General features: G+C 60.7%; 54 protein-coding genes (1 of these 54 only partly in view). 18 read left to right on the top strand and 36 right to left on the bottom strand.

The window, feature by feature from the left end; all coding sequences use genetic code 11:
* Positions 1-168: 168 nt before the first annotated feature.
* Positions 169-603 carry a GNAT family N-acetyltransferase gene (locus tag BMZ10_RS22500; RefSeq protein WP_093467384.1) on the top strand — a complete coding sequence of 145 codons (435 nt, stop codon included), beginning with the start codon at positions 169-171 and terminating at the stop codon, positions 601-603.
* Between the two features lie 32 nt (positions 604-635).
* Here the strand turns inward: BMZ10_RS22500 and BMZ10_RS22495 are convergent, their stop codons facing one another.
* The gene (locus BMZ10_RS22495) at positions 636-1,517 is read right to left on the bottom strand and encodes a DMT family transporter (protein ID WP_093467381.1); all 882 of its coding nucleotides are present in this window, start codon (positions 1,515-1,517) and stop codon (positions 636-638) included.
* A gap of 136 nt (positions 1,518-1,653) precedes the next feature.
* The gene (locus BMZ10_RS22490) at positions 1,654-2,364 is read right to left on the bottom strand and encodes a TerC family protein (protein ID WP_093467378.1); all 711 of its coding nucleotides are present in this window, start codon (positions 2,362-2,364) and stop codon (positions 1,654-1,656) included.
* A gap of 550 nt (positions 2,365-2,914) precedes the next feature.
* Here BMZ10_RS22490 and BMZ10_RS22485 point away from each other — a divergent pair.
* Both BMZ10_RS22485 and yghU read left to right on the top strand, forming a co-directional pair.
* Positions 2,915-4,630 carry an amidase gene (locus tag BMZ10_RS22485; RefSeq protein ID WP_093467375.1) on the top strand — a complete coding sequence of 572 codons (1,716 nt, stop codon included), beginning with the start codon at positions 2,915-2,917 and terminating at the stop codon, positions 4,628-4,630.
* Positions 4,631-4,947: 317 nt separating this feature from the next.
* On the top strand, positions 4,948-5,787 hold the full coding sequence (yghU, locus tag BMZ10_RS22480) for a glutathione-dependent disulfide-bond oxidoreductase (RefSeq protein WP_093467373.1): 840 nt from the start codon (positions 4,948-4,950) through the stop codon (positions 5,785-5,787).
* Between the two features lie 45 nt (positions 5,788-5,832).
* Here yghU and BMZ10_RS22475 read toward each other — a convergent pair whose 3' ends face one another.
* Positions 5,833-6,693, bottom strand: coding sequence for an aldo/keto reductase family oxidoreductase (locus BMZ10_RS22475; RefSeq protein WP_093467371.1), 861 nt, complete (start codon positions 6,691-6,693; stop codon positions 5,833-5,835).
* Positions 6,694-6,793: 100 nt separating this feature from the next.
* Here BMZ10_RS22475 and BMZ10_RS22470 point away from each other — a divergent pair, with 100 nt between their 5' ends.
* On the top strand, positions 6,794-7,717 hold the full coding sequence (locus BMZ10_RS22470) for a LysR family transcriptional regulator (protein WP_093467369.1): 924 nt from the start codon (positions 6,794-6,796) through the stop codon (positions 7,715-7,717).
* Here the strand turns inward: BMZ10_RS22470 and BMZ10_RS22465 are convergent, their stop codons facing one another.
* From BMZ10_RS22465 to BMZ10_RS27775, 4 genes are all read right to left on the bottom strand, one after another.
* A complete protein-coding gene (locus tag BMZ10_RS22465) occupies positions 7,718-8,947 on the bottom strand; it encodes an MFS transporter (protein WP_093467367.1) in 1,230 nt (409 codons plus the stop codon).
* A gap of 125 nt (positions 8,948-9,072) precedes the next feature.
* Positions 9,073-9,933: an N-acyl homoserine lactonase family protein gene (locus BMZ10_RS22460; RefSeq protein WP_093467365.1), complete on the bottom strand. Its 861-nt coding sequence runs from the start codon at positions 9,931-9,933 to the stop codon at positions 9,073-9,075.
* A 242-nt stretch (positions 9,934-10,175) separates the two neighbouring features.
* Positions 10,176-10,724 carry a TetR/AcrR family transcriptional regulator gene (locus tag BMZ10_RS22455; RefSeq protein ID WP_093467363.1) on the bottom strand — a complete coding sequence of 183 codons (549 nt, stop codon included), beginning with the start codon at positions 10,722-10,724 and terminating at the stop codon, positions 10,176-10,178.
* Between the two features lie 56 nt (positions 10,725-10,780).
* Positions 10,781-10,957 carry a hypothetical protein gene (locus tag BMZ10_RS27775; protein WP_177182196.1) on the bottom strand — a complete coding sequence of 59 codons (177 nt, stop codon included), beginning with the start codon at positions 10,955-10,957 and terminating at the stop codon, positions 10,781-10,783.
* Positions 10,958-10,961: 4 nt separating this feature from the next.
* On the opposite strand from BMZ10_RS27775, the gene BMZ10_RS22450 reads away from it, so the two are divergent.
* The 4 genes from BMZ10_RS22450 (at position 10,962) to BMZ10_RS22435 (ending at position 15,322) form a co-directional block, all read left to right on the top strand.
* Positions 10,962-11,975 (top strand): LysR family transcriptional regulator, encoded by a 1,014-nt coding sequence (locus BMZ10_RS22450; RefSeq protein WP_093467361.1) that lies wholly within the window; start codon positions 10,962-10,964, stop codon positions 11,973-11,975.
* Positions 11,976-12,066: 91 nt separating this feature from the next.
* Positions 12,067-12,603 carry a carboxymuconolactone decarboxylase family protein gene (locus BMZ10_RS22445; protein WP_093467359.1) on the top strand — a complete coding sequence of 179 codons (537 nt, stop codon included), beginning with the start codon at positions 12,067-12,069 and terminating at the stop codon, positions 12,601-12,603.
* A 37-nt stretch (positions 12,604-12,640) separates the two neighbouring features.
* A complete protein-coding gene (locus BMZ10_RS22440; RefSeq protein ID WP_093467357.1) occupies positions 12,641-13,441 on the top strand; it encodes an alpha/beta fold hydrolase in 801 nt (266 codons plus the stop codon).
* A 282-nt stretch (positions 13,442-13,723) separates the two neighbouring features.
* Entirely contained in the window at positions 13,724-15,322 is a 1,599-nt protein-coding gene (locus BMZ10_RS22435) for a PAS domain-containing sensor histidine kinase (RefSeq protein ID WP_177182195.1), read from the top strand.
* Between the two features lie 18 nt (positions 15,323-15,340).
* Here the strand turns inward: BMZ10_RS22435 and BMZ10_RS22430 are convergent, their stop codons facing one another.
* From BMZ10_RS22430 to BMZ10_RS22420, 3 genes are all read right to left on the bottom strand, one after another.
* Positions 15,341-15,982 carry a response regulator transcription factor gene (locus BMZ10_RS22430; protein WP_093467353.1) on the bottom strand — a complete coding sequence of 214 codons (642 nt, stop codon included), beginning with the start codon at positions 15,980-15,982 and terminating at the stop codon, positions 15,341-15,343.
* Between the two features lie 90 nt (positions 15,983-16,072).
* Positions 16,073-16,834 (bottom strand): SDR family oxidoreductase, encoded by a 762-nt coding sequence (locus BMZ10_RS22425; RefSeq protein ID WP_093467351.1) that lies wholly within the window; start codon positions 16,832-16,834, stop codon positions 16,073-16,075.
* 420 nt (positions 16,835-17,254) lie between these two features.
* Positions 17,255-17,533 (bottom strand): DUF2790 domain-containing protein, encoded by a 279-nt coding sequence (locus tag BMZ10_RS22420; protein ID WP_093467349.1) that lies wholly within the window; start codon positions 17,531-17,533, stop codon positions 17,255-17,257.
* 319 nt (positions 17,534-17,852) lie between these two features.
* Between BMZ10_RS22420 and BMZ10_RS22415 the strand changes: the two genes are divergently transcribed.
* The 3 genes from BMZ10_RS22415 to BMZ10_RS22405 are packed head-to-tail and all read left to right on the top strand — an operon-like array spanning position 17,853 to position 21,737.
* On the top strand, positions 17,853-18,305 hold the full coding sequence (locus BMZ10_RS22415) for a (2Fe-2S)-binding protein (protein WP_093467347.1): 453 nt from the start codon (positions 17,853-17,855) through the stop codon (positions 18,303-18,305).
* An 11-nt stretch (positions 18,306-18,316) separates the two neighbouring features.
* Positions 18,317-20,509: a xanthine dehydrogenase family protein molybdopterin-binding subunit gene (locus tag BMZ10_RS22410; protein WP_093467345.1), complete on the top strand. Its 2,193-nt coding sequence runs from the start codon at positions 18,317-18,319 to the stop codon at positions 20,507-20,509.
* Between the two features lie 10 nt (positions 20,510-20,519).
* Entirely contained in the window at positions 20,520-21,737 is a 1,218-nt protein-coding gene (locus BMZ10_RS22405; RefSeq protein WP_093467343.1) for a cytochrome c, read from the top strand.
* Between the two features lie 3 nt (positions 21,738-21,740).
* Here the strand turns inward: BMZ10_RS22405 and BMZ10_RS22400 are convergent, their stop codons facing one another.
* Positions 21,741-22,133, bottom strand: coding sequence for an ester cyclase (locus BMZ10_RS22400; RefSeq protein ID WP_093467341.1), 393 nt, complete (start codon positions 22,131-22,133; stop codon positions 21,741-21,743).
* A 171-nt stretch (positions 22,134-22,304) separates the two neighbouring features.
* Here BMZ10_RS22400 and BMZ10_RS22395 point away from each other — a divergent pair, with 171 nt between their 5' ends.
* Positions 22,305-22,730: an NUDIX hydrolase gene (locus BMZ10_RS22395; protein ID WP_093467339.1), complete on the top strand. Its 426-nt coding sequence runs from the start codon at positions 22,305-22,307 to the stop codon at positions 22,728-22,730.
* A 250-nt stretch (positions 22,731-22,980) separates the two neighbouring features.
* A complete protein-coding gene (locus tag BMZ10_RS22390) occupies positions 22,981-25,404 on the top strand; it encodes a glucose/quinate/shikimate family membrane-bound PQQ-dependent dehydrogenase (RefSeq protein ID WP_093467336.1) in 2,424 nt (807 codons plus the stop codon).
* Positions 25,405-25,452: 48 nt separating this feature from the next.
* Here BMZ10_RS22390 and BMZ10_RS22385 read toward each other — a convergent pair whose 3' ends face one another.
* The gene (locus BMZ10_RS22385; RefSeq protein WP_093467333.1) at positions 25,453-26,400 is read right to left on the bottom strand and encodes a LysR family transcriptional regulator; all 948 of its coding nucleotides are present in this window, start codon (positions 26,398-26,400) and stop codon (positions 25,453-25,455) included.
* 142 nt (positions 26,401-26,542) lie between these two features.
* On the opposite strand from BMZ10_RS22385, the gene BMZ10_RS22380 reads away from it, so the two are divergent.
* Complete coding sequence (locus BMZ10_RS22380; RefSeq protein ID WP_093467330.1) at positions 26,543-26,947, top strand: RidA family protein; 405 nt, start codon at positions 26,543-26,545, stop codon at positions 26,945-26,947.
* 107 nt (positions 26,948-27,054) lie between these two features.
* Here the strand turns inward: BMZ10_RS22380 and BMZ10_RS22375 are convergent, their stop codons facing one another.
* The gene (locus tag BMZ10_RS22375; protein WP_093467327.1) at positions 27,055-27,726 is read right to left on the bottom strand and encodes an ATPase; all 672 of its coding nucleotides are present in this window, start codon (positions 27,724-27,726) and stop codon (positions 27,055-27,057) included.
* 175 nt (positions 27,727-27,901) lie between these two features.
* Complete coding sequence (locus tag BMZ10_RS22370) at positions 27,902-29,236, bottom strand: aminotransferase-like domain-containing protein (RefSeq protein ID WP_093467324.1); 1,335 nt, start codon at positions 29,234-29,236, stop codon at positions 27,902-27,904.
* A 101-nt stretch (positions 29,237-29,337) separates the two neighbouring features.
* On the opposite strand from BMZ10_RS22370, the gene BMZ10_RS22365 reads away from it, so the two are divergent.
* The gene (locus tag BMZ10_RS22365) at positions 29,338-30,234 is read left to right on the top strand and encodes a DMT family transporter (protein WP_093467321.1); all 897 of its coding nucleotides are present in this window, start codon (positions 29,338-29,340) and stop codon (positions 30,232-30,234) included.
* A 31-nt stretch (positions 30,235-30,265) separates the two neighbouring features.
* On the opposite strand, the gene BMZ10_RS22360 is transcribed toward BMZ10_RS22365, so the two are convergent.
* On the bottom strand, positions 30,266-31,600 hold the full coding sequence (locus tag BMZ10_RS22360) for a PQQ-dependent sugar dehydrogenase (RefSeq protein ID WP_093467318.1): 1,335 nt from the start codon (positions 31,598-31,600) through the stop codon (positions 30,266-30,268).
* Between the two features lie 444 nt (positions 31,601-32,044).
* Between BMZ10_RS22360 and BMZ10_RS22355 the strand changes: the two genes are divergently transcribed.
* Entirely contained in the window at positions 32,045-32,542 is a 498-nt protein-coding gene (locus BMZ10_RS22355) for a cupin (protein ID WP_218147272.1), read from the top strand.
* 101 nt (positions 32,543-32,643) lie between these two features.
* Here the strand turns inward: BMZ10_RS22355 and dctM are convergent, their stop codons facing one another.
* The 8 genes from dctM to BMZ10_RS22315 form a co-directional block, all read right to left on the bottom strand.
* Entirely contained in the window at positions 32,644-33,927 is a 1,284-nt protein-coding gene (dctM, locus tag BMZ10_RS22350; protein ID WP_093467315.1) for a C4-dicarboxylate TRAP transporter large permease protein DctM, read from the bottom strand.
* Positions 33,927-34,559 carry a TRAP transporter small permease gene (locus BMZ10_RS22345; protein ID WP_093467313.1) on the bottom strand — a complete coding sequence of 211 codons (633 nt, stop codon included), beginning with the start codon at positions 34,557-34,559 and terminating at the stop codon, positions 33,927-33,929. The genes dctM and BMZ10_RS22345 overlap by 1 nt, the downstream gene beginning before the upstream one ends.
* A gap of 103 nt (positions 34,560-34,662) precedes the next feature.
* Entirely contained in the window at positions 34,663-35,658 is a 996-nt protein-coding gene (locus tag BMZ10_RS22340; protein ID WP_093467310.1) for a TRAP transporter substrate-binding protein, read from the bottom strand.
* 281 nt (positions 35,659-35,939) lie between these two features.
* Entirely contained in the window at positions 35,940-36,764 is an 825-nt protein-coding gene (locus BMZ10_RS22335) for an HpcH/HpaI aldolase/citrate lyase family protein (RefSeq protein WP_093467307.1), read from the bottom strand.
* A gap of 150 nt (positions 36,765-36,914) precedes the next feature.
* Entirely contained in the window at positions 36,915-38,114 is a 1,200-nt protein-coding gene (locus tag BMZ10_RS22330) for a CaiB/BaiF CoA transferase family protein (protein WP_093467915.1), read from the bottom strand.
* Between the two features lie 142 nt (positions 38,115-38,256).
* On the bottom strand, positions 38,257-39,606 hold the full coding sequence (locus tag BMZ10_RS22325) for an MmgE/PrpD family protein (protein WP_093467304.1): 1,350 nt from the start codon (positions 39,604-39,606) through the stop codon (positions 38,257-38,259).
* A gap of 10 nt (positions 39,607-39,616) precedes the next feature.
* Positions 39,617-40,780: an acyl-CoA dehydrogenase family protein gene (locus BMZ10_RS22320; RefSeq protein ID WP_093467913.1), complete on the bottom strand. Its 1,164-nt coding sequence runs from the start codon at positions 40,778-40,780 to the stop codon at positions 39,617-39,619.
* Between the two features lie 66 nt (positions 40,781-40,846).
* Positions 40,847-41,686: an HTD2 family dehydratase gene (locus BMZ10_RS22315; protein ID WP_093467301.1), complete on the bottom strand. Its 840-nt coding sequence runs from the start codon at positions 41,684-41,686 to the stop codon at positions 40,847-40,849.
* A 127-nt stretch (positions 41,687-41,813) separates the two neighbouring features.
* On the opposite strand from BMZ10_RS22315, the gene BMZ10_RS22310 reads away from it, so the two are divergent.
* Positions 41,814-42,698 carry a LysR family transcriptional regulator gene (locus BMZ10_RS22310; protein WP_093467298.1) on the top strand — a complete coding sequence of 295 codons (885 nt, stop codon included), beginning with the start codon at positions 41,814-41,816 and terminating at the stop codon, positions 42,696-42,698.
* 60 nt (positions 42,699-42,758) lie between these two features.
* On the opposite strand, the gene BMZ10_RS22305 is transcribed toward BMZ10_RS22310, so the two are convergent.
* The 10 genes from BMZ10_RS22305 to deoC form a co-directional block, all read right to left on the bottom strand.
* Complete coding sequence (locus BMZ10_RS22305; protein ID WP_093467295.1) at positions 42,759-43,139, bottom strand: cupin domain-containing protein; 381 nt, start codon at positions 43,137-43,139, stop codon at positions 42,759-42,761.
* A 353-nt stretch (positions 43,140-43,492) separates the two neighbouring features.
* Positions 43,493-44,356 (bottom strand): AraC family transcriptional regulator, encoded by an 864-nt coding sequence (locus tag BMZ10_RS22300; RefSeq protein WP_093467911.1) that lies wholly within the window; start codon positions 44,354-44,356, stop codon positions 43,493-43,495.
* 119 nt (positions 44,357-44,475) lie between these two features.
* Positions 44,476-45,429 carry an alpha/beta hydrolase gene (locus BMZ10_RS22295; RefSeq protein ID WP_093467292.1) on the bottom strand — a complete coding sequence of 318 codons (954 nt, stop codon included), beginning with the start codon at positions 45,427-45,429 and terminating at the stop codon, positions 44,476-44,478.
* A 726-nt stretch (positions 45,430-46,155) separates the two neighbouring features.
* The gene (locus BMZ10_RS27545; protein WP_143070325.1) at positions 46,156-46,524 is read right to left on the bottom strand and encodes a hypothetical protein; all 369 of its coding nucleotides are present in this window, start codon (positions 46,522-46,524) and stop codon (positions 46,156-46,158) included.
* Between the two features lie 364 nt (positions 46,525-46,888).
* Positions 46,889-47,263 carry a hypothetical protein gene (locus BMZ10_RS22285; RefSeq protein WP_143070324.1) on the bottom strand — a complete coding sequence of 125 codons (375 nt, stop codon included), beginning with the start codon at positions 47,261-47,263 and terminating at the stop codon, positions 46,889-46,891.
* A 151-nt stretch (positions 47,264-47,414) separates the two neighbouring features.
* Positions 47,415-47,783, bottom strand: a complete 369-nt coding sequence (locus BMZ10_RS22280; protein WP_093467284.1) for a hypothetical protein — start codon at positions 47,781-47,783, stop codon at positions 47,415-47,417.
* Positions 47,784-49,629: 1,846 nt separating this feature from the next.
* Positions 49,630-49,995 carry a hypothetical protein gene (locus BMZ10_RS27540; RefSeq protein ID WP_143070323.1) on the bottom strand — a complete coding sequence of 122 codons (366 nt, stop codon included), beginning with the start codon at positions 49,993-49,995 and terminating at the stop codon, positions 49,630-49,632.
* Positions 49,988-50,965 (bottom strand): hypothetical protein, encoded by a 978-nt coding sequence (locus tag BMZ10_RS22265; protein WP_093467276.1) that lies wholly within the window; start codon positions 50,963-50,965, stop codon positions 49,988-49,990. Before BMZ10_RS22265 ends, BMZ10_RS27540 begins: the two co-directional genes overlap by 8 nt.
* 8 nt (positions 50,966-50,973) lie before the next feature.
* Positions 50,974-51,462 (bottom strand): Hcp family type VI secretion system effector, encoded by a 489-nt coding sequence (locus BMZ10_RS22260; protein ID WP_093467273.1) that lies wholly within the window; start codon positions 51,460-51,462, stop codon positions 50,974-50,976.
* Between the two features lie 316 nt (positions 51,463-51,778).
* Positions 51,779-52,459, bottom strand: a complete 681-nt coding sequence (gene deoC / locus BMZ10_RS22255; RefSeq protein WP_093467270.1) for a deoxyribose-phosphate aldolase — start codon at positions 52,457-52,459, stop codon at positions 51,779-51,781.
* A 134-nt stretch (positions 52,460-52,593) separates the two neighbouring features.
* Between deoC and deoR the strand changes: the two genes are divergently transcribed.
* Positions 52,594-53,358, top strand: coding sequence for a DNA-binding transcriptional repressor DeoR (deoR, locus tag BMZ10_RS22250; protein ID WP_093467267.1), 765 nt, complete (start codon positions 52,594-52,596; stop codon positions 53,356-53,358).
* Positions 53,359-53,663: 305 nt separating this feature from the next.
* Here deoR and BMZ10_RS22240 read toward each other — a convergent pair whose 3' ends face one another.
* From BMZ10_RS22240 to rbsK, 3 genes are all read right to left on the bottom strand, one after another.
* The gene (locus tag BMZ10_RS22240; RefSeq protein ID WP_093467264.1) at positions 53,664-54,749 is read right to left on the bottom strand and encodes an aldose 1-epimerase family protein; all 1,086 of its coding nucleotides are present in this window, start codon (positions 54,747-54,749) and stop codon (positions 53,664-53,666) included.
* On the bottom strand, positions 54,746-56,077 hold the full coding sequence (gene fucP / locus BMZ10_RS22235) for an L-fucose:H+ symporter permease (protein ID WP_093467262.1): 1,332 nt from the start codon (positions 56,075-56,077) through the stop codon (positions 54,746-54,748). Before fucP ends, BMZ10_RS22240 begins: the two co-directional genes overlap by 4 nt.
* Before the next feature lie 79 nt (positions 56,078-56,156).
* On the bottom strand, positions 56,157-56,890 hold the 3' portion of the coding sequence (rbsK, locus tag BMZ10_RS22230; protein ID WP_093467259.1) for a ribokinase. The gene runs 187 nt beyond the window's last position; the window shows 734 of its 921 coding nt (coding positions 188-921); its start codon lies off the right edge, out of view — the gene reads right to left on this strand; it ends in the stop codon at positions 56,157-56,159.

Genomic DNA, 56,890 nt, shown 5'->3' with positions numbered 1-56,890 from the left:
AAGACTAGACGCCTTCGGCCAGACTTCTAATAGCCAGAGCATTGAGCGGTGATAGAGGGAGTCTTTCAGCAAACGCAAGTCAGAGCCGGACGCTGTGCCAGACGCGTCATGACCGGTTTTCGGTCACTCTGCTAATCTGCACCGCCGACCTTCATGCAGGCTGCGCCAATGATCAAGATCCGCACCATGACCCTGGACGACTACGACAAGGTCATCGACCTCATGCGCCAGACGCCGGGCATCTCCCTGCGCGATGCGGATTCACGCGAGGCAACGATGCGATATCTGCAGCGAAATCCCGGCATGAGCTTCGTTGCCGAGGCCGAATCGGGCCTCTGCGGCTGCGTCATGTGCGGGCACGATGGCCGACGCGGGTATTTGCAGCACCTGTTGGTGCTCCCGCAGTTTCGGCGTCAGGGCATCGGCGATGCACTGGTCAGGCGTTGCCTGGCCAGCCTGGAAGAACAGGGCGTGCATAAATGCCACCTCGATGTGCTGAAGACCAACGAGTCCGCCGCTCGCCACTGGCATAACCGGGGCTGGCAACTGAGGCGCGACATCGACCGGTATTCGTTCACCCGCCCAGGCAACGAAAACGCCTGAACGGCGTATGGCCGGGCCTGGGTGCCCGTCCCCTACTGCGCAGCCGCCGCGGGCTGGCGTCTGCCGTACACCAGCAGGCCACTGATGAAAATCAGGCCGATGCCGAACACCGAGCTGGCGACCGGGTAATTGCCGAACAGCAGGATGCCGTAGATCGTCGCAAAGATGATCTGCAGGTAACCCAGCGGCGCCAGCACCGACGAAGACGCAAACCGGTAGGACTGCGCCATCAGGAAGTGCGCGCACAGGCCGAGCCCGCCCAGCACCAGCAACAGTCCCACTTGCAGCCAGTCGGGATGCGCCCAGTAAAACGGCACGATGACGCTCAGGATCAGCGTGCTGAACACACCCACGTAAAAACTGCACACCGAAGGGCTGTCGGTCTCACTGGCCAGTTGGGTGAGCAGTTGGTACAACGCGAAAAACAGCGCCGTGGCCAGCGGAAACAGCATCCACAGCGTAAACGAATCGCTGGCCGGATTGATGATCACCAGCACGCCGATGAACCCGAGCACCACCGACAGCCATTGCAAACGGTCAGCCTTGATGCCGAAGAAAAACGGCGACAGGATCGTGACGAAGGCCGGCGCGAGAAACACCAGCGCGGTGGATTCGGCGATCGGGACGTGGGTCAGGCCGAACAGAAAAGTCAGGCTGTCGGCCAGCAGACAGACCGCCCGGAGCAAATGCAGCCATGGCCTTCGGGTGTGGAACACCTTTTCGCCCTTGCTGCGCAGAATCACCGTGGTCACCAGCGCCGAATGCACCAGGTAACGCGCCCAGGCCACGAAGATCACCGGGAGCGAGAAGATCAGCGTCTTGGAAATGGCGTCATGACTGGCAAACACCAGCGCCACGCCGGCCATTAACCACATGCCGATGACGTGACGGTGGGAACGGTGATCGAAAGTCATTTCAGCGCCTGATGGTCGAAGGAGTGCCGAATACACACTGTAGGGTCTGGTACGTCAAGGGCTCGCTGGCGCAGATGCAGCAGGCGTGAACACTAATGCAGCCTATCTCCCGCCTGGCAGGCCCGACGAGCGCTGATCAGGTGCGCTCCGGGTCGCCTTTGGCCTGCTCGACGTTGCGCTGACTTCTGCGCCCAAGGCCGATGCCGGTCAACACCACAAGCACGGCGGCGATCCCGCTGGCGGCCCAGTGCAGCCACGCAGCATCGGGCAGGTAAGGCTGCAGCGAAGGATCACTGACCGCCATACCGCCTGCGATCCAGCCGATCAGCCCGCCGCCGGCGATCACCAGCCAGCTGAAGCGTGCCATCACCGCCAACACGAAACGGCTGCCGATGACGATGATCGGGATACTGACGACAACCCCCGCCGCCACCAGATACACATTGCCGTTACCGGCTGCGGCCACGGCCAGTACGTTGTCCAGCGACATCACGACGTCCGCGACGATCACCGTTTTAATCGCCGTCCACAGCTGCGTGCCGCCGTCGATCTGTTCTTCGCCCTCCTCCTGATTGGCCGCCAGCTTGATGCCGATCCACAACAGCAGCGCGGCGCCGATCAGCTTCAGAAACGGCAACGCCAGCAGGTGAACGGCGAAAAACAGCATGACGATGCGCAGCAGGACCGCCCCCAGCATGCCTCCGTAGATGGCTCTGGTCTGCAGCTCGCGAGGCAGGCGACGGCATGCCATTGCGATGATCACTGCGTTGTCGCCGCCCAGCAGCAGATCGATGAGGACGATCTGTGCCAGGGCAGTCCAGATGAACGGATCTTGAAGCCAGGCCATGGACGAAAAACCTTATCGAACGCGTAAAGGAAGGCGCCCGCTAAACAGCATGAGCCGGTCAGGTGAGACGACCGGCGAGCGCCCTTACCTTTGCGCGGGCGCTTTATCGCGGGCAATAAAAAACCCGCATGAGCGGGTTCTTTTATATCAACACCATTCCAACGTCCTGTCAGAAGCCTTCCGGGCAAATGGTCGATCATCCGTGACCAGCGAAGCGCATCCAGCGCCTCGGTCGATGGATCCAATACTGAGCTTCTTGAGGCTGCGCGTACAGGGCGACTTGGCTCCCTGTCGTGTAAGCCGTTTGCCATAGCGAAGCGCGGCAATCTCGCGCGCCATGCGCAAGCTGAAAGGTGGAGGCATAATAGGCGCCATCTGAAAGCAAGCCTGCCGACCTGCTGCACGCACCACGCAAGGGTCACACGCACAGGCGCGAACACAGCGCAACGGGAAGCGATATGACACACCGCCTTGAGACACATGACACCCCGGTCCTCGGGACCCGGGCCGACGCCCTCCTCCGCCCTGCCACTCTGCCGTGGGTGAACGCATGATCGAAGTCACCGAAGCCTCCATCGCCGAACTGCGTGCCGCACTCGAGTCGGGTCAGACCACGTCGGTCGAACTGGTCCAGGCCTACCTTGCCCGCATCGAGGCCTACGATGGCCCGGCAAGCGCCACCGCCCTCAATGCCGTCGTGGTGCGCAACCCTGAAGCGCTCAACGAAGCCCGGGCCAGCGACGCACGCCGGGCCCGCGGCCAGACCCTCGGCCCGCTCGATGGCATTCCCTATACCGCCAAGGACAGTTACCTGGTCAAAGGGCTGACGGCGGCCTCCGGCAGCCCGGCATTCGCGAAACTCCTCGCCTGTCGTGACGCCTTCACCATCGAACGTCTGCGCGCCGGCGGCGCGATCTGTCTGGGTAAGACCAACATGCCGCCGATGGCCAACGGCGGCATGCAGCGTGGCGTGTATGGTCGCGCAGAAAGTCCTTATAACGCTGACTACCTGACCGCTCCGTTCGCCTCCGGCTCCTCGAACGGCGCGGGCACGGCGACCGCTGCCAGCTTCTGCGCATTTGGCCTGGCCGAAGAAACCTGGTCCAGCGGACGCGGGCCAGCGTCGAACAATGGTCTGTGCGCCTACACGCCTTCGCGCGGGGTGATTTCGGTGCGCGGAAACTGGCCGCTGACACCGACCATGGACGTTGTGGTGCCTTATGCCAGAACCATGGCCGACCTGCTCGAAGTGCTGGATGTCGTGGTCGCCGAAGACCCGGACAAACGCGGTGACCTGTGGCGCTTGCAGCCCTGGGTGCCGATTCCGTCAGTGGCCTCCGTGCGGCCTCAGTCCTACGCAGCACTGGCCACCGGGAGCGAAGCGCTCGCCGGCAAACGCTTCGGCATCCCGCGCATGTACATCAACGCCGACCCCGAGGCGGGTACCTCAGACGCGCCTGGCATCGGCGGCCCGACCGGGCAACGCATCAACACCCGAGCGTCGGTGATCGATCTGTGGGAGCAGGCGCGCAAGGCGCTGGTGGCCCATGGCGCCGAAGTGATCGATGTGGATTTCCCGCTGGTGTCCAATTGCGAGGGCGATCGTCCCGGCGCGCCGACCGTGTTCAATCGCGGTCTGGTGTCGAAGGCGTTTCTGCACCATGAATTGTGGGACCTGACCGCCTGGGCCTTCGACGATTTCCTGCAGGCCAACGGCGACCCGAACCTGAACCGGCTGGTGAATGTGGACGGTCCGAAGATCTTCCCTCACGACCCCGGCACCCTGCCCAACCGCGAGGGCGATCTGGCGGCGGGGATGGACGAATACGTCAGGATGGCCGAGCGCGGCATCACGCCGTGGGACCAGATCGACACGCTGCCCGATGGGTTGCGTGGGCTTGAGAAAACCCGGCGCATCGATCTGGAAGAATGGATGGAGCGCTTGGGCCTGGACGCCGTGCTGTTTCCCACCGTCGCCGACGTCGGCCCGGCCAATGCCGATGTCGACCCTGTATCGGCGGACATCGCCTGGAGCAACGGCGTCTGGGTCGCCAATGGCAATCTGGCAATCCGACACCTGGGCGTGCCGACGGTCACGGTGCCGATGGGCGTGATGGCCGACATCGGCATGCCGGTCGGGCTCACTTTCGCCGGTCGCGCCTACGACGACTCGGCGCTGCTGCGTTTTGCCTCGGCATTCGAGGCGCTCGGCAGCAAGCGAATGATCCCGCCACGCACGCCACCGCTGTCGAACCCCAGACAGTGACCTGATCAGGATCGGGGCGGCGCACGCCCCGACGCCTTTAATCTTCCCTTTCCAGGAAGTCGGGCGACGGCACGAAACACGACGTGGCGGCGACCGCCTTGCTGATATCCCGCACCCGGTCGCCGGCCACATTGGCGCGCAAGAAGCAACGGATCGACACAAGTCTTGTCGTTTGATGACAATTCGTGAAACATTTGTCGCCTTCCCGAGGCCAGTGACAGACCACGCGGTCAACCGTGTGGACGAAACGGTCTCATGACCCGATACGCTGCCGGCACGCTCCGCGTCAGGCGCGTCAAACCTCAGGAGAATCGTTCATGAGCAAGGCCCCTTACGTCCTGCCGAAAGTGTGGAAATACGAAGCGCCTTCCGGCGGTCAGTTCGCCAGCATCAACCGCCCCACCGCAGGGCCGACCCATGAAAAGGTATTGCCGGTAGGCAAGCAGCCGTTACAGCTGTATTCACTGGCCACGCCCAACGGCGTGAAGGTCACGATTCTCCTCGAAGAACTGCTCGCGCTGGGACACTTCGATGCGGAGTACGATGCCTGGCTCATCCGTATCGGTGAGGGCGATCAGTTCGGCAGCGGCTTCGTCGACATTAACCCGAACTCGAAAATTCCGGCGTTGCTGGACCGCAGTGTCGAGCCGTCGATCCGGGTGTTCGAATCCGGTTCTATCCTGCTGTACCTGGCAGAGAAATTCGGCGCGTTTCTGCCCAAAGACCCTGCCGGACGCACCGAGACGCTGAACTGGCTGTTCTGGCAGATGGGCGCCGCGCCGTATCTGGGCGGCGGCTTCGGGCACTTCTTCGCCTACGCGCCTGAGAAGCTGGAATACCCGATCAACCGTTTCACCATGGAAGCCAAGCGGCAACTGGACGTGCTCGACCGCCGCCTGGGCGAAAGTCGTTATCTTGCCGGCGAGTACTACACCATCGCCGATATTGCAGTGTGGTCCTGGTACGGCCAACTGGTGCGCAATACGGTCTATTCAGCTGCAGAGTTCCTTGCCGCTCAGGACTACACCCACGTGCAGCGCTGGGCCGAGGAAATCGCCAACCGGCCTGCCGTGGTTCGCGGTCTGCGGGTCAACCGGACCTGGGGCGAGGAAAGCCAGCAAGTACCGGAACGGCATTCGGCTGCCGATCTGGACTGACCTCAGCGACCCGCGGGAACCGGCGCCAGGTTCCCGCTGCGGCGCTCACGCCGCGTTCAGCTCGGCAAGCAGGTCAGCGGGGATGACCCGATCACTGGCGGTGAGGTTTTCGCGCAGATGCATCACCGATGATGTGCCCGGAATCAACAGGATATTCGGCGAATGTTGCAGCAGCCAGGCCAGCGCCAGGCAGAGGGGTGAAGTGCCCAGGCGCCCGGCGACGCTGGACAAGGTCTGCGATTGCAATGGCGTGAAGCCTCCCATCGGGAAGAATGGCACGTAGGCGATGCCCTGCCTGCCCAGTTCAGCGATCAGTTGTTCGTCATCGCGATGGGACAGGTTGTAGTGATTCTGCACGCACACCACGTCCGCGATACCCTGAGCCTGCACGACCTGCTGCGCGGTGACATTGCTCAGCCCCAGATGACGAATGAGGCCTTGACGTTGCAGTTCGGCAAGCGCGGTGAACTGCGCTTCGATGGATCCCTCGCCGGGCGCATGCATGTTGCCCCAAGCCCTGAAATTCACCACTTCCAGCACATCGACCCCCAGATTGCGCAGGTTGTCATGCACCGCTGACACCAGCTCGGCGGGACTCTGCGCAGGATTCCAGGAGGCGTCCGCGCCACGGGATGCGCCGACTTTCGTCACGATCACCAGATCGTCCGCATAAGGATGCAAGGCCTCGCGGATCAAGCGATTGGTGACGTGCGGCCCATAAAAATCAGAGGTATCGATGTGGTTAATGCCGCTGTCGACCGCTTCGCGCAATACAGCGATAGCCGCCTGTGGGTCTTTCGGCGGTCCGTAGACTTGCGGGCCGGCAAGCTGCATCGCCCCATAGCCCATACGATTGACCGTGCGGTCGCCTAACCGGAAAGTGCCCGCCTTGCTCGCTTCGTTCATGCGTAATGTCCTCGTTTTCGGTGTGTGCGAGCACTATAGGCATTGACCACCTTCATGATAATCAGGTGCAATCGGCACGGGTTGTACGGATGAGCGAACAATGGCGACAGACATTCAGGACTTGCTGGCCTTCGTTGCCGTGGTCAACGCGGGCGGTTTCAGGGAAGGTGCGCGGGCGAGCGGCAAGTCAGCCTCCAGCCTGAGCGATGCAGTGCGACGCATGGAGGCACGCATGGGCGTGCGGTTGCTCAACCGGACCACGCGCAGCGTCGCGCCGACCGAAGCGGGGGCGCGCCTGATGGAACGCATCGTGCCGGCACTGGGCGAAGTAGAGTCAGCGCTGGACGTGGTCAACGATTTTCGTGACCGGCCATCCGGCACGCTCAGGCTCAATGTGCCGGTCAGCGCAGCGCGGCTGGTGTTGCCGACGATCATCACACCCTTCCTGCAAGCCCACCCAGACATTCGTCTGGAAGTGGTGGCCGAAGAAAGCTTCGTCGACATGCTGGCCGCTGGCTGCGATGCCGGCATCCGCTACGACGAGCGTCTGGAACAGGACATGATCGCCGTGCCCATCGGGCCGCGCGTTCAACGTTTCGCAACCGCAGCCTCGCCGGCCTACCTGGCTGCGCGTGGACGCCCCGAACATCCCGGGGATTTGCTTCAGCACAGTTGCCTGCGCGGCAAATTCCCCAGCGGTGCCATGCCGCTCTGGGAATACGAGCGAGACGGCGAACTTGTCCGTGTCGATCCTTCAGGACCGCTGATCGTCAGGATCGGCGGGGCCGTCGATCTGGCCGTGCAGGCGGCTGTCGATGGTCTGGGCATTATCTTTCTGTTCGAGGACTGGTTGCGTCCCTACTTGGACAGCGGCGCGCTGGAGCCTGTCCTTGAACCCTGGTGGCAGCGTTTCTCCGGGCCGTTCCTTTACTATCCGGGGCGACGTTATCTGCCCTCGCCGCTGCGTGCGTTCATCGATTTCATCAACGCTCAACGCCGATCACGCCAGTCCCGACCCAGCTGATCAGACGGGCTCATTCACCGGCCGGGACATCACCAACCCTGACATCGCCAGCAACGCAAGCACGATCACCAGGGATCCGAACACCTGGGCTGTAAAAATGATGTCGATTCCGCTGGCGACCGCATAGCCGGCGGCGATTGCCGGTGCGCCCATGCCCAGATAGCAGCAGACGAACGCCACCGAGAGCACGCCGGCCAGCTGATGAGCGAGCGCCTTGGTGACGACCAGCCGTATGCCACCCTGAAAACCGGTGCCGAATCCGGCTCCCGCCAGCGCCACGCCACAGAAGAACACCGTCACTGATGGCAATTGAAGTGAGGCCAGCGACAACGCCATGCCCGTCAGCAGACCGGCGCTGCCGGCCCAGGACAGCTCGCGCGCGGTTCGCGTTCCGAGCGCCAGAATGGCGAGCACGCCACTGCCGGAAAACACCGCCAGCGCCACGCCTCCCATCAGCGATGCGGGCAAGCCGAACACGGTCCTGATCAGTGCCGGACCCAGCGATGCGTAGAAGCCTGCCAGTGCCCAGCCAGCGACGAACACCGCCGAAGCCACCAGCATGGCACCGCGTACCTGCGCAGGGACGGCAAACTGTGGGATCAGCGATCGCAGCACTCCCGACCGCACCGGGACCGTGTCCCTGATCAGCAGCAGCCCCGCGAACTGGGCGATGAAGATGGCGCCCAATACCGCGAAAACGGTGTGCGTGGGGAACGGCAGGAACTGCACCAGAACACTGCCCATCAGCGCCCCCAACGCGCTGCCGCTGACCGGTGCGATGGCGTTGGCGACTGCCCCGCGCTGTCGGTCGATATCGATCAGTCCGGCCCCGACCGCCGAAACCGCCGCGCCGGTGGACAGCCCTTGCAGGACCCGTCCACCGATCAGGTCGCCCAGACCCTCGGCAGTGCCCATCAGGTACATCGCGAGCATTTGCGCGAGCGTGGCGACCAGCAATACCGGCCGCCGTCCGATATAGTCCGACAGCCTGCCGACCACCAGCAGCGCGACCAGCACCGACAGCGAATAAACGCTGAAGATGTAGGTGATGGTCACCGGGGAGAAATGCCACTCGCTCTGGTAGATCGGGTAAATCGGCGTCGGCACGCTCGAACCCGCCAGGAAAGACAGGGTGATTGAGGCCAACAGGTAAAAACGCATGCGGGGCGAAAGACGCTGTTGCGTCCGGAACACGCCAGCAGGCGCCGATTGGGCTGAGATATCACTCATGATTGCCTCACTTCAGCACAGATGATTGATCAGCAGGCAGGCGCCAGATGCGAAAATCGCCATGCCCACGCTCAGACGCACCACTCGCCAATGGCGGACTGGCGCACTGGCCACGAACGCCATCCTCACGCCCCGGTCAGCGGCGAATAAGCGGATGCTTTGGTGACATCCGCGCGCGGGTTGGAGATGGCGTCGTGCATCAATCCCACCACCTTGCCACCGCTGATCAGGGCCGGAACATCATGGCTGGGCAGCAAGAACCTGCTGTCGGCCAGCGCGCGTTTGATGGCTTTCTTCTCTTCCAGCGTCGACATCGCACGGTTCGCAGTGATGGTCGGCTCGTGGGATGCCTGGTCGAGAATCGGGTCGATGATTTGGTCTTGCAGGTTATAGGCAATATCGCCGCAGATGTTCGCCATGCCTTCGTCTGTCTCGACCAGAATCGACAGCGAGCCGGGCGTATGACCGCCGGCCAGTCGCACGGCAACGCCCGGGATGACCTCTTCTTCGAAGGTGCCATCGACATCAAACAGACGAATCGCGCCTCGGGTGTGCAAGCGGTCGATCAGGTGCTTGGTGTCGGCAGCGGTGTACATCAACGGGCCCATGATGCCCGACGCGGCAAACTCCAGTTCTCGACGGGAAATGCCCACCGTCGTCGCCATCGGGAACAGATCGGTCATGCCGACATGATCGATGTGTGCGTGGGTGTGCAGGATGTGCCGGATGTCTTGCATCCGCAGGCCGTGCTGAGCGAGATGGTATTCCAGCGTCATCTGCGGCGTGACTTCGTACGGCAGCCCGAATGCCGCGTATTGCTCGACGCTGCGTGAGCCGGTGTCAACCAGAATGGGCTCCTCACCACCGGTGATCAGAAAGCCCAGTACAGGAATCGTTACCTGCTGGCCGGGGTTGCGGAACATGACAAGGCCGCTGGAATCAAGCTGCATATTGCCGAGGTTGATCGGGTGGATTTTCAATGCCATGGTGATTCTCCTTACAGATGAATACCTGTTGTCAGGCAAGGCTTCGCCGTTGCCGGGCTGCGAAGCTCGACGCTTTGGTTGAAGGGTTCATTGGGTGCGGCGCCATCTGGGTGATGGCTAACCAGAACGCAGGGATCACCCGACGCTATTTAGAACCGACCGGTTCAATATAGATCGAGTGAACAGCTGTCTGCAACCTATACAAACGATCAGTTCAAAACTGTTTTCGGTTAGTTTGCCGCTCAGAGCATCCGCACGGCCTGCATGAATTGCCCCACGGGATCGCTGTTTTCAGCCTTTGGCAGGCTGCTTTCAACGCACACGCCGGAGAAAAACGTCATCACGATGTCGGCGATGACCTGGGGTGGCAGCGTAGGGTTTTCGGCGCTGATATTCGCGGCGATTTCGGGAAGCAGGCGTCGGTGGCATTCCGCCAGGACGTGACGGATTTCGTCGGACAGCAGGGCGAATTCGCGCAATGCATTGACCGAGAAACAGCCCACACAGCCGCTCTCCTGCGGTTCGCACAGGCGCAGGAAGCGTTCGATGTTGCCCCAGCCCAGCGGCTCCTGCGCCAGAATTCCCAGCGCTCCACGGTTCTGGTAGTAGTACACCAAGGCGTTGAAGAACAGATCCTGCTTGTCCTTGAACTCCGAATAGAGCCCGGACTTGTTGACGCCGGTCGCTTGCTCAAGGTGCTGCAGCGACGTGCCCGCGAAGCCGTACTGCCAAAATATCGGCAAGGCTTTTTCGAGGACGGTTTCCCGACTGAATTTCCTGGGTCTGCCCATGACATCTCTCTCGTAAATGAGCGGCAATCAAAAAACATAGTGAACCAATCGGTTTATTATGCTACTTCTTGGCTGGCTGTTTCAGGACTTTTTCCGTGGTCCGCATGTTCGCCTTTCAATTTCACTGCTGCAGTGAAGCTGTTGGCGCCATGCATGGCTTTTTCAACCACCTGTAATTGCCCAGCATGCCACACGCAACCTTGGCGCAGATGCGTCGGAACGAGAAGATTCACGCCCATGATTCGACTGGATGACCTCGACATCTTCGTAAAAGCCGCTTCGCAGGACAGTTTTTCTGCCGTGGCGCGCAAGCTCGACGTGCTGCCGGCGCAGGTCAGTGCTGCGATCAAGCGTCTGGAGCGCGAGCTGGATATTCGCCTGTTCGCCCGCTCGACGCGCAGTCTGCGCCTGACTGCCGAAGGCGAGTTCTATCTGCCGTTCGCCCGTGAAGCGCTGCAGGCGCTGCATGCCGGGCGTGAAGGCATTCGCACCGACGAAGACCAGTTGCAGGGCATGTTGCAGATTGCCTGCTCTTCCGATCTGGGCCGCAACGTGCTGCTGCCGTGGTTGCTGGAATACCGGCAGAACCACCCGGGCTTCGGACTGCGCCTCTCGGTGTCGGACAAACTGGCGGATGTCTACCGCGAACCGGTGGATGTGGCGATACGTTACGGCACTCTGCAGGACGCCAATTATGTCTGTCTGCCGCTCATTCCGGACAACCGCCGCGTGCTGGCGGCGTCGCCTTCGTACATCGCCCGACACGGCAGGCCGCACTCCCCTGCCGATCTGATCCACCACGCCTGCCTGCAGTACGAATTGAACGGCAAGGTCTACGACAAATGGAGATTTCCCACTGCCGATGGCGTCCTGTCGGTGACCGTCAAAGGCCCTGTGATCAGCGATGATGCTGACGTCATCCGACGCAGTGCGCTGGCCGGCCACGGCATCGTCTACAAGTCCTGGCTGGACATCAGCGCGGACGTGAAAAGCGGCGCGCTGGTAGTGCTTTGCACCGATCATCTGAGCGAAGCGTTTCCGCTGAATTTCATCTGCCCGCATCGCAAGCAGTTCTCCCCTGCGATTCGCCAGCTTTACCGCTGGATCAAGGACCGCTGCGTTGCGCTGTCGCTTGAAATGCCTTTGTTCACGCGCCCGCCCGACGCACCCCCAGGCCGCGGCAGCATAAATATCGACAAGGCCTCAGCGGCTTTGCCGGTCTGCAACGGCGCTGCTCATACGAAGGACTAGGGTCCACCTTCCGTTGGTACAAGTGTTTCAGCCGGGCCCTTTGCATACAGTTTCACGACGCTATCAACGGCAAACTTCAGGAGATTGCGCAATGGCACGTTTCACAGCGGTTTCGGCAGATCAGGCAAGCGGCGCAACTGCCGAGGTCTTCGCCAGCATCAAGCAGGCGCTGGGCAAGGTTCCCAACGCGTATGCCACCCTCGGCACCCTGGCGCCAGAAGCGCTGAAGGCGATGCTGGCGGTCGACAAAGTCCTGGCCGGCGGTCCGCTGAGCAAGCAGGATCAGGAAACCGTGAAAGTGGCGATCAGCGAACTGGCCGGTTGCGACTATTGCGTGGCGGCCCACAGCATGGTCGGCAAGCTGGTGGGCCTGTCCACCGATGCCTTGCACCAGATCCGCGAAGGTCAGTCGACCGGCGACGCCAGGCGCGATGCGCTGGTGACGTTCGTGCGCTACCTGGCGCTCAATCCCGGCACGCTGCCGCAGGCGCAGGTGGATGCCCTCCTGGAAGCTGGCTACAGCGGCGAAGAAGTCGTGCACATCGCCCTGGCGATCACGGTCATCACCTTCACCAACGTGTTTAACCGGATCAACGATACCGTCGTCGATTTCCCCAAACCTCAATGACACATCAGCAGCCTCTGCGCGCTCGAAGGGTTCACTGATGAATACGACCCCCAACCTGCTGTCGTCCGACCCGAGCATCGCGGCGGCCTGCAAGGCATTCGCCATCCCCGACCGGGCCCCGGCGTCGCCTCAGGAGCTTGATTGCCTCAGCAAAGGGCGGCACGCAACGGTGTCGGTCGGCGGTGATGACGTCGCCTTCTGGACGTTCGGCAAGGGCCCGCGAATTCTCTTGATGCACGGCTGGTGCAGTCGAGGCTCACACCTGTCGGGCCTCGTGAAGCCGCTGCTCGGCGGCGGGTTTTCCGTTGTATTGTTCGATGCCCCGGCCCATGGAGAGTCCGCCGGAGCGGTGTCGAGCATGATCCACGCCGGCCGCGCCGCGCTGGCCATCGCCTCGCAACTGGACGGTGTAGCCGGCGTCATCGCCCACTCGGCCGGGTCGACTGCGGCGCTCTGGGCGTTCACCAACGGGCTGTCGGTAGGCGGCAGCGTGCACATCAGTGGCCCTACCTCGCTGACCCAGGTGGTCATGGGCACTGCCCGCGCCCACGGACTGGATCAGAAACAGACCCAGGCCTTTCGCGATTGGGCGCAGGCCTTCGTCGGCGTACCGCTCGATTCGGTCGACCTTCCCGCGCTGACCGCACGTCTGTCCCATCCGGGGCTGATCATTCACGACACCGAAGACCGGATCGTCACGGTGGCGCAGTCGCTGGCCCTGCACGGCGCCTGGTCGACCTCGGCCCTGGTCACCACGACAGGGCTGGGGCATCGGCGGATCCTCGGCGATGCGAAGACCATGGAAAATGCCGTCGAATTTCTCAAAAACCATGTCTAGCCGCTCAATGCGAGTGCCCAGCCCACCCCGATGACGCCTTCCCGAAGGCGTCACGTCTTCACTTTCGTCGCCGCAGTGCAGGTGCTGCACTGATTTGCATATTTCTCCGCTAGTATTGTTCGACGATCATGCGCTCATAAGGACAAAGGCCGCACATGGCCTGCCACAGCCCTCTATCGCCACACAATGACACCTGTGATGGAGCACGACATCCCTAAGGGGGAAGACATGCCCGATCCGCGTGTACTGCGGCATCTTTTAAGCAGTCCCAAGGGAGGCAAAATGCCGCGACCAATTACTCGCGCGGAGGCCGAAGTTCTCGAGCTGTTTCACGATTCGGTATTCGTACGAGACATGGGCGGAACGATCCATTTCTGGAACTCCGCTTCAGAGTCGCTCTATGGCTGGCCTTCCCAACAGGCTGTGGGCAACGACGCGGTAACCATGCTCAAGTGCGAGCCGGCGCAAAACGACGAAGATCCCTACACCCGACTGCTCGCCGACGGCCAATGGCAAGGCGAACTTTACCGCACGACCGGCTCGGGCAATCGCTGCCTGGTCAATGCGCGCTGGTCGTTGCGCCGCGACGCTGCCGGCAATCCGATTGGTATTCTGGAAACCGCCCACGACATCTCGTCGACCAAAGAAACCGAGCAGCGCCTCAAGGAAAGCGAATACCGCTACCGCAACTTGTTTCAGGCCATGGCGGCTTCATTCTGGGAGCTGGACTTCACCGGCGTCGGCGTGCGCCTCAAAGCCCTGCTCGAATCCGGTGTGACGGACCTGGAAAGTTACTTCCTTGAACACCCGGAAGTGATTCGCGAGTATTTGCGCAACACCCGGATCGTCGACCTCAACGATCACAGCGTCAGGCTGTTCGGGCGTGGCGACCGTGAGGAAATGCTCGGCTCGGTTGACCGGTACTGGCCCGACGCGAGCCTGCAGACCTACGCCCGCTGTGTCGTCAAATCCCTTGCGAAACAGCCCAACAACATCGAAGTCACGCGCCTGAAAACCATCGACGGCCGCGAGCTGGAGTGTCTGTTCACCGCGTGTTTCTCCAAGGAAAACATTGCGAAGGGCATCATCCTGATCGGCATCATCGACCTTTCCGAGCAGGTCGCCGCGCGCCACGCACTGGAAGTCATGCAGACCGAGCTGGCGCATGTCGCACGCATTTCCAGCCTGGGCGAAATGAGCGCCTCCATCGCCCACGAGATCAATCAGCCGCTGGCGGCGATTTCCACTTACGCCGAAGCCGGGCTGCGCTGGCTGTTGCGTCCGGAACCCGATCTGAAGGAAGTCGAGATTGCGCTTCGGCGTATCGTCGATGACGCGCAGCGCACCGATGATGTGATCAAGCGTATTCGCAGCATGGCCTTGCGCAGGCCGGCAGAAGAAGTCGAAGTGGCGCTCAATGATGTGATTCGCGAATCGCTGCAGTTCACGCGTCACGAGCTGACCAGGAATGCCGTTGAACCGGTGTTGAATCTGGCCCCGACGCTGCCGATGGTCCGCGCCGATCGCGTGCTTCTGCAACAGGTGATCGTCAACCTGCTGATGAACGCAGCCCAGGCGATGGCCTCGGCCAATTCGCCGACGCGCGAACTGACACTCCAGAGCAGGCAGTTGCGCAACGGCACGATTGAAGTTCACGTCATCGACAGTGGCCCCGGCATCGCACCCGAGCATCTGGAAAAACTCTTCGAGAGCTTCTTCACCACCAAGCCGACGGGAATGGGCATGGGATTGCCGATCTGCCGTTCGATCATCGAGGGCATCGGCGGAACGATTTGTCTGGCGAACAGAGAAGATGGCCGGACAGGGGCGCGAATTACTCTGACGTTTCCCGGTTTACCCGCCAGCACGCAAGCGGTTTGAAGGACGCCAAGCGGGCATTCACGACAGCGCGAGTTGCCGCCCCGCCCGGACCAGATCGGCCAGTGTGCCGACGCCCATCTTGCGCATGGTATTGGCGCGATGAAGCTTGACGGTGATCTCACTGATCTCGAGATTGCCCGCTATCTGCTTGTTCAGCAGGCCATCCACCACGCCACGCATCACTTGTTTCTCCCGAGGCGTGAGGGACTCGAAGCGATGACGCATCAGCTGCAGATTGCGCTGCTTCTCGACGCGCTGACGGTGATCCTCCACCGCTCGGGCAACCGAGTCGAGCAAATCCTGCTGACGGAACGGTTTGGCGAAGAAATCCACCGCACCGGCTTTCATCGCCCGCACCGACATCGGAATATCGCCGTGGCCAGTCATGAAAATGATCGGCATGCCGCTGCCGGATTCCGAAAGCGCCAACTGCACATCGAAGCCGCTGTAGCCCTGTAAACGCACGTCGAGCAGCAGACACCCGGCCGAATCGGCAAGTGGGTGATCGAGCATGTCCTGGGGACTGGAAAACTCGGCGACGGTGTAACCCACCGACCTGAGCAGGCTGCCCAGCGCGCCGCGCAATACATCGTCGTCATCGACGACAAAGACCACCGGAGCTTCAACGGTTGCGGGTTTTGCGGCTTTCGCGGTGCCCATCCTGAAATCCATGCGTGACTGAAACGGAAACGGCGCTTGCAGCGTGCGTCGAACGTCCGGCGTTCGACGCGGCCTGCGCTTGATAAGGGATTAGCTTACCGGAATCGGATTGTCCACCAGCGACTGATTGAATCCATGAATCAACCCGTGTTCCTGCGAGCCCGGGTTGTCACGCAGCGGACGAATGGCTTCGACGATCACTTCCGGCGTGTCGGTGGCCAGACCCGCCATGGTTTCGGCGATGAAGGCATCGAGCGGCATGGCGCGTGGATCGTCACCTTTGTAAATCAGATCGGTGTTCACCCACGGCGGCGCGATTTCCTGGACGGTCACGGTGGTGTCGCGCAGGGTAAAGCGCTGGGACAGCGAGTAGGAGTGCAGCGCCGCTTTGGTTGCGGAGTAGACGGCGTTGCCGGCCAGCGGCACGAAGGCCAGCACCGACGTGTTGTTGATGATCACCGAACGCGGTTGCGACTTCAGATGCTCGATCAATGCGGACGTCAGTCGCACGGGGCCCATGAAGTTGGTGGTCAGGGTGCCGACCATCGTCGCGTCGTCGATGTGCCCCGCCGCGTCGTCGAACGGCATGATGCCGGCATTATTGACCAGCACGTTCAGCGCCGGATAACGCTGGATCAGAGTCTGCGCCACGTCGTTGATGCTGGCGGGGTCGTTGATGTCCAGCTCGATGCTCTGCATGCCCGGGTTGGCAGCGGTGACTTCATCGAGCAGCGCCTTGCGACGGCCAGCGATGATGACGGTGTTGCCCAGCTTGTGAAAAGCCTCCGCCAGACCGCGGCCGATGCCGGATGCCCCGCCGGTGATGAAAATAGTGTTGTCGGTCATATGCATGGTATTCATTCCTGATTCGGCGCATTTATTAAAGGCGCGGATCTAAATAGTGGCGTTGCCTGATAATGGCTTTGCCTGACAGGCACGCGCAGGGAAGTTATTTGCCTTCTTGAAACGGCAAATGACGGGATGCGGTGTTTGAACGGTAGTGACCGGAGAGAAGTTAGGCCCGATTGATCATCAGGGTCAATTCATACCATGGGTTAGGGTTGTCGAACGTAACAGGGTGCTATTGTAAGCAGCGTCGCGCGGGCGATCGTCGGTCAAACGCAGCAGCACTTTCGTTCCTGCGCTGAAGATCGAGAATCTGAAGGCTGCCCGGACCGGCATACGCGATGTGCAGGCAAAAAAAAACGCTGCATCGACTGCAGCGTTTTTCAGGGAAAGCGATTCGTCAGCGAGCCTTGCGGGCCGTGACGATCAACCATTTTGACGACCGTAGCCCATGATGGTGTAGTCCAGAGTGCGAGTCACACCGGCGCCATCGACATAGACCATTTTGGAGTTCACCAGGCCATCAACTTTTTCAGGATCCTGGGCATTTTTGATGCTGACGACTTTCGCAACATCGATGCCTTTGTGGCGGTTATACTGCTCGACCTGGCTCAGTGGCTGGGCGCTGACGGAAGTGCTGGCAACTTCATTGGCCGATGCAAATACACTGACCATCGAAAGAGCGGCGAAGGCTAAATATTTCATTTTGAATCTCCAGAAAGTAGGTATGTTCAGTAAGTAAGCAAAGCGTCTTGTCGTTTGCTTCTGGTGCCCATTCTTGCTGGAAACTTCGGAGATGATAAATGTTTAAAATCGATAGGGTCCATCAGCGCTATTGATGTCTAAGTTGATTACATCAATACCAGTAATAGACCCTTACCGATTCTGCTGTTAACCGACTGAACAAAACGATAACGGCCCGGCCCTGGCACGGGACGAACGAGACAAACCGAAGCCTGCGCAGGCCACAGAAGACCCTTCTGCCAAGCATGCGCGTCAACCGTGATGACCTTCAGAGGTTACGATGCAGAAATTGATGATCAATGGTCAGGAACACCAGTTGGATGTCCCCGACGACATGCCACTGTTGTGGGTCCTGCGGGATGTGATGGGTCTGACCGGGACCAAATACGGGTGTGGCATCGCGCAGTGCGGTGTCTGCACAGTGCATCTTGACGGCCAGGCCGTGCGCTCCTGCGTATTGCCCGTGAGTGCGGTCGCTGGTCGCAAGGTGACCACGATCGAAGCAGTCGGCGAACAAGCCATTGGGCAGGCCGTACAGAAAGCCTGGCTTGAACATGAGGTCGTGCAATGCGGCTACTGCCAGTCCGGGCAGATCATGTCGGCCGTCGCGTTGTTGCAGGAACATCCCAAGGCCAATGACGAACAGATCGTCAATGCCATGTCGGGCAACCTGTGCCGCTGCGCCACCTACACGCGCATTCGTGCCGCCATCAAAAGCGTCAGTCAGGCCTGAAGGAAGTCATCATGTCCGATACACAAACATCCGCCACGATGCTCTCGCGTCGCGGGCTGCTCAAGGGCGGTGCATTGCTCGGCGGTCTGGTCGTCGGCACCTATCTGCCGCCGATGGTGTCGCGCAGCTTCGCGGCTGGCGCAATCAAAGGCGCGAATCTGGGCGACAACGCTGAGAAAGGTTATGGCGCCTTCGTTCGCGTTGACCAGACTGGGGCTGTGACCGTCATCTCGCCCAAGATCGAGATGGGCCAGGGCGTGCAGACCGGCATCGCGATGATGGTCGCCGAAGAACTCGAAGTCCCGCTCAGCCAGGTCACCATCGCCGAGGCGCCGCCCAACGCTGCGCTCTACACTGACCCGTTGTTGACCTTCCAGGCCACCGGCGGCTCTACGTCCACGCGCTACACCTGGGAGCCGCTGCGCAAGGCCGGCGCCGGTGCGCGCATCGTGCTGATACAGGCGGCGGCCATCCGCTGGAACGTCGCGCCCAGCCAATGCCGTGCCGAGAACGGCAGAGTCATCGGGCCCAACAACCAGAGCGCGGGCTATGGCGAGCTGGTCGACGCCGCCGCGGCGCTGCCGTTGCCCGCCGATATTCCGCTCAAGCCGGTCGCCGAGTTCAAGCTGTTGGGCAAACCGGCCCAGCGTCTGGACACACCGCACAAGGTCAACGGCAGCGCGAAATTCACCATCGATCTGCAAGTCCCGGACATGCTGATCGCGTCCACCCTCACCTGCCCGGTGTCGGGCGGCAAGCTTCGCACTGTCGGCAATGAGGACGCTGCGCGCAAAGTGCCCGGCGTGCGCGACATCGTGCGCCTGGACAACGCCGTCGCGGTCACCGCGAGCAACTTCTGGGCGTGCCAGCAGGCGCTCAAGGCGCTAAGCATCGAATGGGACATGGGTCCACACGCCGGTCTCGATTCCGCGCAGCTGGACAAATCCCTGTTCGAAGCGAGCGCTGGCGACGGCGTCTTCGCTCATCAGACCGGCGACATCGCCAATGCCCTGAAGAACGCGCCCAGCCGTTTCGAAGCCATTTATGAACAGCCGTTTCTTTCCCACTCGCCGCTGGAGCCGATGACCTGCGTGGCGCACGTACGTGCCGACGAATGCGAATTGTGGGTCGGCTGCCAGGCGCCGGGGCTTGCCCAGATGGGCGCCGCCAAGGTCTGCGGCCTGCCGATGGAAAAGGTGGTGATCCACAACCAGCTGATCGGCGGAGGATTCGGTCGGCGTCTGGAATCGGACTTCATCTTTCAGGCCGTCGATATTGCCCGTCAGTTGAGCTATCCCATCAAGCTGATCTGGAGCCGTGAAGAGGACATGACGCATGACCGTTATCGTCCGCATTACGTTGACCGGCTGACCGCGGCACTGGACAAGGACCTGAGGCCGGTGGGCTGGGAACACCGCATCGCGGGCGCCTCGGTGGTGGCAGCATACCTGGGCGGGCTGCCGCCGGACGGGGTCGATTTCGACGCCGTGGAAGTGGCCAAGGACCCGATCTACACCCTGCCTCACCTGCAAGTGCGGTATATCCGCCACGATCCGCAAGTGATACCGGTTTCCTGGTGGCGAGGCGTAGGTCCGCTGCGCAGCACCTACGCACTGGAGTGCTTCATCGATGAGCTGGCGCACAACGCCAAGGTTGACCCGGTGAAATACCGGCTCGGGCTGATGCAATCGCAACCGCGGGCGCAGGCGGTGCTGACCAGAGCCGCGCAACTCACTGACTGGGACACGCCGCTGCCGGCCGGATCCGGACGTGGCGTGGCGGTGACAGCGGTGTTCGGCAGCTTCGTTGCCACCGTCGTCGAGCTGGAAAAACAGGGCGACAAGGGCGTGCGCATCAAGCGACTGGTCACGGTGATCGACTGCGGTTTTGCCAACAACCCGACCTCGGTGGCCTCGCAGATGGAAGGCGGAACGCTGTTCGGTCTGTCGGCGGCACTGTTCAACGAAATCCTCATCGAAAACGGCCAGGTCCAGCAGACCAACTTCCACGAGTATCGGCAGATCCGCATGAGCGACGCGCCACCGGTGGAGGTGCACATCGTCGACAGCGTCGAAACGCCCGGCGGCGTGGGCGAGACCGGCGCAGTGCCGGCCGCGGCCGCGCTGGTCAACGCGTTGTTCGCGGCCACCGGCGTTCGCGAGCGTCGTCTGCCCCTGAGCCGTTCCGGCTATTTCACTGTTTGAGGAGCGCATCATGAAATATTTCCAGCGTGCGCTCGGACTGCTGGCCAGCTGCCTGGCTGTCAGCGTCCATGCGAGCGAAACACCGGCCATGAGCAAGGGCGAATACCTGACCCGTGCGGCGGATTGCGTGGCCTGCCACGTGGTGCCCGGCGGCAAGCCGTTCGCCGGCGGTCTCGAGTTCAAGCTGCCGTTTGGCAGCCTGTATTCACCCAACATCACACCGGACAAGGAAACCGGCATCGGTAACTGGACCGACGACGAGTTTGTCGACGCTCTGCAGAAAGGCGTCGGCAAGGACGGCAAGCATTACTACCCGGCCTTCCCATACACGTCCTACACCTTAATGTCGCGCGAGGACATTCTGGCGATCAAGGGCTACCTGTTCAGCCTTGAACCGGTCAGGCAGGCGCCCCCGGAAAACAAACTGTCATTCCCGTTCAATCAGCGCTGGGGAATGATGTTCTGGAACATGATATTCGCCTCCAACGAACGCTTCGTACCTGACCCCAAGCAGTCGGCGGAATGGAACCGCGGCGCTTATCTGGTACAGGGCCCGGGCCACTGCGGCGAGTGCCATACCCCGCGTAACCTGTTCCAGGCGATGAGCACCGGCCGATCGCTGGCGGGCGCCGAACTGGGCAACTGGCAGGCGTATAACATCAGTTCCGACAGCCAGTACGGGATCGGCGCATGGCCTGAAGAGGCGATCGTCGACTACCTGTCCAAAGGCTATGCGGCAGGCTTCGGCGGCGCAGGCGGACCGATGGCCGACGCGGTGGAGCACAGCTTGCGCTGGCTTGACCCGGCTGACTTGAAAGCCATCGCCGTGTACCTCAAAAGCACGCCTGCGCGCGCCGAAGGGATCGCGCGCCCGGCAATGGTGGTCAACGATGCGGCGCTGCAGAAGGGGCTTGGCATGAAGCTGTTCAATGACACCTGCGTGGCGTGCCACAGGCTTGATGGCAGCGGCCGGCAATCACCGACCGGCGGACTGGCAGGGCTGAAAACCGTCAACGACCCGTCCGGCAGAAACCTCGTCGCCACCCTGCTCGAGGGCCACACGCCGCTGGCCAGCCGTGCCGATCAACGTATGCCTTACTTCGCACGCAGCTACAGCGATGCGGAACTGGCAGCGGTGAGCACCTTTGTCCTGCGCCGTTTCGGCCAGAGCAATGGTGAGATCAAGCCCGAAGACGTTGCGAAGAACCGCGCCAGCGCCCTGCACTGACGCTCAGCCCGGCAACTGCGCCTCGATGGCGGCCTTGTCGATCACCGACCAGACGGTGACGATGCGGCCGTCGTCGAATGCGTAAAACACATTTTCACTGAACCGCACCCGCTGCCCATTGACCGGTAACCCGAACAGTTCGCCTGCCGGCGTGCAGTCGAAATACAACCGGGCAGCAACGTGCGGCGGTTCGGCGATCAGCAGATCGATGTTGAAGTGCAGATCCGGGATGGCGCGGAAGTCGTTCTCGAGCATCTGCCGGTAACCGCTCAGGCCGATGCGCTGGCCGTTGTACTGCACATCCTCGGCGACGAAATCGCCCAATACCTTCCAGTCCTGCCGGTTAAGGCAGTCGATGTAGCCACGATAACGCTCGCTGATGGCCTGGCTGCTCATCATTCCCCTCCTCGCCTGAACTGATGTGACATCGATGCGCGACCGTGATGATCGACACACTGTCGAACACCTTCGTTGCAGTTGAAGATTCGGGCAGCCAATCGGGGTGATCGTTCCACATGACGGGCGAACCGGTGCTAAGTTAACCGCACACTTCCAGAAGGCGCTGCCATGGCCCCACACCCTCCTTTTTCCGGCGCGAAGATTGCCGTCATCTGCAACGGCGAACTGCTGACGTACTTGCGCGACGACAAGCCCACCATTCCCTGGCCCAATCTCTGGGACCTGCCCGGCGGCGGCCGGGAGGGCGATGAAACCCCGGAGCAATGCGCGCTGCGCGAGACACTGGAGGAATTCGGCCTGGCCCTGGACCCGTCAAGCATCGTCTGGAAGCGGTTGTATCCCGGTCAGGGTGTCAACGGGCTGGACACCTGGTTTTTCGTCGCCCATGTGGCTCACGGCGTGTTCGACCAGGTGATATTCGGCGATGAAGGCCAACGCTGGCAGGTCATGACGATCGAGGCGTACCTGACAATGGACAACGGGATTGATCGGCTGCAGGCACGGCTGCGTGATTATCTGGCCCGAGACCGCTGACCCAGAGCGGTCAAGCCCGCAGACGCAGCGCATTATTACCAATTGCACAAGAGTGTTTATCCCGTGAGTCCGGGGACAATTTGCCGCAGGACACGGTTTTTTTGGTATCTTTATGTGAATTAACTAACCGGTTAATTACACGATTGATGGCCGCCGTTGCTCGCATCCGCTGGCCATCGACACGAACGACGTTGTCCCCACCACTCTTGACGTTCTCGCGAACGTTCATGTGTCAGCAGGATCATGCAACATGACTAAGTCTCGACCTTCGGCATCCGCCAGTCGCTGGCCCATCTGGGTCGTCGCGCTCGGCGTGCTGGTATTTGGATTACTTTTCGCGGCAGGTGGCGGCTACCTCGTCACGCTCGGTGGCAGCTGGTACTTCCTGCTTGCCGGTCTTGGATTGATCGTCAGCTCCGCGCTGCTGTTCAGGCAGCGCTTGCTGGGCGCCTGGCTGTTCGCCGCCGCCATGATCCTGACCGTGATCTGGGCAGTGGCCGATGCGGGCCTGAATTTCTGGCCGCTGGTGTCGCGCCTGTTCGCCCTCGGCGTGCTGAGCCTGCTGGTGGCGCTGGTCTACCCGACCCTGCGCAAGGCCAATGGCCTGGCGGGCGGTCGCGGTGGTTATGTGCTCGGCGGCGTGCTGGCGATTGCCATGGTCGCGGGTTTCTGGGGCATGTTCCAGCCTCACGCCTCCGTGGCGCCGACCGGTGATGGCCCGGCCCTGACCAAAGTCGATCCGACCAAGGCGCAGAAAGACTGGGCGCATTACGGTAACGACGAAGGCGGCGGCCGCTTCGCCGCACTGGATCAGATCAACCGCGACAACGTCTCCAAACTGGTTCCAGCCTGGACCTACCACACCGGTGATGTCGCCATCAGCGACGGCAATGGCGCCGAAGATCAGATGACCCCGCTGCAGGTCGGCGACAAAGTGTTCATCTGCACCCCGCACAACAACATCATTGCGCTGGACGCTGACAGCGGCAAAGAGCTGTGGAAGCACGAAACCAACGCCAAATCCGCCGTCTGGCAGCGCTGCCGTGGCCTGGCGTATTTCGACGCCACCGCCGCAGTCGCGCAACCCACCGATGACAGCACGCCTGCCGCGCCGGTTGCCGTCCCTGCGGGCGCCAACTGCCAGCGTCGCTTGCTGACCAACACCATCGACGCGCGCCTGATTGCTGTGGACGCCGACACTGGCGAGCTGTGCAAAGGCTTCGGTGACAATGGCCAGATCGACCTGAAAGCCGGTCTGGGTAACGTGCCGGACTCGTACTACCAACTGTCGTCGGCGCCGCTGATGGCCGGCACCACCGTGGTCGTTGGCGGCCGCGTGGCCGACAACGTGCAGACCGACATGCCTGGCGGTGTGATCCGAGGTTTCGACGTGGTCAGCGGTGAAATGCGCTGGGCCTTCGACCCGGGCAATCCTGATGACAAGCAGGCTCCGGCGGGCGACAAGACGTATGTGCGCAGCACGCCGAACAGCTGGGCGCCGATGTCTTACGATCCGGCGATGAACACCGTGTTCCTGCCGATGGGCAGCTCGTCCACCGACATCTACGGCGTTGAACGCACCCAGCTCGACCACACCTACGGCGCCTCGGTTCTGGCGTTGAACGCCACCACCGGTCAACAGAAGTGGGTCTATCAGACCGTCCACAACGACCTGTGGGACTTCGACCTGCCGATGCAGCCGAGCCTGATCGATTTCACCAAGGCTGACGGCAGCAAGGTCCCGGCAGTGGTCATCGGCACCAAGGCCGGTCAGATCTACGTGCTGGACCGTCACACCGGCCAACCGCTGACCGAGGTCAAGGAAGTGCCGGTCAAGCCATCGAACATCCCTAACGAGCCGTATTCGCCGACTCAGCCCAAATCGGTGGGCATGCCGCAGATCGGCGCGCAGACCCTGACCGAATCGGACATGTGGGGCGCCACGCCGTTCGATCAGCTGCTGTGCCGTATTTCGTTCAAGAAGATGCGCTATGACGGCCTGTACACCGCGCCAGGCACCGACATTTCGCTGAGCTTCCCGGGATCGCTGGGCGGCATGAACTGGGGCAGCCTGTCGACCGATCCGGTGCACGGCTTCATCTTCGTCAATGACATGCGTCTGGGCCTGTGGAGCCAGATGGTCCCTCAGCAGAAAGACGCGATCGCCTCCTCAGGCGGTGAAGCGCTGAACACCGGTATGGGCGCCGTGCCGCTCAAAGGCACGCCGTATGCGGTGAACAAGAACCGCTTCCTGTCGGTCGCCGGCATTCCGTGCCAGGCACCGCCGTTCGGCACGCTGACCGCCATCGACATGAAGACCCGCAAGATCGCCTGGCAAGTGCCGGTCGGCACCGTGCAGGACACCGGCCCCATGGGCATCAAGATGCACATGCAGCTGCCAATCGGCATGCCGACGCTGGGCGGCACTCTCTCCACTCAGGGCGGGCTGGTATTCATCGCCGGCACCCAGGATTACTACCTGCGCGCCTTCAACAGCGCCAACGGCGAAGAAGCCTGGAAAGCCCGCCTGCCAGTCGGCAGCCAGGGCGGCCCGATGACCTTCGTCTCGCCGAAAACCGGTAAGCAATACATCGTCATCACCGCAGGCGGCGCTCGCCAGTCGGCGGACCGTGGCGATTACGTGATCGCCTACGCGCTGCCGGACAGCAAGTAAGCAGCCGCAAAAAAACCGCTGTCGCCTGTCCGGGTGGCAGCGGTTTTTTTATTGCCCGGACGCTTCACCTGTACCTTGGCGCCCGGAGACGCCCGGTCCGCGATCGGCCATCAACTCGACGATCCAGTCGATGAACACGCGAAGCTTGATGCTGATGTGCCGGTTGGGCGGAAATGCCACGTACATCGGCAGGGTGTCCAGACGCCAATCCTCGAACAGCGGCAGCAGTTCGCCACTCGCCACGTGGTCACGCGCCATGTAGTCCGGCAGCCAGAGCACGCCCAATCCTGCCAGCCCCGCCGCGAGAAACGCGTTGCCGTCGTCGACCGACAGCACGTAGCGGCTTTGTACCTGCACGGTCTCGTTGTTGCGCTGCATGATCAGCGGGTACAGCTTGCCGGTCCGCGCCCAGCGGTAGCCGACGACCCGGTGATCACTGTTTTCGAGCTCGTGCGGGTGCGCCGGCGAACCGACCCTTTGTAAGTAGGACGGCGCTGCGTAGACGCCCAACTGCAGATCGCCGATGTGGCGCGCCATCAGCGACTCATCGGTGAGTTCGCCGCCGCGCACCACGCAATCGACGTTCTCGCCGATCAGGTCGATCATCCGGTCACTGGCGCCCAGGTCGATCTGGATATCCGGGTAACGGGCGTGGAACTGCGGCAACGCCGGGATCAGGATCATCCGCGCGAACGGACTGGGCACGTCGACACGCAGGCGCCCGCGAGGCAATGCAGCAGCGGCGGACAGGCTGGTTTCGGCGTCATCCAGATCGAGCAGCAGACGCACCGCGCGCTCGTAATACACCGCGCCGTCGGCGGTGACGTTGACCTTGCGCGTGGTGCGGTTCAGCAACTTGACGCGCAGACGCGCTTCCAGTTGCTGAATCAGCTGCGTGACGGTGGTCTTGCTCATGTGCAGGGTGTCAGCGGCCTTGGTGAAACTGCCGGTCTGCGCCACCCGCACGAAGGCCTGCATCGCGTCGAAGCGGTCCATTCAAGCTCCAGAAGATCAGTGATTGTTTGGGTTTGCCAAACAGTGCTGACTAAGCTTGCGCGTTTATCCGCCCGGTTCAAGTCCCTACAGTGGCTTCATCGTCAATCAAGGGCCGTTGTCGGCCCATCGATGGAGGCAACACATGACTCAGCGCAACGTGATTTTTCCGCCAGGCCGCCACGCGCTCTATGAACGCAACCGCTACTCCCCGGCAGTCCTCTCCGATGGCTTTCTGTTCGTCTCCGGACAAGTGGGCAGCCGCGAGGATGGCTCGCCGGAGCCCGACCTGCAGGCGCAGGTGCGGCTGGCTTTCACCCATCTGAACGCGATCCTGCACGCTGCCGGCATCACCTTCGACGACGTGGTCGATGTCACGGTGTTCATGGTCGACCCGGCGAATACCTTCGAAAAAATCTGGGAAGTGGTGCCGGAGTTCTGGGGGAACGCGCCCTACCCGACGATCACCGCCGTTGGCGTGACCTGGCTTTACGGGTTCGATTTTGAAATCAAAGTGATCGCGAAAGCATCGCAGGCTCGCCAGGCATGAGCGGGTTGGACTGAAAGCGACAAGAGAGTTGAGCGGGCGCGGCAGGCCGGGAGGGTGGCGTTCCGCTCGATGAGCGGAACGTGTGGCCTGTCGCGGAAGGTGACGGATCAGTTGCTGGCGACCTCGGCGGTAGCGCCGGTGGTCACCAGCGCCTTGAGCGAGGCGTCGAACTGTTTCAGCGCGTTGATCTGCAACTCGCGCTGCTGGTTGATCTGAGCGGCGATCTCGGGCGCGGCTTTGTCGTGAACCCACACCGAAGACAGCTCCTTGGCGCCCAGGCCCTCGGCCTTGCCGATGTACTGAAGATCGGCGTCATAGAACTTGGCGACGAAGCGGGCTTCGACCTGCGAGTTGCGCTGAGTCACCAGACGGTTGTAAGTGTCGAGCATGACGACCACATCAGGGTGCGCCTGCACCACCGCATCGAGGCTGTCATAGACGGTGACTGAAGCGAACTCCTTCTGCAGTGACGCTTTGAGCCAGTCGATGGCCAGTTTCGGGTCGGAGCTGCTGACGAATGCATCGCGGATCCGGGCGTCCAGAGCGCCATTCTTCACGCCTTTCAATGCGACCGAGTGATAGCGCTCCAGATACTCCAGCGTGCTGACCGTGTTTTCGCTGTAGATCACGCCCACGCTCTGGGAATGCTTGAGTGCCACACCGCTGTCGGCGACCGGCTGGAAATGGCAGGCTTGTTCGTCTGCGGCTGAGGCAGGAGCAGTGGCGGCAAAGCCACCGGCCAGTACGGCGACAAGTGTCAGCAGGGTTGAAATTCTCATCGCGTCGGGTCCTTCTCAAGCCAGTTCGGTATGGCTCTATCCTCCTCCTTCCAGAAAAAAAAAGAACTCGCGAAGGATGATGGTAACTATCGATTTCGCGAATGGTATGTCTGCGGAAACAGACCTTTACCCAGAATCGAATAAAGCCGCCCGGCGCTATGCTTAAGCAGACTGATCAATAGGCAAATCCGGCAATGACCTGGCGGACTTTATGCAGCGCGACTTCCAGCGCGTCCCGCTCGAGCGAGCCCAGCGCCAGCCGGATCGCGTGCGGCACAATGCCGGAAACGGCGAAGGGCTCGGCGGTCGACACCGACACGTTCGCGGACAGCAACGCCATCGCCACCTGATCGGCGCGCACCTCTTCGGGCAGCGGCAGCCACAGAAAGTAAGACGCCGGATGGCTGACGATGTTCAGGCCGTCCAGCACCTGCCGGGCAAGGCGTTGACGCGCTTTCGCATCTTCGCGCTTCTGCGCCTCCAGACGCCGGACCGTGCCATCGTCGATCCAGCCACAGACCAGCGCGGTCATGACGCCAGGCGTATTCCATGTGGTCGCCCGGATCGCCCGCTCCAATGCCGGGACCCATTTCAGCGGCGCCACGACGTAGCCGACCCGCAGCCCGGTTGCGATGTTTTTCGAGAACCCCGATACGTAAACCGTCAGGTCCGGCGCCAGCGTCTTCAGCGGCGCGGGCGGATGATCGGCCAGAAACGCATACGCCGCGTCTTCGATCAGCAGCAAGCGGTGATCGCGGGCCATCGAGACCAGGCGCTCACGCCACGGCAGGTCCATGACCCAACCCATTGGATTGTGCAGCGTGGGCATGGTGTAGACCGCCTTGATCCGACGTCGCCGGCAAAGCTGTTCCAGTCCCTCCAGATCAGGCCCGTGGTCGGTGATCGGGATGGCCACCAGTTCCAGCCGGTGCGCTTCGGCAACCACCTTGAAGCCGGAATAGGTCAGCGCATCGACCGCCACCACGTCGCCCGGTTTGAGCAGCGCCAGCACCGTGGCCGCCAGCGCATGCTGCGCGCCGCTGACGATCAGGACTTCTTCGGCTTCTACCGCCAGTCCGCGCTCCGTCAGATGACGGGCAAAACAGGTGCGTTCGTGACTGCGTCCGGCATGGGGCTGATAACGCAGCAGCGCTTCCAGATCCCCCGACAAGGCCAATTGACGCAAACCGGTGCGCAACAACTCGGCCTGCCCGGGCAAGGCGGGATAATTGAAATTGAGGTCGAGCACGCCCACCGCCGCAGCCTGCTGATCGACGCCATGCCCCAGCGGCAGCGCGGTTTCCCGGACAAAGGTGCCGCGACCGGTTTCGCCGCTGATCAGCCCCATCGCTTCGAGTTCGGCGTACACCCGCGATGCGGTCACCAGCGCCAGCCCTTCCTGCTCCGCCAGATGCCGGTGGGTCGGCAGGCGCGTGCCCGGCGGCAAGGCACCGGAGGCAATGTCGGCGGCAAAGCGGTCAACGACGGTCTTGTAACGGGCGCGGGGCATGGGTGATGTATCCATGACAATTTTTTGATTGTATCGATTCTGCGCCCTAGCATCGGCAGACCGCAACCGGTCGAATCGGGCCATCAAGGGATCAGACGCACATGGATCAAGCATCGAAGCTGCACAACCACGGCACCGCCAACGCCTCTTCGGGATGGCTCAACGGCCTGATCGGCGTAGTAATCTTCAGCGGCTCGTTACCCGCCACGCGAATCGCGGTGATGGAATTTGCCCCGGTGTTCCTGACCGTCGCCAGAGCCTCCATCGCCGGAGCGCTGGCGCTGTGCATGCTGATGCTGCTCAAGGAGAAACGCCCACACCGCCAGCAATTGTTGTCACTGTCCATCGTGGCCGTGGGCGTCGTGGTGGGGTTTCCGCTGCTGACCGCGCTGGCGCTGCAATACGTGACTTCAGCACACTCGATCGTCTTCGTCGGCCTGTTGCCGTTGGCCACCGCTGCCTTTGCCGTGTTGCGCGGTGGCGAGCGCCCGCGTCCGGCCTTCTGGCTGTTCTCGACACTGGGCAGCGCGCTGGTGGTGGGTTACGCGCTGAGTCAAGGGCTGAGCGCGTCTGCGACAGGCGACCTGCTGATGCTGCTGGCCATCACCGTCTGCGGACTGGGTTATGCCGAAGGCGCCAGACTGTCGCGGACCCTCGGCGGCTGGCAAGTCATCTGTTGGGCGCTGGTGCTGGCGCTGCCGTCGATGCTGGCGCTGACGTTGTTCACCGCACCGGTTTCACTGACCCACGTCAGCTTGCCCGCCTGGCTCAGCCTGGGGTACGTGTCGGTGTTCAGCATGCTGATCGGCTTCGTGTTCTGGTACCGCGGGCTGGTTCAGGGCGGCATTGCAGCGGTGGGACAGTTGCAGCTGTTGCAGCCGTTCTTCGGCCTGGCACTGGCCGCCACGTTGCTGCATGAACGGGTGAGCATGGGCATGCTGGCCGTGACCGTGGCGGTGATACTGTGCGTTGCCGGTGCGCGTCGGTTTTCCAGATGACGACGCACCCGGCTGACCGTTGCCAGCGGCATCACTGCCGGCTGACGCGCCACACTTTGTTGCCCACGTCATCGGCCACCAGCAAGGCGCCCTGCTTGTCGAGGATCACACCCACCGGACGACCCTGCGCATCGCCGTCGGCGTTGAGGAATCCGGTCAGGAAGTCCATCGGCATGCCGGACGGCTGGCCGTCCTTGAAGCCGATGAAAACCACTTTGTAACCCGCCTGCGGATTGCGGTTCCACGAACCGTGCTCACCGACGAAGACGCCTTCGGCAAAGTTTTCCGGCATTCCGCGGGCGTCGGACCAGGTCAGGCCCAGTGGTGCGACATGGGTGCCCAGCGCGTAGTCCGGCGCGATTGCCTGAGCCACCTTGTCGGGACGTGGCGGTTGCACGCGGCTGTCGACGTGGTTGCCGTAATAGCTCCACGGCCAGCCATAGAACGCGCCGTCCTTGACCGACGTCAGGTAATCGGGCACCAGGTCGCTGCCGATCTCGTCACGCTCGTTGACCACGGTCCACAGTTCGTCGCTGCCCGGTTTCCATGCCAGACCGTTGGGGTTGCGCAGGCCACTGGCAAACAGGCGCTTCTGGCCGGTCTTCACATCGACCTCCCAGATCGCCGCACGGCCCTGCTCCGCTTCCAGACCGTTTTCGCCCACGTTGCTGTTGGAACCCACCGTCACGTACAGCTTGCTGCCGTCGCGGCTGGCGATGATGTTCTTGGTCCAGTGGTGATTGATGCCCGCCGACAGGTCGGTGACCTTGACCGGCGTGGCGGTGATTTCGGTCTGGCCCTCGCTGTACGGGACTTTGACCACCGCATCGGCATTGGCGATGAACAGCTCGTTGCCCACCAGCGCCATGCCGAACGGCGACGTCAGGCCACTGATGAAGACCTTGTGCACCTCGGCGCGGCCATCGCCATCGGCATCGCGCAACAACGTGATGCGGTTGGCGCTGGGCGCTTCGGCCCCGACGCGGCTCATGACGATGCCCGAAGCGGTGCGCTTGATCCACGCCATCACCCCGGTGCCGCCGTCGCTTGAACCTTCAGGCTTGGGCGGCTTGTTGCTCTCGGCAACCAGCACGTCGCCATTGGGCAGGCTGTAAAGCCAGCGCGGGTGGTCAAGGTTGTCGGCCAGCGCGTTGACCTTGAAACCGTCCGGCGCCTTGGGCATGTCGTTGCCGGTCCAGCCCACGGCTTTGGACACCTTGAGCGTGGGGATCAGTGAAGTCGTGGGCTCGGGCAGTTGTGGCTTGGGGCCGACACCGGCCTGGAACGGCAGCCTGGAAGATTCACCGCACCCGCCGAGTAACGCAGCGGCGGTCATCAGCAGTGCAAAACGGCGCAACACAATCATCGTTATATCCTCGCGACGGCCATCCCTGGGCCCATTATCCGGTTTGACAAAGACCGGCGAGTATCGCCATGTAGGCCGCCAGCAAACAGCACAGGGGACACAAATGACATTTGCCCTTCAGTCACGAATCAACCGACCACGCCACGCCCCCGCCGGTTCACTCGCCCGCGCTGAGGCGGCGGGATAACTGCTGGGCCGCCGATGTCCGGATGGGCCGGCGTGACGATGCAGGCAAAACGAGGCAGATGCACGCCGCGATGAACCAACCGACAGGCGAGAACATCACAGACAGGACAGGGCTGTATCCACACACGGACGGCGTCGTCGGCCCTGCCGAAGGGAGATCCACATGACGACGTTCGATCGACGACATTTCATTAAGGGCGCACTGGTCGTGAGCGTTGGCTCACTGGCGCTGAAGGCCACCGCAGCCGGGGTACCACCATGCAACCACGGACGCTGATGCTGCAACGCAACAACTGGGTGCCGAACAATCCGCGGCTACCCGTGCTGCACTACACCGCGGTCATCACCGAAGGCGACGTGGCCTCGGCGATGGAAGCGCTGTTCAGTCGCAACGGCTGGAAAGCGGCCTGGCGCGACGGCGTTTTCGACTACCACCACTACCATTCGACGGCTCATGAGGTCCTCGGCTTCGCGGCGGGTTCAGCGCGGCTGATGCTCGGCGGGCCGAACGGTCACGAGGTCACGGTGAACAAGGGCGACGTCGTGCTGCTGCCGTCGGGCACTGGCCACTGCCGTCTGTGGGCCAGCGATGATTTTCTGGTGGTTGGCGGCTACCCGCCCGGACAGAACTGGGACATTTGCAGACAGGCGCCGACGGAGGCGATGTTGCAGCGCATCGCCAGCCTGCCCTTCCCTGTCACCGACCCGGTCACCGGCAATCAACCCGCGCTGACCCACTGGTGGAAGCAGCCCTGAGCGAGATGCTCATTTGAGCAACGCCATAAAAAAGCCCTCGAAGACTTCACGTCGACGAGGGCCAAGGCACTGCGCTCACAGTTCGGGGTGTATCGGTGTCCCTACGGCATGCCCAGCCAGTTCGGCAATGCCAGGGAGATGAACGGCACGTAGGTCACCAGTACCAGGAATAACAACAGGATAGACAACCATGGCAGGGCTGCACGGATCGTCTGGCCCAGCGTGAGACCGGTCACTGCCGAGGTCACGAACAGGTTCAGGCCGACCGGTGGGTGCACCAGACCGATTTCCATGTTCACGACCATGACGATGCCCAGGTGAATCGGGTCGATGCCAAGCTTGGTCGCGATCGGGAAGAAGATCGGCGCCAGGATCAGCACGATGGCCGACGGCTCCATGAAACTGCCGGCCACCAGCAGCACCACGTTGACCATGATCAGGAAACCGATCGGGGTCAGCCCTTCGGAAATCACCCAGTTGGTGATCTGCTGCGGGATCTGTTCGGTGGTCAGCACGTGCGCGAACAGGATCGCGTTGGCGATGATGAACATCAGCATGATCGACAGCCGCCCGGACTCCAGCAACACCTTCGGACAGTCGCGCCAGCTCATGTCTTTGTAGACGAACAGGGCGATGAACGCCGAATACACGGCCGCCACCGCCGCCGCTTCGGTCGGGGTGAACATGCCGCTGTAGATGCCGCCAAGGATGATTACCAGCAACAGCAGGCCCCAGAATGCCCGACGGGCTGTCGCCAGCCACTGACGAAAGGAAACCCGCGGCTGGGCCGGCAACTTCTTGACCCGCGCCACAATATAAATCACCACCATCAGGATCACGCCGAGCAGAATCCCCGGCACCACACCGGCAATGAACAGCTTGCCGACCGAGGTCTCCGTTGCCGCCGAATAAACCACCATCACGATCGAGGGCGGGATCAGAATGCCCAGCGTACCGGCGTTGCAGATGATCCCGGCACCGAATTCCTTTGGATAACCGGAGCGCACCATCCCGGCCACGGCGATCGAGCCCACCGCCGCGACGGTCGCAGGCGACGACCCGGACAATGCCGCGAACAACATGCACGCCAGCACTGCCGCGATCGCAAGGCCGCCGCGGATGTGGCCGACGCAGGCGTTGGCAAAGTCGATCAGGCGCTGCGCAACGCCACCGGTGGTCATGAAGGCGCCGGACAAGAGGAAAAACGGAATCGCCAGAAAGGTGTAGCTGTCTGACGTTTCAAACAGCTTGATCGCCAGCGAGCTCAACGAGTCCTGGCTGAACAGCAGAATCGATACGGCGCCCGAAAGGCCCAGCGAGATCGCGATGGGTACGCCCAGGAACATGAACACGAACAGCAACAGGAACAAACAGATAACCGTCATCAGTGTTGCTCCTCACCAGGATTGGCCAGCTTGCTCGCTTCCGCCGCCTCATCGGCCAGGCCCAGGCCTGTCTGCCGGTGGGTCCAGATGCGGTAGAGAATTTCCAGGTAACGCAGGATCACGAGGGTGAAACCGATGGGCACGATGACTGCGATATAGGCGGTCTTGACCCCATAACGGTCCAGGTCTTCGGCACCGATGCCGGCCACGAACAGCGCCGACACCCACTTATAGCTGGCGACCAGAAACAGCGCGGCGTAGGCCATGCAGGCCAGACACGCGATCAGCGACAGCGCTCGCTGGACCGGTTTGCTGGTGCGCTTGACCAGCGCGTCGACGCCCAGATGCCCGGCCGTGCGCACGCCGTAGGAAATGCCGAAGAAAATCAGCCAGCCAAACAAGGCCTTGGTCAGCGCCACGCTCCAGGTCATGCCTTGGGCGTAACCCATGAGGTGATCGCCAATCCCTGCGAAAAAATCACTGCTGACCGCCCATTGATCGCTGAGGGTATAAAACAGCGTGTAAATGTTGTTCAGCGCCACGTAGACAAAAGTCACCAGCGTCATGGCAGCCAGCAGAAAGGCGATCATGCCCTCCTCCAGGTGCTCCCAGAGTCGCGTCAGCGATTGCATAAAAGTTCTCCGAACGTAGAGAGGGCGACCACCCGCAACCGGGTGGCCCCGCAGGCATCAACCGCGCGTGGCGATGCCTGGATGGATCAAAGCGCTTGAGGGCTCAAGGCGCCTTGTTCGAGTCGTCCGCAGCCTTGATCAGGTCCGCGCCGATCTCCTCGGAGAACTTGTCCCAGACCGGCTTCATGACTTCACGCCATTTGGCGCGCTGCTCGGGGGTGAGCGTGACGATCTCGCTGGTCTTGGAGTCGATGATCTTCTGCTTGGCCGTCTGGTTCAGCGCTTCGGCCTGCTTGTTCACCTCCACCGTCACCTGATCCATGATCTTCTGCATCTCGTCACGCACGTCAGGCTGCAAGCCGTTCCAGAACTTGGAGTTGGTGATGACCATGTAGTCGATCAGGCCGTGGTTGGATTCGGTGAAGAACGGCTGGACCTCGTTGACCTTCTGGCTCTCGTAGTTCGACCAGGTGTTCTCGGTACCGTTGACGGTCCCCGTCTGCAGGCCCTGATAGACCTCGGCAAAGCTCATTTTGCGCGGGTTGGCGTGCAGCGCGACGAACTGCGCTTCCAGCACGCTGGAGGCCTGGACGCGGAATTTAAGGCCGCGTGCATCTTTGGGCTCGACCATCTTCTTGTTCGCCGACAATTGCTTCAGGCCGTTGTGCCAGTACGCCAGACCGTGAATGCCTTTGTCATCCATCGAGGTCAGCAGCGCCTTGCCTTGCGGCCCTTGCTGGAAACGGTCGACGGCAGCCAGGTCGTTAAACAGGAACGGCAGGTCGAAAATCTGCACCTTTTTGGTGTACTGCTCGAACTTGGCCAGGGACGGCGCAAGCATCTGGACGTCGCCTAACAGCAAGGCTTCCATTTCCTTGCCGTCACCGAACAGCGAAGAGTTGGGGTACACCTCGACCTTGACCTTGTCTTTCAATGCCGGATCGGCGGCGACGAGTTTCTGGAACATCAAGGCGCCCTGGCCTTTTGGCGTGTTTTCCGCCACGACGTGAGCGAACTTGATGACGATTGGATCAGCGTGTGCCATGCCGGCCACGGACACTGCGGCGGCGCAGAAAAGCGCCTTGGTCAGCTTCAACATCGATATCACCTTCTTATTGTTGTAGGAGCTTATTTTTGTAGGAGCAGTCGGTAGAGCTTGAGCGTAGCGCCAACTCACGATGCCCAACGCCGTGTGTTTGTAGAATCAGCTTTTTTGTAAGCCGGCATTCGGCGTTGCTGAACGCTACCCGACCGGCACGATTTTCCAGTACCCGCGGGCCAGACGGCGCGTCATCAGGAAGCTAGCAGGCAAATGAAGAAGTGCCACTACTGGCTGCACTGGCGTTCGGCCCGCGCGTCTGGTGTCGCCTCCTCTTAATCTCACGCCCGAAACAGCGCCAACAACCGCTGCGCCCGAAGCAGCACGGGTGCGTCGACCATCTGTCCGTCCAGTTGAAAGGCCCCGGCGCCGTTGGCTGCTTTGCTGGCATCCACCACCTTTTGTGCCCAACTCAAATCGTCGGTGCTGGGCGCCAATGCGGCATGAATAACGGGGATCTGCGCAGGATGGATGCACAGCGCGCCGCCGTAGCCCATGTCGCTGGCGTGCCGGATACTGCGGTGCAGCCCGTCGGGATCGTTGATCGCGGGATGCACGCCGTCCAGCGGCGGCAGCAGGTCGGCGCCGCGCGAGTGCAGTTGCACCGACATGCGCGCCTGATCGAGGAACATCCGGGCGGCCGCCGTGCCTGTGTTGAGGTTCAGGTCCAACGCCAGATCGAGGCCGCCGAAGGACAGGCGCTCCACCCCGTCGGCCCGGGCGATCTGCTCCAGCGACAGCAAGCCTTTGGCGCTTTCGATGATCGGCCAGACCGGCTTGCCGCTTTTCCGGACCGCCGCCACCTGCGCGGCGCTCTCGACCTTGGGCAGCAGCACGCCGACGACGCCTGCCTGTTGCGTGCAGAACGCCAGATCCGCAGCGTGTTCCGCATGATCCGGGGCGTTGACCCGCACCAGCACCGAGGCGTGTGGATGCGCCTTGAGGAACGCGGCGAGATGCTCGCGAGCCTGGCGTTTGAGCGGCTCTTCGACCGCGTCTTCAAAATCGACGATTACTGCATCGGCGCCAGCGGCGAGCGCCTTGGCAAAACGCTCGGGCCGACTGCCGGGCACGAACAGCGCAGAGCGGACGATGGATGGGGGCATGGGCAAAATTCCTGATCGATAAGCAGTGACTGAGCAGCGCCGCCTCACTTGCAGGCGCGTGGCTTGTCCCATGAGCTGCCGCTGCGCAACAGAGCGCGAGACAAGGCCGAGCGCCACCCCGGCAGCGCCTACGGTGAACGTACGAGTCGGCTAGACCACTCCGGCCGCGGTCATCCGCGCCTGTTCCTCGGCGCTGAAACCTAGCTCCTCCAGAATGCTCCCCGTGTGCTGGCCCAACCCCGGCACGCCATCCATGCGTGGGGTGAACGCCGCATTGCGACCCGGTGGCAGCAGTGACGGCAGCGGCCCGGACGGGCTGTCCACTTCGCGCCAGCTGTCTCGCGCCTTGAGCTGCGGGTGCTCCCAGACGCCATGCATGTCGTTGACCCGGGCGTTGGCGATCTGCGCGTCTTCCAGGCGCGCCACCACTTCATCGACGCTCAGCGCGGCGAACCCCTCGACGATGATCTGGCGCAGCACGTCGCGGTTTTCCGAGCGCTTGAAATTCGCGGAAAACCGCTCATCGGTCGCCAGCGCCTTGTCCAGCAGCACCTTCTCGCAGAACAAGGCCCACTCTCGCTCGTTCTGCAGTCCGAGCATGATGGTGCCGCCACCGCCCGTCGGGAACGGCCCGTACGGGTAGATCGTCGAGTGCGACGCCCCGGCGCGCGGCGGTTGCGGTGCGCCGTGGTAGGCGTAATACATCGGGTAGCCCATCCACTCCACCAGGCTTTCGAGCATGCTCACGTCGATGCGACTGCCTTCGCCGGTCTTATCCCGCAGCAACAACGCCGAGAGGATGCCGGTGTACGCGTACATGCCCGCAGCGATGTCAGCGATGGAGCAACCGGCCTTGGCCATTTCGTTCTCGCCGGGACCGCCGGTCACCGACAGGAAGCCGCCCTCGCTCTGAATCAGCAAGTCATAAGCTTTCTTCTTTTCGTACGGGCCGCCTTCGCCATAGCCGGAAATGTCACACACGATCAGCCGCGGGAACCGTTCATGCAGCGCCTCGAAAGACAGGCCCATGCGTGCCGCAGCGCCCGGCGCGAGGTTTTGCACCAGCACGTCGGCCCGACCCAGCAGCGAATCGAGGATGTCACCGGCTTCGTCCTGCTTGAGGTCCAGCGTCAGGCTCTCCTTGGAGCGGTTGGTCCAGACGAAATGCGACGCCAGGCCGTCGACGCGCTGGTCGTAACCACGTGCGAAATCGCCAACGCCAGGGCGCTCGACCTTGATCACGCGGGCGCCGAGATCGGCCAGCTGTCGCGTGCAGAACGGCGCCGCGATGGCGTGCTCCAGGCTGATCACGGTGATGCCGTCCAGCGGACGGGGATTGTGTTGAGTCATGTTCATTAACCTCTTGCACAGTCTGATCGTTCCCACGCTCTGCGTGGGCGTGCATCCCGTGACGCTGTGCGTCACTGCCTTGGACGCGGAGCGTCCGGGGCGGCGTTACCACTTACAGCGTGGGAACGATCAGGCCAATGTCTTAAATCAAATCCGCCAGATCCCGCGCATCGCGCAGGTGCCAGATGCGTTCTATCAAGGCCTTGCCCTGCTCCGTCGTGCGGGCGCCGGAGAACGCCAGCAGGCGCTGCACCTTGTCTTCCAGCTCGGGGCGCGACAGGGTGTTGCCCGGGTCGCCCTTCGGCTCGTCGATCGCAGCGGTCAGGATGCGGCCGTCGGTGGTGGTCACGATCACCCGACCCAGCCAGCGCGCCGGGTAGGCACCGTCGACCTCGGGGTCCAGTTCCATCGTGACCTTTTCGCGGAACGCAGCCACGGCCGTATCGGTCAGCGCCCGATCGCGGAATTCGATCAACTGCGCGCTGCCGTGCACGGCGATCAGGCCCAACACAGCGCCCATCGAAAACTTGGCCTGATGCACCGTCTGCGGCACGTCGACCCGACCCAGCACATCGATCGCCCCCTGATGAACCCGCGTGACCACTTTGGCAATCTGGTCGTGGCGCAGGCGTTCGCGTTGCATCAGGTGCAACAACGCATCGGCAGCCGGATGGGTGTGGCGGCAGGAGGCGTGGAACTTGAACGAGGTCTCGACCAACGCCCAGCGCGAACCCAGACGATCGGACAACTTCGCAGGATCACTGTCGCTCGACATCCCGGCGGCCATGCCCTGATCGCCCTCCAGAATGTTGCGCGCACCGGTCAGACCGTCTGCGGTCATGTAGGCGGCAAGCAGGCCATCGGCAGCGGCCTTGGCGGTGTGCAGCTGCTTGGAGTCAGCGGCGTCCCGCAAGAATTCCCAAAGACCCGCCGCCTGAGTGCCGGCGCTGCCAAAAAGGTTGATGAACTGCTCCTGGCTGAAGTTCAGCAGCTTGCCCACCGCAACGGCGGCGGCAAGCGTGCCCACCGTGGCCGTGGTGTGGAAAATGCGGTAGTGCGAGCGGCCCATGAACTCGCCGATACGAATGCCGGCCTCATACCCCGCCACCGACGCCAGCAACAGGTCCTGCCCCGACTTGCGCAGATCCTGCGCCGCCGCCAGCGCGGCAGAAAACACCACGGTCGCCGGGTGCAGCACCGAACTGTTGTGCAGGTCATCCTGCTCGACCAGGTGCGAGGAAGCGCCGTTGACCAGTGCAGCGAAATACGCCGATGTGCCGCGGTTGTTGACCAGGATTCTGGAGGCGCCCTCGGCCGGGCCCATGCGCTCGGCATAACGCTCGAACAGCGGAATCGGTCGGGCGCCCTGGCTGGCCAGCGCCGAGCCGATCCAGTCCAGAAACAGATCTTCGGTGCGGTCGAGCACGTGGCCCGGGATCTGCTCGTATGTCAGCTCGGCGAGAAAACCCGCCAATGCCTGGGTATGACTCATCGGGATGTCCTCAGAAGCTGCGTGGCAGTTCGAGCAGATGCTCGGCGACGTAGGAAAGAATCAGGTTGGTGGAGATCGGCGCGACCTGATACAGACGCGTCTCGCGAAATTTGCGCTCGACGTCGTACTCGCAGGCGAAACCGAAACCGCCATGAGTCTGCAGGCAAGCGTTCGCGGCTTCCCACGAGGCCTTCGCGGCCAGGTACTTGGCCATGTTGGCCGCGGCCCCGGCATTCTTGCCGCTGTCGTATTCCTCGCAGGCCCGCCAGCGCATCAGGTCCGCGGCCTCGATTTCGATGTGCGCCTCGGCAATCGGGAATTGCACGCCCTGGTTCTGCCCGATCGGACGGCCGAATACCACGCGGTCGCGGGCATACGCAGCCGACTTCTCGGTGAACCAGCGGCCGTCGCCGATGCACTCGGCAGCGATCAGCGTGCGCTCGGCGTTGAGCCCGTCGAGGATGTATTTGAAACCCTTGCCCTCCTCGCCGATCAGGCTGTCGGCGGGCAATTCGAGGTTGTCGAAAAACAGCTCGTTGGTTTCATGGTTGACCATGTTGGCGATCGGCTGAACGGTGAGGCCCTTGCCGATGGCTTCGCGCAGGTCGACGAGGAAGATCGACATGCCCTCGGACTTTTTCTTCACGTCGGCCAATGGCGTCGTGCGCGCCAGCAGGATCATCAGGTCCGAATGCTGGATGCGCGAGATCCAGACTTTCTGCCCGTTGATGACGTACTTGTCGCCCTGCTTCACGGCAGTGGTCTTGATCTTGGTGGTGTCGGTGCCCGTGGTCGGTTCGGTCACGCCCATCGATTGCAGGCGCAGTTCGCCGCTCGCCAGCCTGGGCAGGTAGTAGCTTTTCTGCGCTTCGCTGCCGTGGCGCAGCAACGTGAACATGTTGTACATCTGGCCGTGCACGGTGCCGGAGTTGCCACCGCAGGCATTCACCTCTTCGAGAATCACCGACGCCTCGGCCAGGCCCAGACCGGAGCCGCCGTATTGTTCCGGAATCATCGCCGACAGCCAGCCGGCCTCGGTCAGCGCCTTGACGAAGGCTTCCGGGAAGCCTTTCTCTTCATCGATCTTGCGCCAGTATTCGGCCGGGAATTCGGCACACAGCGCGCGCACGCCTTCGCGGATGGCATTGAGGTCTTCGTTTTCGTATGGATTCATCATGTCTGCTCGCAACCAGCGGCTCGGCGGCGATGCCCCGGGCCTGGCTATTTAAAGAAGAAGACGTCAGTCGAAGCTGACTTCAGCGCTCTGCGCGACGCCGGCATCGTTGCCCGCCCACAGCTGCGCCTTGCCCGGCTCGATAATCCGGCCACCGACCCGGAACGGCGTCGGCACGTTCAGCGGACGCACGCCGCGATAGGCGAAGTGCCGCACGCGCTTCTCGGGATTGGCGCGCATGAATGCACGCAGGTTGAGGGTGGCGATCATCGGGCCGTGCACCACCAGGCCCGGGTAGCCTTCGGTTTCGGTGACGTAGGGATAGTCGTAGTGAATGCGATGGCCGTTGAAGGTCACGGCCGAGTAGCGGAACAGCAACGTCGGGGTCGGCTCGACGGTTTCGCTCCAGTCGCCCGGCGCAGGCGCTTCGCCGCTGCTGAGCTTGGGCGGATTGGGCTCGCGGTAGACGATGTCCTGCTCTTCACGTACGCACAGCTGGCCATTCTGGGAATAGTCGTGACGCAGGGTGACGAACAGCAGCGCACCGGTGCGTCCGTGTTTTTCTTCGATGTGCACAATGGTCGACAGGCGATGGGCGTCAGCACCCACTTTCAGGGGCTGGATGAACTCCACCCGACCGCCCGCCCACATCCGGTTGCGGTTGTCGGCGGGAGGCAAAAAACCGCCACGAGCTGGATGGCCGTCGACGCCCAGTTGCGATTCGAACGCCGGTTCCTGGAAAAAACACCACTGCCACAAGGCTGGCAACGGGTCGCCATTGGCCGGCGCGGGCTCGCCGAAGGTGGCCGCAATGCGCTTGATCAGGGTATGGCTCAGGTGGTCGTGAGCCTCTTCGGTTCGTCCTGTCCAGGCACTGAAATCCACTGGCGAATCTGAAGCACTCATTGGCGAGAACCCTCTGCGTTTGTTGTTATGTGCAGATCATGGGATTGGCTCGGCATTCTGTGAATTTGCATTTGCGTAACCCGGCGTTCATGTATGCTGAACGCTCCTGCAACGTGCGGACACAACCATGCACTTCGACCTGGCTGACCTGCGCCTCTTCATTCATATCGGTGAATCGCCGAGCCTGACCCAGGGCGCCCGCCGCGCCTTTCTATCTCCGGCTGCCGCCAGCGCCCGGATCAAGGCCCTCGAAAGCCAGCTCGACACACGGTTACTGTACCGCGACAGCCGCGGCGTCGAGCTGACGCCGGCCGGTCAGCGCCTGCTCAAACATGCGCGCCTGATCATGAGCCAGGTGGATTACCTGAAGAGCGAATTCACCAGCTACGGGACCGATTCGGCCGGGCACATCCGCATTTTCGCCAACACCACCGCTGTCACCGAATTCCTGCCTGAAGTGCTGGCGGGCTTTCTGGCGCAGCGGCCGGGCGTGACGGTCGACCTGCAAGAGCGCCTGTCGCGGGACATCGTGCGCGGCGTACTGGATGGCAGCACCGACATGGGCATCATCGCCGGGCCTGTCGAGGCGGCCGGATTGCAGGTGATCCACTTCAGCACCGACCGGCTGGTACTGACAGTCCCGGAAGGTCATGAACTCGCCATGCAGAAGAAGGTCACGCTCAAACAGACCCTGGCGTTTCAGCACATCGGTCTGCACGAGGGCAGCACGCTGCTCAGCTTCCTGCGCGATCACGTCGAGCGGCTTGGGCAACATCTGTCGCTGCGGATTCAGGTATCGAGCTTCGAGGCGATCTGCCGGATGGTCGAGGCCGGCGTCGGCATCGGCATCATTCCCGAATCCGCCGCAGTGCGACACAGCCGGACGATGAAACTCAAAACCATCGAGCTGGACGAACCGTGGGCGGTGCGCGAGCGCAGTATTCTGGTGAGGGAACTTGACGCCCTGCCCGGTGTGGTCAGGGCGCTGATTGCGGTGTTGATGCCTGGCTAGAGAAACCTGCGGTCCGTGCTGCCGTCCGAGGCTGCCCGCGCGGCGGTGTGCCTCAACGGCTCAAATCCAGACATCATTCTGCGCAGTGCGCTCATTGGTGTTGTCGCCGGTGTTGATCACCCCGCTGGGCTCGATCAGAATCAGCTTCACTTCCTGTGCGGCGAAGGGCTTGTGCTCCACGCCCTTGGGCACGACGTACAACTCGCCCGCGTTGAGCTCGACGAAGCCGTCGCGAAAATCGATGCGCAGGCAGCCCTCGAGCACGATGAACGTTTCGTCGGTGTCGGCATGGCTGTGCCAGAGAAAATCCCCTTCCAGTCGAGCCAGCTTGAACTGGTAGTCGTTCATCTGCGCGACGACCTTGGGCTGCCATTGTTCGGTGAAGAGGCTGTATTTGTGGGCAAAATTGACCGGGCTGTGCGTGGGCTGAGAGGTGGACATCGAGGTGGCTCCGCAAGGGTTCGGGGAGCCGGCAAGTTAGGGCAGCACGTGCCTGCGGGTCTTGTACGTTATTGCACGATGGCCCGGCTGCACGCGTTTTTTCGTAGGACCGGCTTCAACCATTCCTATTCAAGGCAGGTGGCGGATTCGTAGGACCGGCTTTAGCCGGGAACAGGCCCTTGTGTCCACATCAGCTTTTGCGGCGTAACGCCTGACGCGTTCCTGGCTAAAGCCAGTCCTACTGGGTGGTGCGACGGATCCGTAGGACCGGCTTCAGCCGGGAACAGGCACTTGTGCACGTCATCATTTTTGCGGCCCGACAGCTGACGCTTTCCTGGTTCAAGCGGGCTCCTCTAGGTCACGCGGTGTTCTGGGATTGATTGGCGAACCCCCAACATTTTCAGCCAGCGCCCCGGCGGGTAACCGAAGGTCTTCACGAAGTGTCGGGTCATGTGGCTCTGATCGGAGAAACCGGCCATGACCGAAGCGTCGGTCAGCGACACGCCAAGGGAGATCGAATGACGCACCAGGTCCAGACGCCTGAGGGTGAGGTACCGATGCGGACTGGTGCCGAACAAGGCACGAAAGTCCCGCGACAGGCGCCAACGGTCGGTATCGCTGGCCTGCTCCAGCTCATCCAGACCCACGCCCTGCTCCAGGCTGGCCATCAGCAATTCACGCGCGCGTTCGGCGCTGACGTAATCGACCCGCTGCCGCCCTTTGCGCACGCCGGCGGCGTCCTGCAGCGCCACGGCGATGTCGAAGACTGCGTCGTCCAGCTCAAGCGGATCGAGCGGGTTCTGCAAATCTTGCAGCAACGCCTGGGTCGCCTTGAACAAACGAGGATCGCCCGACACACCGCCTTTGATGAACGGCAGGGGCTTGCCCCCGAGCACCTGCTGAATCATCGCCGGTTCAAGGTAGAACATCCGATAGCGAAACCCGTGCTCGGTACCCGCATGTCCATCGTGAGGCTCATCGGGATGCAGGACCATGGTCTGCCCCGGCAGGTTGTTGACCATCTCCTTGCCGTAGCGAAAACTTTGCACGCCCGACAACGTGTGGCCGATGGCGTAGGTGTCGTGCCGGTGCATCTCGAAGCCATGACCATGGAAGTACGCTTCGATCCGCTCCATCTGCGGCAACGGCGCGGCGCGCATGACCCAATCGCGATCGGAATGGGTCAGGTGGGCTTCTCCGTTTGAGTACTTGTCCATGGTCGAAAGCTCGTCAGCGAAGGTGGGCAGGCGCACACAGATACCATCTGAGCACGCCGTTGTGAATGCTCGTCCGCCGGCCGTTTACCGGGAAGCGGCGTTAAACCTTGCGCCTGCGTTCAACCCGGCTGTTTGACCGCGTCGGCAGTCGCATTCGCAGCATGCACTGCTGGCGCCTGCTCCTTGAGCAGCGCTTGAATCGCCTGGCTGTAAGCCTGTCGGCCAATATTCATGCTGTTGTTGTGGTTGCCGCCGGGCACCATCAGCAGGTTTTTCGGCTCCTGCGCGGCCTGAAACAATTCCTGGCTGAATCGCGGCGCGACGAACTGGTCAGCCGTGCCATGGACGATCAACACAGGCATGTGAATGTCGGCGATCTTGTCGATAGAGTCGAATTTCTGCGACACCAGCCAGCGCACCGGCAACGACGTACGGGTGCTGGCGACGGACGATGCAACGTCGGCAAGGTTGGTGAACGTGGATTCGATGATCAGGCCACGGGCCTGGATCGGCTCGTCGCCCTTCTGCGCATCACGACCCAACTCGGCGGCGAGGTCGACCGCCACCGCGCCGCCCAGAGAATGGCCATAGATCAGGCGCTTTTGCGGGTCGGGTTGAAGCTGTTTCAGACGTTCCCAGGCGATCCGGGCGTCTTCGTACACCGAAGCTTCCGACGGCAATTGGCCCTTGCTCTGACCGAAGCCGCGATAGTCGATCGCCAACACCGAAAAACCCAGCGCATGCAGTTGTTCGATGCGAAAGAACTGCCCGGTCAGGTTCCAGCGCGAGCCGTGCAGGTACAACACCGCAGGCGCGTCCTTCTTGTCCGCCAGCCACCACCACGCGTGGATATTCTGCGAAACGCCGAATGACGGCGCCTTGAGCTCCAGTTCCTGCACATCTGACGGAATGCCGTGATACCAACTCGCCGTCCCCGGCTCGATCATGAACACCAGCTCACGCTCTTTGTGCTGCAGTGCCGAACAACCGACCGGAACACCAACCACGATCAGCACCATGCACAGCCAGAAAAACCAGCGAGCCTTGAATTGCGCGAGGGAGAGTTGCGGCATGGGCGTGTCCGGGCTGAAATGAATACCCCGGCAGTTTGCCATTCATTGCCCGCACAGGTCAGTGCCGTTTGCCGGAAGGGATGCGTGCGGAATGCAACGCCTACCGCACAACCCCGTCATCCCAGGCAAGGCAAGCCTTTCTGATCTGTAGCGACGTAGATGCCGCATCAAGCGGAAACACCTCCGACAATAGCTACGCAAGCTATGGCTCCTAACCCAGCGGTGGCCGGTCCGAATAAAGCGGCACAGGGCGCGGCGGCGGCATAACCGCGAAGTATCACTGATACCCCGCCCGCCCCCCCCACCCGACCTCCTCTTTGAACAGGTAATTGTTCCTAGTCTGGCCACCATCCAAAGATCATGCCCGATATAACCAACGCAAAAAACCACAGATATAACGAGATAAACGGCGGATACAGCCAGTACTTGGTTCGCTTTGGCACACTGTGAATTTCATTTGCAAGCGCTAACCCTCTTGACGCTGAAAGGCTTGGCGTCAAAAAGATCCAAAATACGCTTCCACAGGTAATAATCTTACCGAACAATCCAAAGTACTTGATTACTTTCCTGTCGTGCTGAAAAAGCGAGCGAACGCCCCAGTAGCACCTCCCCCAAACTCCCAACCAACTTCCCACCCTCCACATACCGCGCCTTCCTGGCCTACCAGACGAGCGCACCTCATCGTGCTGTGATTTCGGAACTTGAGCTCGCAATACTGCCAGGCAACTACCTACCCAGTACATTCCAGACGCAGAAGACGACCGACCAAAGCGTGCAAGCTATGAATGGCGCATACAATCTTCTTTTTAACGCCTTAGGAATGGCGAGCACTTCTTTCTCCACAACACTTCCGTCTCGGACGTAAATTCCAGGATAGAAGCAAATCGCGATAATTGCTCCGCACCGCAAAACTTTACCTGCCAAACCAAGATACTTCATCGAAGCTCTGTTTTCGATTACCAGGCGACTGCTTCCTAAAATCGCTTCTAATTGATCAACAGTTCTGTGACATACGACCATCGACCAAATTGCTAAAAATGGAGACGGCAGCATTATGACAACAAGGGTAAGATTGGCCATATTGAGCTTATTCATAAATATTCTCCTAGACGATCTCACCCATTTCTTCGCCCCTCTGGCCGCCAAATTCGCCTGCCGCCCAAGTGGTTGCGCCCGTGCCGATAACTACGCACGCATTCAAGCCTTTTCCGCGAGTCAATACTCCAATAACAACTTTACAAATGCTATTTGAAATCGCCGCACTGGGTAATGCGACAATCGCACCTCCCCCCAACCTCCCAATCAACTTCCCACCCTCCACATACCGCGCCTTCCTGCCCTGTCGCTCATCCCCCGCCAGGCAAGCCTCTCTGATCTCCAGCGCGCGATTTCACCGTGTTCAGATAGCAGTTGGTCGAAAGACAGAGCAATCATGATAAATATATAATATGATCACGATTTATCGAACATCTTTGATCGGCATCCATATCAACAGATAGCAAATAGCCGAAAGCAAAGTCCAAACACCACATGCAATAAATGGCGGGTACAATATTTTCTTAATTTTCAATGGAACAGCTAAAATCTCCTCTTCGAACACCCATCCTTTTCGGACGCAAAATCGATGGTTAACGCTTAGATCGACTACTGAGCCACAGTACATAACCTCACCTGCAACTCCTAGCGTTTTCATCCAGGCTATATCTTTCTGCACAAAGGAACTGCGCGCAAAAATCCTGTCTAGCTTATCAATCAACTGGTGAGACACAATCATCGCCCATATAGGCATAAACGGCATAGGCAGGACAACTATCGCCGTTATGAAGTCAGTCATACCCGACCTAATCATAAACTTCCTAATAAATCGTCTCGCCCAACATCTCAGTTCCCGCCCCACACAGTTCGCCCGCTGCCCATGAAGCTGCGCCACTGCGCACAACTACCTCCAGAGCATTCCACGAATGCTACTGACGGCAGTGCCCGAGCTACCAAATAAAAATCCCGCAACCCAGTAACGCCAAAGACCAAACAATAGAGGCAATAAATGGCGGATAGAGCTTTACCTTCAAGTCTTGAGGCACCGCAGTAATTTCCTCTTCAACAACGCAACCGGTCCTGACATAGATTCCAGGCGAGATACAGATGGCTATGATTGCACTGCAACGCATCACTTTACCTGCGGCACCGAATTGTTGCATCCAGACTTTATTCTCTTTGACGAGGCGACTGTGGGTAAAGGCCGCCTCTAATCGTTCAATACTTAATATGGAAGCGATGACTGTCCAGCAACAGATAAAAGGTAATGGCACCATAATGATAAGGGTGACGACGTCTTTGAGGTCAATGCTATTCATAATTGCTCTCGTACACCATTTCACCAATCTTCTCTCCACCCATTCCGCCCAGTTCACCCGCCCCCCCATGCGGAAGCGGCCGTACCCATTACGACGCACGCGTTGTTGCCTTGTCCGCGAGTCAGAACCCCAATATAAAACTTACAAATTCTTTTTGAGATCGCCACGCTGAGTAATGCGAAAATTGCACCCGCAGAAAACCCTATCAATCCACCCTAGACATACCGCCCCTACCTGACCTACCAGACGAAGGCACCACACATGAATAGCGCAACAATCCATATGCCAGACGCAACGAAGGGAGGGTAGACCCTAACCTTCCATTTTTTAGGCACCGCATCCACTTCTTCTTGCAAGACCGACCCACTTCGCACAAATGATTTCGGCCATATAAGAATTGCACATATCGAACCGCAAAGCATTACTTCACCTGCGACCCCAAGCCCTTTCAGAAAAGCTTTATTTTCGTTAAAAAACTTACTACGAACCCAGATACGCTCTATTTCACGTACCATTCGGTGAGAAACAATCGCCGACCATATCGCTATAAGGGGCATTGGACCGATTACAATCACCGTTACGACATCTGTAAACGCTGTTCTATTCATCATTACCCTCATAGATGATCTCACCAAATATCTCCCCTCCCTTTCCTCCGGCTTCGCTCGCCCCCCAAATCGCTGCGCTCTCCCCGACGAGCACACAGGCGTTCATCCCTCGCCCTTTTGTTAAAACTCCTAGGACAACGTTGCATAGCTTTGTAGACATGGCTGCACTAAACAACCCCGCCCCCGCGCCTCCCCCCAAACTCCCAACCAACTTCCCACCCTCCACATACCGCGCCTTTTTGCACTTTCGCTCATCCCCCGCCAGGCATGCCTCTCTGATCTCCAGCGACGTAGACGCCACATCAAGTGCAACGCCGATGTAGCCGCCTCGTTTGATGATGGTCGCGGCCTTAGAACATGCGGTACCGTGTCGGCGTAGCTGCTCAACTGCCTGTGCATCTTGGCTTTAGTTCGCAGATCAATAGCGCTGAACTCCTCAGAAAATATGCCATGAGAAGAGGAAATAGCCATACTTTTTAATTTGTTGACATGGCCTCTATCTCATTACGAAGCGCGACGTCGAGCCAGATGTATGATCTAAAAATCTGGCCGATAAGACAGATACATCCGCCTATTGTCAGCTCTCCTTAAATGCCCAGCCGAGCATGCCTACCGCCATTAGGTGGTGATATCGGACTATGCCTTGAAGAGCCATTCAACTAATCCGAGCCGGACTCCAGATAAAATAATCGCAGGCGATCAGCGCCAACGTCCAAATCCCACAGGCCATAAACGGTGGATACAACGCCAATTTTAACTCAGGCGTTACAGCCAAAACCTCTTTCTCATCAACCCACCCCTTCCAGATACAAAATCGACAATTGATACATATAGCAAATATGGAGCTACAGAATAAAACCTTACCTACCAACCCCATGTGCTTCATCCAACATTTACTCTCCAAAACGAGAGGACTGATTTCAAAGATCGGCTCGAGCCTACTTGCTAATTTTTGCGATACAACCAGCACCCAAACGGCGATAAAGGGCAGAGGCGTAATTGTTATTACCGATATCAACGCAGTTATGTTTTCCCTAATCATTTATTTCTCGTACATGGCTTCGCCAATCATTTCGGCTCCCCCGCCGCCAAGTTCACCTTCTTTCCAAGAAGCGCCACTGTTTCCAAGCGCCACAAAGGCGGCCACACCTCCCGCCCACGAGATTTTAGTGATAGGGTCCTCATTTGCCCTCTAACGATAGTACAGAATTACCAGCTGAGGAAGTTCCCAGCCGTCATCAGTAAACAATACCTAATAGCAGTAATGCACCAAACCATAAATTTAACGCGAAAAAAGGCGGATACAACCAAAACCTCAATTCTTTAGGCATGCTTTCCAGCTCCGACTTTAATGCCAAGCCATGGCGCACAGATAATTTCGGCGTCAAGCAAATCAAAAAAACACAGCCACAGGTAATTATTTTTCCAAACAGACCGAGATTTCTGACAAATCTCTGATCCTGCTGCAATATAGGGCTATTCGAAAATATTTTTTTGAGGCGATCAGCCATTACATAGGAGCAAATAGCACTCCATATAAAAAAAACGGGCAACGGCACTATAACCAACACAGTCGCCAGCTCCTCTATTGTCCATTTACTCAATGGAAACCCCATAAATCAATTCGCCAACGGATTCACCTTTGCTTTCGCCGATCTTACCGCCCGCCCAACCACTGGTGGCACTACCCAGTACGACACAAGCCGTAGAGCCAAACCCTTTCGTCACTGCACCCAATATTACCGAACAAAGGTACTTAGATGCGTTCATGCCGACTGCAGTCCCTGCCGCAGCCCCACCCAAACTCCCAACCAACTTCCCACCCTCCACATACCGCGCCTTCCTGCACTGTCGCTCATCCCCCGCCAGACAAGCCTCTCTGATCTCCAGCGAGGTAGATGCCACATCAAGCGCGACGCCGATGTAGCCGCCTCGTTTGATGATGGTCGCTGCTTTCGCCACGCCCGCCACGGTGTCGGCATATCGCGCGATTTCGCCGTGTTTCAGATAGCTCTTGGTCGACAGTCCCAACATATCCTTGATGCGGCTGTTTCTGCCCAGGCCTGATCCGGTGCTGGCGTAGCTGCTCAACTGGCTTTGTATCTTGGCTTGTAGCTGTGCGCGCTTCTGAAAGAAGAGTTCCCGGTTTTGAAGTTTCCCTGAGGAAAGATGGCTCTTGTACAGCGTATTTATTTCTTCAAGACTGCTTTCGATGTTTTTCAGATGTCGGGACCAGCCATCGGTGACGACGCCTGTCGCAACGGAGGTTCTCTCGAGGATGTCCTGCAGGAAGTCATAGTTCTCAACGATGTAGCTGTCCCCTTCCATGCCATGGATGAGCAGCATGTGGTGCACTTCGACAGCTTTCGCCATCAGGTACGCCTCGTGGGAGGTGCAGGATTTGGTTGAGTGATCTCCGATGATGACCAACTCACCCGCGAGCACGACGCTGTCACGTATATGCGCGTTGAGCGTATCGAACTTCGCCAGCGATTTGCCCGCCAGCGAGACGCTGGATTTCAAGCCCTGATAAGTCTGCATGCGGGGATTGATGAAACTGTACGGAACGGCCATGAACCACCTCAGGCGTATTTTTTATTGCCGATTCGGTCCCACCCGCCCGCGACGTTGCCGCCGCCGCTGCCGTCGGTGCGTTTCTGTTGGGTGTAAACGGTTTTGATCCGCCCGTAATTGAGTTTCACGATCTCAAGGGGCACGCCCGAGCTGGCGTTCTGCGTGTACTCGGAAATGATCACTTCTTCGAGGATGATTTCGAAATACTTGAGCTTCTCGGCCCCGGCGCGGTTGAGTGCGAGCCTGACTTCTTTCACATGTTCGCCTGCGCAGCAGGCTTCCATCAGCCCGCAACTGGCGCTGTCCAGGAACTTGGTGAACGTCAGATCGGTGAGTGTCGTGCGGCCGGATGAAGCGCCGCCCGCAGAACTGGCAGTGGCCGATGTACTTTGATGACTGCCGAAGTTGTACCCGGTGATTTCAATCCAGTCTTTGTGCTTTTCATCCAAAGCCTCACCACCGATCCCATCAATTTTGATGAATGCATCAAACGCCATAAAACCGCTCCGTACCGTCATTGAGGAATGCTGCGGTCAGGAGTTTTCCGGTAATACAAGGCGTCGGGATGTGGGCTGGCACGCTGCACAACGTAGGATATTTTTGAATCCGTCAGCGATATTTCCTACAGGAAACTGACTCAGAATGACGACCTGCAGGTCGTCATTCCGAGACGCTAAGTGGAGCGCGCGACAGGGGCAGCAAGGAGCAATGTCAGTTCACCCCCCCCTGTCGTGCGCACTATTTATCTGTCGCGGATGAATTCATTCTTGCAGTGAAGAAGGTGAATCCCCGGTGGAGCTCCGGCAGATCTGATCAGTAACCCGAACCAGACGCCGGGGCGCCGCTGACGATGGCGATACCGGAACTGGTGCCCAGGCGCGTTGCTCCTGCTTCGATCATCGCGACAGCCGTGGCGTAGTCGCGCACGCCGCCGGAGGCTTTCACGCCCACCCCGGCTCCGACCACCTTGCGCATCAACGCGACGTCTTCCAGTGTGGCGCCGCTGCGGCTGAAGCCGGTGGAGGTCTTGACGAACGCCACGTCGAGTTCGCGGCAGATTTCGCAGGCGCGGTTTTTTTGCGCGTCATCGAGCAGGCAGGTTTCCAGAATCACCTTCAGCGGCACCTCACCACAGGACATCTTGACGGCCGCAATGTCGTCATGCACGGCGTCGAACAGACCGTCTTTCAACGCGCCGATGTTGAGCACCATGTCGATCTCGCCAGCGCCAGCGGCAATCGCCTGCTGCGCCTCGAATGCCTTGGTGTCACTCAGGCCGGCGCCCAGCGGGAAGCCGACGACGGCACACACTTTGACCGGTTGCCCGCTCAGCAGCGAAGCGGCATACGGCACGTAGCCCGAGTTGACGCACACCGAATAGAATCCGTGCTCTTGCGCTTCACGGCACAATGTTGCGATCTGCTCGCGCGTCGCGTCAGCGGCCAGCAACGTATGGTCTATATACTGCGCAAGTGCTGCGGGTTCGATCTTCATGACGGGTCATTCCTGATAGAGAATCTGAGACGGGCGACGGGCATGGGAACACATGCCTTTGCACATCGCTTATGTTGTATATATAACAGTAAGTGTTACTTTTTTACCACATTCAATTGACAGCCGGAACGCCCGTGGACAGTAAAAAATCCGACCGCATCAAGTTGATCCAGCAAGCCCTGCAAGACCAGAAGGCCATACACTTGCGCGAAATGGCGGCCTTACTGGATGTTTCGGAGATGACCTTGCGTCGCGATCTGGGTCGCCATCCCGAAAAATTTCATCTGCTCGGCGGCCACATCACGCTGGCGTTCGACCCGTCCGAGGCCAGTGATTACAAAGTCACCGAGCAAGGCACCCGCCATGTCGAAGAAAAGCGTCGCATCGGCAAGCTGGCCGCCGCGTTCATCAAGCCGGGTGACACGGTGTTTTTCGATTGCGGGACGACGATTCCATTTGTCATCGACTTCATTCCCGAAGCGCTCGAATTCACCGCGGTGTGCAACTCGCTCAATGTCCTGCTCAAGCTGCAACAGAAACCCAACTGCAGCATCGTGCTTTGCGGTGGAACCTTTCATCGCAAGAACCAGGTATTCGAGCACCACAGCGAGGCCACCATTCTGGACGGGATCCGTCTGACCTGGGCGTTCGTTTCCGCCGCCGGCGTCAGTGACGAATTTGGCGTCACGTGTTTCAACTTCAACGAGGTCGAGGTGAAACAGAAGGTGCTGCGCCAGGCCCGGCACTGCATGCTGCTGGCCGACCACTCCAAGTTCGACGCCGTGCGCACCGCGCATTTCGCGACGCTGGACAACTTCCATGTGGTGGTGACCGACAAAAAACTGCCCAAACCGTATCGCGATCTGATTCAGGGATATGGCGCGCAATTGGTGATGTGATCGCGCTGCCGATTCCCGGACATCCGCAAAACCCGTAGGAGCGAGCTTGCTCGCGAAGGCTGCGTTTCGGCCGCTGAATCTTCGGCGGCGATACTGGCCTCTTCGTGAGCAAGCTCACTCCCACCGGGCTGTGCAGCGCTGCCGATTTCCGGGGATTCGCAAAACCTGCAGGAGCGAGCTTGCTCGCGAAGGCTGCATTTCGGCCGCTGCATCTTCGGCGGCGATACTGGCCTCTTCCCGGCTAAACCCGGTCCTACAGACGCTGCAAGCTTTTCGTAGGACCGGCTTTAGCCGGGAAGTCGTCCTCAGCGTTTCAAATCACCCTCGATCCGTTGCACTTCCCCGACGGCCAGATACCCCGTTCTCACGCTGAATAACGCACTTTCCCCCGCTGCGAGCAGCCTGACGTTACCCTTGGCTTTCTCGGCCAGGTACCCTTCCGGCTCGCAGGTCGCGGGCAGGATGAAAGCGGCGACCTGCTGATCGGCGTTGTGCAGAATCCAGCGTGCGGCATGGTTGAACTGGTCCGGCTGGTAGCGGGTATAGAACGCCGGCCCGTCAGCGTGCTTGAGCAGGAAATGCGCGTTGCCCTTCGCATCTGCCTTCACGCCGTCGAAGAAGCAGACGATCTCGGGGTCGTACAACCCGGGCGTGTCCAGCGTTTGCAGACGTGACGGGTCTTCGCTCAGCTCGGCCATGTAGGCCGACCACGCCGGCGTCGGCTTCACGTGCGCGGGCACACTGCTGCGCACCCGTGTACGCTCAACGCCCAGAGGCTCGACGAAACGCCCACCCTCGACGTAGGCATAATTCATGTGCGCCATGTACATGAACTCCATCGGCTTGCCGGCCAGGTTGCGCACGTCCATGCCGATGTCGAACAGCGCCGAGCCCGCGCGCAGGGTGACGCTAGGCCGCGCACGATAATGATCGCCGAAGCCCATCACATACTCATACTCACCGCCTATCCGCAAAAACGCCCCTTCTGCATCCTCTCCGATCTCGAGCCAGGCGCTGTCCATCGGCGCGCAAGGCATCTCGCCATGCAATGGATGATCGTCAACGGGCGTCGGGCAGCCGTTGCGCAAGAGGCCGCTGTGAAACATGAAACAGCCGTAAGTGCCAATGACCGTCGGACTTGGCCGCGGCTGATCGAACATGTTGCGCATGGTCAGGTCGCAGCCGTCGAACACCGCCGACCAGATCATCTGGCCCTGATAAGGCAGCACCACCACCCGACCGCGATTGTTCTCCAGCGCAAGGGCCTTCACGCCGCTGGGGTAGGTCCAGGCCTGGACGCGAAAATCGGTGGACTCCAGCAGGGTCTTTTCATCCCCGGTGAACAGCTCGGGAAACAGCGGGATCGTCGTGCGCTTGTCGATGGTTGTCATGATGCAGTCACCGCGCCGACCGGCGCCGTTTGGCGTTGCGGGTCACGCATGCATTTGATGGCATACGCGACAATGACGACGAAGCACAGCAGCGGCACGCTATAGGCGATCTGCATGTTGCCGTGAGTGGCGTCGGACAGCAGGCCCTGGAAAATCGGCATTACACCGCCGCCGACAATGCTCATGACCAGCAAGGAACCGCCCACACCAGTGTCTTCGCCCAAGCCATCGATGGTCAGGCCGTAGATGGTCGGCCAGCACGGACCGAGGAAGATGCTCACGCCCACCGCCGCATACACCGCACTGATGTTCGGCACCAGAATGGTGTACGCCAGCAGCACGATGGTCAGCACGCCGTAAATGGCCAGCACCTTGGCCGGGTGCAGTCTGCGCATCAGCAGGTTGGCGATCATCTTGCCGACGAAGTAGGCGGCAAAGGTGGTCAGCAGGAACCACGACGCGCTGCGCTCGTTCATCCCGCCCATCTGCATCGCCAGGCGGATGGTGAAACTCCACACGCCCACTTGCGCGCCAACATAAAGGAACTGCGCCAGCACACCGAAGGTAAAGCGCGGATTGCGCCACAGGCGAGAAAGGCTCTGGCCGATGCTGCTCTTTTTCGCGACGTCTTTGATATTGCCCTTGCAGGCCGGGAATCGAGTGAACGCAATCAGCACGAACATCAGAATCAGCACCGCGATCATCCATTTGTACGGCAGCAGCGTCGACTGGATCATGTCCAGTTGCTGAAGCGCAGCTTCGGAGGCGCTCATCTGGGTTAACTGTTCACGAGTGGCGTCGGTGTCCTTGAACATCACGAAGCTGCCGACATAGACACCGGCCATCGCGCCGAACGGGTGGAAGGTCTGCGAAATGTTCAGCCGACGGGTGCCGGTTTCGCGGGGCCCCATCAGCGTCGAGTAGGTGTTACAGGCGGTTTCAAGAAACGACAGGCCAGCGGCGATGACGAACAGCGCCATCAGAAACATCCCGTACTTGGCCATGGACGCCGCCGGGAAAAACAGCGAGCAGCCCACCATGTACAGCAACAGGCCGATGAGGATGGTGGTCTTGTAGCTGAAACGTCTGACCACCATGGCCGCCGGAATCGCCACAAAGAAGTAGCCCAGATAAAACGCCGACTGCACGAAGGCCGTCTGGAAATCACTCAGCAGAAACGCTTTCTTGAAGTGGGCGATGAGCACATCGTTCATGCTCGCGGCCGCCGCCCAGAGGGCGAAGCAACAGCACAGCAGCAGGAAGGCAAACCAGGGCGTGCGGTTCAGGTAGAACCCGTCCGGGGATTGTTGGAGCGCAGGCTTTGTCATTGTTGTTCTCCGTGAAGTGCGAACCTGCCCCGCCACGCCGATCAAACCGGCCGGTCAGGCGAGGCAGTGCTTGAGTGATTTACAGCGTGTCGAGAAAGCGCCCGAACGAGGCAGCGTCCGGGTAGGAACTCTGTGTACCGAAACCTGTGACCGAGCAGGCTGAGTAGGCAACTGCCTGCGTCATGGCGTGCCGCATGTCGCCGTTTTCGCTCCAGTGACGGGCAAAGCAACCGATGAAGGCATCCCCGGCTCCCGTGGTGTCGCGGGCATCGACCTTGATGCCGTCGACGCGAAACTCACCCTCCTCGCCCACGTAAAGCGCGCCTTTTTCACCGAGGGTCACGATCACGTGGCGAATACCGTCCTGGACCAGTTGCAGCGCCGCGGAACGGGCGGACTCCAGCGAATCGACGACGTGGCCGGTGATCAGCGCCAGCTCGGTTTCGTTGGGAATGAAGAAGTCCAGCTGTGCCAGATGCGCGCGGCTGAGGCCTTTGACGGCAGGCGCCGGATTGAGCAGCACCGGAACGCCGTTGGCTTTGGCGAAATCGATGGCGTAGTAGACGGTTTCCAGCTCGATTTCCAGCTGCAGAACGATCAGCTTGCAGTCGCGCAAGGCGGCCTGGGCGGCGTCGATGTCAGCGGGTTTGAGGTGGGCGTTGGCGCCTTTGACGATGAGGATGCTGTTGTGCGAATCGCTCTGCACGAAGATGGGCGCCACGCCACTGGAAACGTCCGGCACCCGCTGTACGAACTGAGTGTCGATGCCGAAACGCTGGAAGTTGGCCAGCGTGTTGTCGGCGAACATGTCAT

The sequence above is a fragment of the Pseudomonas sp. NFR16 genome (assembly GCF_900108875.1).
Taxonomy (GTDB): domain Bacteria; phylum Pseudomonadota; class Gammaproteobacteria; order Pseudomonadales; family Pseudomonadaceae; genus Aquipseudomonas.
The sequence above is the reverse complement of the archived record's forward strand: the minus strand, read 5'-3'. Positions and strand labels throughout refer to the sequence as shown.

Bases quoted from the DNA above. Each gene is read 5' to 3' on its own strand.
- BMZ10_RS22500 (WP_093467384.1), top strand. From the start codon at position 169: ATGATCAAGATCCGCACCATGACCCTGGACGACTACGACAAGGTCATC.
- BMZ10_RS22495 (WP_093467381.1), bottom strand. From the start codon at position 1,517: ATGACTTTCGATCACCGTTCCCACCGTCACGTCATCGGCATGTGGTTA.
- BMZ10_RS22490 (WP_093467378.1), bottom strand. From the start codon at position 2,364: ATGGCCTGGCTTCAAGATCCGTTCATCTGGACTGCCCTGGCACAGATC.
- BMZ10_RS22485 (WP_093467375.1), top strand. From the start codon at position 2,915: ATGATCGAAGTCACCGAAGCCTCCATCGCCGAACTGCGTGCCGCACTC.
- yghU (WP_093467373.1), top strand. From the start codon at position 4,948: ATGAGCAAGGCCCCTTACGTCCTGCCGAAAGTGTGGAAATACGAAGCG.
- BMZ10_RS22475 (WP_093467371.1), bottom strand. From the start codon at position 6,693: ATGAACGAAGCGAGCAAGGCGGGCACTTTCCGGTTAGGCGACCGCACG.
- BMZ10_RS22470 (WP_093467369.1), top strand. From the start codon at position 6,794: ATGGCGACAGACATTCAGGACTTGCTGGCCTTCGTTGCCGTGGTCAAC.
- BMZ10_RS22465 (WP_093467367.1), bottom strand. From the start codon at position 8,947: ATGAGTGATATCTCAGCCCAATCGGCGCCTGCTGGCGTGTTCCGGACG.
- BMZ10_RS22460 (WP_093467365.1), bottom strand. From the start codon at position 9,933: ATGGCATTGAAAATCCACCCGATCAACCTCGGCAATATGCAGCTTGAT.
- BMZ10_RS22455 (WP_093467363.1), bottom strand. From the start codon at position 10,724: ATGGGCAGACCCAGGAAATTCAGTCGGGAAACCGTCCTCGAAAAAGCC.
- BMZ10_RS22450 (WP_093467361.1), top strand. From the start codon at position 10,962: ATGATTCGACTGGATGACCTCGACATCTTCGTAAAAGCCGCTTCGCAG.
- BMZ10_RS22445 (WP_093467359.1), top strand. From the start codon at position 12,067: ATGGCACGTTTCACAGCGGTTTCGGCAGATCAGGCAAGCGGCGCAACT.
- BMZ10_RS22440 (WP_093467357.1), top strand. From the start codon at position 12,641: ATGAATACGACCCCCAACCTGCTGTCGTCCGACCCGAGCATCGCGGCG.
- BMZ10_RS22435 (WP_177182195.1), top strand. From the start codon at position 13,724: ATGCCGCGACCAATTACTCGCGCGGAGGCCGAAGTTCTCGAGCTGTTT.
- BMZ10_RS22430 (WP_093467353.1), bottom strand. From the start codon at position 15,982: ATGGGCACCGCGAAAGCCGCAAAACCCGCAACCGTTGAAGCTCCGGTG.
- BMZ10_RS22425 (WP_093467351.1), bottom strand. From the start codon at position 16,834: ATGCATATGACCGACAACACTATTTTCATCACCGGCGGGGCATCCGGC.
- BMZ10_RS22420 (WP_093467349.1), bottom strand. From the start codon at position 17,533: ATGAAATATTTAGCCTTCGCCGCTCTTTCGATGGTCAGTGTATTTGCA.
- BMZ10_RS22415 (WP_093467347.1), top strand. From the start codon at position 17,853: ATGCAGAAATTGATGATCAATGGTCAGGAACACCAGTTGGATGTCCCC.
- BMZ10_RS22410 (WP_093467345.1), top strand. From the start codon at position 18,317: ATGTCCGATACACAAACATCCGCCACGATGCTCTCGCGTCGCGGGCTG.
- BMZ10_RS22405 (WP_093467343.1), top strand. From the start codon at position 20,520: ATGAAATATTTCCAGCGTGCGCTCGGACTGCTGGCCAGCTGCCTGGCT.
- BMZ10_RS22400 (WP_093467341.1), bottom strand. From the start codon at position 22,133: ATGAGCAGCCAGGCCATCAGCGAGCGTTATCGTGGCTACATCGACTGC.
- BMZ10_RS22395 (WP_093467339.1), top strand. From the start codon at position 22,305: ATGGCCCCACACCCTCCTTTTTCCGGCGCGAAGATTGCCGTCATCTGC.
- BMZ10_RS22390 (WP_093467336.1), top strand. From the start codon at position 22,981: ATGACTAAGTCTCGACCTTCGGCATCCGCCAGTCGCTGGCCCATCTGG.
- BMZ10_RS22385 (WP_093467333.1), bottom strand. From the start codon at position 26,400: ATGGACCGCTTCGACGCGATGCAGGCCTTCGTGCGGGTGGCGCAGACC.
- BMZ10_RS22380 (WP_093467330.1), top strand. From the start codon at position 26,543: ATGACTCAGCGCAACGTGATTTTTCCGCCAGGCCGCCACGCGCTCTAT.
- BMZ10_RS22375 (WP_093467327.1), bottom strand. From the start codon at position 27,726: ATGAGAATTTCAACCCTGCTGACACTTGTCGCCGTACTGGCCGGTGGC.
- BMZ10_RS22370 (WP_093467324.1), bottom strand. From the start codon at position 29,236: ATGCCCCGCGCCCGTTACAAGACCGTCGTTGACCGCTTTGCCGCCGAC.
- BMZ10_RS22365 (WP_093467321.1), top strand. From the start codon at position 29,338: ATGGATCAAGCATCGAAGCTGCACAACCACGGCACCGCCAACGCCTCT.
- BMZ10_RS22360 (WP_093467318.1), bottom strand. From the start codon at position 31,600: ATGATTGTGTTGCGCCGTTTTGCACTGCTGATGACCGCCGCTGCGTTA.
- BMZ10_RS22355 (WP_218147272.1), top strand. From the start codon at position 32,045: ATGCAACCACGGACGCTGATGCTGCAACGCAACAACTGGGTGCCGAAC.
- dctM (WP_093467315.1), bottom strand. From the start codon at position 33,927: ATGACGGTTATCTGTTTGTTCCTGTTGCTGTTCGTGTTCATGTTCCTG.
- BMZ10_RS22345 (WP_093467313.1), bottom strand. From the start codon at position 34,559: ATGCAATCGCTGACGCGACTCTGGGAGCACCTGGAGGAGGGCATGATC.
- BMZ10_RS22340 (WP_093467310.1), bottom strand. From the start codon at position 35,658: ATGTTGAAGCTGACCAAGGCGCTTTTCTGCGCCGCCGCAGTGTCCGTG.
- BMZ10_RS22335 (WP_093467307.1), bottom strand. From the start codon at position 36,764: ATGCCCCCATCCATCGTCCGCTCTGCGCTGTTCGTGCCCGGCAGTCGG.
- BMZ10_RS22330 (WP_093467915.1), bottom strand. From the start codon at position 38,114: ATGACTCAACACAATCCCCGTCCGCTGGACGGCATCACCGTGATCAGC.
- BMZ10_RS22325 (WP_093467304.1), bottom strand. From the start codon at position 39,606: ATGAGTCATACCCAGGCATTGGCGGGTTTTCTCGCCGAGCTGACATAC.
- BMZ10_RS22320 (WP_093467913.1), bottom strand. From the start codon at position 40,780: ATGAATCCATACGAAAACGAAGACCTCAATGCCATCCGCGAAGGCGTG.
- BMZ10_RS22315 (WP_093467301.1), bottom strand. From the start codon at position 41,686: ATGAGTGCTTCAGATTCGCCAGTGGATTTCAGTGCCTGGACAGGACGA.
- BMZ10_RS22310 (WP_093467298.1), top strand. From the start codon at position 41,814: ATGCACTTCGACCTGGCTGACCTGCGCCTCTTCATTCATATCGGTGAA.
- BMZ10_RS22305 (WP_093467295.1), bottom strand. From the start codon at position 43,139: ATGTCCACCTCTCAGCCCACGCACAGCCCGGTCAATTTTGCCCACAAA.
- BMZ10_RS22300 (WP_093467911.1), bottom strand. From the start codon at position 44,356: ATGGACAAGTACTCAAACGGAGAAGCCCACCTGACCCATTCCGATCGC.
- BMZ10_RS22295 (WP_093467292.1), bottom strand. From the start codon at position 45,429: ATGCCGCAACTCTCCCTCGCGCAATTCAAGGCTCGCTGGTTTTTCTGG.
- BMZ10_RS27545 (WP_143070325.1), bottom strand. From the start codon at position 46,524: ATGAATAAGCTCAATATGGCCAATCTTACCCTTGTTGTCATAATGCTG.
- BMZ10_RS22285 (WP_143070324.1), bottom strand. From the start codon at position 47,263: ATGACTGACTTCATAACGGCGATAGTTGTCCTGCCTATGCCGTTTATG.
- BMZ10_RS22280 (WP_093467284.1), bottom strand. From the start codon at position 47,783: ATGAATAGCATTGACCTCAAAGACGTCGTCACCCTTATCATTATGGTG.
- BMZ10_RS22265 (WP_093467276.1), bottom strand. From the start codon at position 50,965: ATGGCCGTTCCGTACAGTTTCATCAATCCCCGCATGCAGACTTATCAG.
- BMZ10_RS22260 (WP_093467273.1), bottom strand. From the start codon at position 51,462: ATGGCGTTTGATGCATTCATCAAAATTGATGGGATCGGTGGTGAGGCT.
- deoC (WP_093467270.1), bottom strand. From the start codon at position 52,459: ATGAAGATCGAACCCGCAGCACTTGCGCAGTATATAGACCATACGTTG.
- BMZ10_RS22240 (WP_093467264.1), bottom strand. From the start codon at position 54,749: ATGACAACCATCGACAAGCGCACGACGATCCCGCTGTTTCCCGAGCTG.
- fucP (WP_093467262.1), bottom strand. From the start codon at position 56,077: ATGACAAAGCCTGCGCTCCAACAATCCCCGGACGGGTTCTACCTGAAC.